The organism is Cohnella lupini, from assembly GCF_003386205.1.
Lineage (GTDB): Bacteria > Bacillota > Bacilli > Paenibacillales > Paenibacillaceae > Cohnella > Cohnella lupini.
Genome location: NZ_QRDY01000005.1, coordinates 114,289 through 171,959 on the forward strand (window position 1 = coordinate 114,289; position 57,671 = coordinate 171,959).

51 protein-coding genes (2 of these 51 only partly in view) are annotated in these 57,671 nt (G+C 51.7%); 14 read left to right on the top strand and 37 right to left on the bottom strand.

Going from position 1 to position 57,671, the window contains the following annotated elements; genetic code table 11:
- On the bottom strand, positions 1 to 95 hold the 5' portion of the coding sequence (locus tag DFP95_RS11280) for a Fur family transcriptional regulator (RefSeq protein WP_115992720.1). It extends 355 nt beyond the left edge of the window; 95 of the gene's 450 nt are visible here — the first part of the coding sequence; its start codon is at positions 93 to 95; the stop codon falls past the left edge of the window.
- A gap of 162 nt (positions 96 to 257) precedes the next feature.
- Between DFP95_RS11280 and DFP95_RS11285 the strand changes: the two genes are divergently transcribed.
- Positions 258 to 497: a hypothetical protein gene (locus DFP95_RS11285; protein ID WP_115992721.1), complete on the top strand. Its 240-nt coding sequence runs from the start codon at positions 258 to 260 to the stop codon at positions 495 to 497.
- Between the two features lie 154 nt (positions 498 to 651).
- On the opposite strand, the gene DFP95_RS11290 is transcribed toward DFP95_RS11285, so the two are convergent.
- Together DFP95_RS11290 and DFP95_RS11295 are read right to left on the bottom strand one after the other, a co-directional pair.
- Positions 652 to 852: a hypothetical protein gene (locus tag DFP95_RS11290; RefSeq protein WP_115992722.1), complete on the bottom strand. Its 201-nt coding sequence runs from the start codon at positions 850 to 852 to the stop codon at positions 652 to 654.
- 85 nt (positions 853 to 937) lie between these two features.
- Positions 938 to 1,396 (bottom strand): hypothetical protein, encoded by a 459-nt coding sequence (locus DFP95_RS11295; RefSeq protein ID WP_115992723.1) that lies wholly within the window; start codon positions 1,394 to 1,396, stop codon positions 938 to 940.
- Positions 1,397 to 1,577: 181 nt separating this feature from the next.
- On the opposite strand from DFP95_RS11295, the gene DFP95_RS11300 reads away from it, so the two are divergent.
- From DFP95_RS11300 to DFP95_RS29320, 6 genes are all read left to right on the top strand, one after another.
- Positions 1,578 to 1,814, top strand: a complete 237-nt coding sequence (locus tag DFP95_RS11300) for a spore germination protein (RefSeq protein WP_115992724.1) — start codon at positions 1,578 to 1,580, stop codon at positions 1,812 to 1,814.
- On the top strand, positions 1,814 to 2,029 hold the full coding sequence (locus DFP95_RS11305; protein WP_115992725.1) for a spore germination protein GerPB: 216 nt from the start codon (positions 1,814 to 1,816) through the stop codon (positions 2,027 to 2,029). The genes DFP95_RS11300 and DFP95_RS11305 overlap by 1 nt, the downstream gene beginning before the upstream one ends.
- A 14-nt stretch (positions 2,030 to 2,043) precedes the next feature.
- Positions 2,044 to 2,706 (top strand): spore germination protein GerPC, encoded by a 663-nt coding sequence (gerPC, locus tag DFP95_RS11310; protein ID WP_115992726.1) that lies wholly within the window; start codon positions 2,044 to 2,046, stop codon positions 2,704 to 2,706.
- A complete protein-coding gene (locus DFP95_RS11315; RefSeq protein WP_115992727.1) occupies positions 2,703 to 2,924 on the top strand; it encodes a spore gernimation protein GerPD in 222 nt (73 codons plus the stop codon). Before gerPC ends, DFP95_RS11315 begins: the two co-directional genes overlap by 4 nt.
- Positions 2,921 to 3,304 (top strand): spore germination protein GerPE, encoded by a 384-nt coding sequence (locus tag DFP95_RS11320; RefSeq protein ID WP_115992728.1) that lies wholly within the window; start codon positions 2,921 to 2,923, stop codon positions 3,302 to 3,304. The genes DFP95_RS11315 and DFP95_RS11320 overlap by 4 nt, the downstream gene beginning before the upstream one ends.
- A 112-nt stretch (positions 3,305 to 3,416) precedes the next feature.
- Entirely contained in the window at positions 3,417 to 3,551 is a 135-nt protein-coding gene (locus DFP95_RS29320) for an MYXO-CTERM sorting domain-containing protein (protein WP_115992729.1), read from the top strand.
- Positions 3,552 to 3,628: 77 nt separating this feature from the next.
- Here DFP95_RS29320 and DFP95_RS11330 read toward each other — a convergent pair whose 3' ends face one another.
- The 3 genes from DFP95_RS11330 to DFP95_RS11340 form a co-directional block, all read right to left on the bottom strand.
- Entirely contained in the window at positions 3,629 to 5,311 is a 1,683-nt protein-coding gene (locus tag DFP95_RS11330; RefSeq protein WP_181907358.1) for a PucR family transcriptional regulator, read from the bottom strand.
- Between the two features lie 350 nt (positions 5,312 to 5,661).
- Positions 5,662 to 6,249: a zinc-ribbon domain-containing protein gene (locus DFP95_RS11335; protein WP_181907359.1), complete on the bottom strand. Its 588-nt coding sequence runs from the start codon at positions 6,247 to 6,249 to the stop codon at positions 5,662 to 5,664.
- Between the two features lie 153 nt (positions 6,250 to 6,402).
- Positions 6,403 to 8,448 (bottom strand): beta-galactosidase, encoded by a 2,046-nt coding sequence (locus DFP95_RS11340; RefSeq protein WP_115992732.1) that lies wholly within the window; start codon positions 8,446 to 8,448, stop codon positions 6,403 to 6,405.
- Positions 8,449 to 8,574: 126 nt separating this feature from the next.
- On the opposite strand from DFP95_RS11340, the gene DFP95_RS11345 reads away from it, so the two are divergent.
- Positions 8,575 to 9,414 (top strand): AraC family transcriptional regulator, encoded by an 840-nt coding sequence (locus DFP95_RS11345; RefSeq protein WP_115992733.1) that lies wholly within the window; start codon positions 8,575 to 8,577, stop codon positions 9,412 to 9,414.
- On the opposite strand, the gene DFP95_RS11350 is transcribed toward DFP95_RS11345, so the two are convergent.
- From DFP95_RS11350 to DFP95_RS11385, 8 genes are all read right to left on the bottom strand, one after another.
- The gene (locus tag DFP95_RS11350) at positions 9,391 to 10,140 is read right to left on the bottom strand and encodes a DUF1361 domain-containing protein (protein WP_115992734.1); all 750 of its coding nucleotides are present in this window, start codon (positions 10,138 to 10,140) and stop codon (positions 9,391 to 9,393) included. The two genes, DFP95_RS11345 and DFP95_RS11350, sit on opposite strands and share 24 nt — an antisense overlap.
- 147 nt (positions 10,141 to 10,287) lie before the next feature.
- Positions 10,288 to 10,905 carry a type 4a pilus biogenesis protein PilO gene (gene pilO / locus DFP95_RS11355; protein WP_115992735.1) on the bottom strand — a complete coding sequence of 206 codons (618 nt, stop codon included), beginning with the start codon at positions 10,903 to 10,905 and terminating at the stop codon, positions 10,288 to 10,290.
- Positions 10,889 to 12,451, bottom strand: a complete 1,563-nt coding sequence (gene pilM, locus DFP95_RS11360) for a pilus assembly protein PilM (protein ID WP_181907360.1) — start codon at positions 12,449 to 12,451, stop codon at positions 10,889 to 10,891. Before pilM ends, pilO begins: the two co-directional genes overlap by 17 nt.
- A 4-nt stretch (positions 12,452 to 12,455) precedes the next feature.
- Positions 12,456 to 13,220 carry a prepilin peptidase gene (locus DFP95_RS11365; protein WP_115992737.1) on the bottom strand — a complete coding sequence of 255 codons (765 nt, stop codon included), beginning with the start codon at positions 13,218 to 13,220 and terminating at the stop codon, positions 12,456 to 12,458.
- A 90-nt stretch (positions 13,221 to 13,310) separates the two neighbouring features.
- Complete coding sequence (locus tag DFP95_RS11370) at positions 13,311 to 13,808, bottom strand: type II secretion system protein (protein WP_115992738.1); 498 nt, start codon at positions 13,806 to 13,808, stop codon at positions 13,311 to 13,313.
- 36 nt (positions 13,809 to 13,844) lie between these two features.
- On the bottom strand, positions 13,845 to 15,053 hold the full coding sequence (locus tag DFP95_RS11375; RefSeq protein ID WP_115992739.1) for a type II secretion system F family protein: 1,209 nt from the start codon (positions 15,051 to 15,053) through the stop codon (positions 13,845 to 13,847).
- The gene (locus DFP95_RS11380) at positions 15,053 to 16,081 is read right to left on the bottom strand and encodes a type IV pilus twitching motility protein PilT (protein WP_425453276.1); all 1,029 of its coding nucleotides are present in this window, start codon (positions 16,079 to 16,081) and stop codon (positions 15,053 to 15,055) included. The genes DFP95_RS11375 and DFP95_RS11380 overlap by 1 nt, the downstream gene beginning before the upstream one ends.
- Positions 16,082 to 16,118: 37 nt before the next feature.
- Positions 16,119 to 17,783 carry a GspE/PulE family protein gene (locus tag DFP95_RS11385; RefSeq protein WP_115992741.1) on the bottom strand — a complete coding sequence of 555 codons (1,665 nt, stop codon included), beginning with the start codon at positions 17,781 to 17,783 and terminating at the stop codon, positions 16,119 to 16,121.
- Between the two features lie 324 nt (positions 17,784 to 18,107).
- Between DFP95_RS11385 and DFP95_RS11390 the strand changes: the two genes are divergently transcribed.
- Complete coding sequence (locus tag DFP95_RS11390; protein ID WP_181907361.1) at positions 18,108 to 22,022, top strand: Ig-like domain-containing protein; 3,915 nt, start codon at positions 18,108 to 18,110, stop codon at positions 22,020 to 22,022.
- Positions 22,023 to 22,103: 81 nt separating this feature from the next.
- On the opposite strand, the gene DFP95_RS11395 is transcribed toward DFP95_RS11390, so the two are convergent.
- From DFP95_RS11395 to glgB, 9 genes are all read right to left on the bottom strand, one after another.
- Complete coding sequence (locus tag DFP95_RS11395; RefSeq protein WP_115992743.1) at positions 22,104 to 23,888, bottom strand: hypothetical protein; 1,785 nt, start codon at positions 23,886 to 23,888, stop codon at positions 22,104 to 22,106.
- 12 nt (positions 23,889 to 23,900) lie between these two features.
- Entirely contained in the window at positions 23,901 to 24,440 is a 540-nt protein-coding gene (locus tag DFP95_RS11400) for a prepilin-type N-terminal cleavage/methylation domain-containing protein (RefSeq protein ID WP_115992744.1), read from the bottom strand.
- Positions 24,409 to 24,990 (bottom strand): type IV pilus modification PilV family protein, encoded by a 582-nt coding sequence (locus DFP95_RS11405; RefSeq protein ID WP_115992745.1) that lies wholly within the window; start codon positions 24,988 to 24,990, stop codon positions 24,409 to 24,411. Before DFP95_RS11405 ends, DFP95_RS11400 begins: the two co-directional genes overlap by 32 nt.
- A gap of 190 nt (positions 24,991 to 25,180) precedes the next feature.
- The gene (locus DFP95_RS11410) at positions 25,181 to 26,164 is read right to left on the bottom strand and encodes an aldo/keto reductase (protein ID WP_115992746.1); all 984 of its coding nucleotides are present in this window, start codon (positions 26,162 to 26,164) and stop codon (positions 25,181 to 25,183) included.
- 156 nt (positions 26,165 to 26,320) lie between these two features.
- Complete coding sequence (locus tag DFP95_RS11415) at positions 26,321 to 28,291, bottom strand: glycoside hydrolase family 15 protein (RefSeq protein WP_115992747.1); 1,971 nt, start codon at positions 28,289 to 28,291, stop codon at positions 26,321 to 26,323.
- 17 nt (positions 28,292 to 28,308) lie between these two features.
- Entirely contained in the window at positions 28,309 to 29,736 is a 1,428-nt protein-coding gene (gene glgA / locus DFP95_RS11420; protein WP_115992748.1) for a glycogen synthase GlgA, read from the bottom strand.
- A 15-nt stretch (positions 29,737 to 29,751) separates the two neighbouring features.
- Positions 29,752 to 30,864 carry a glucose-1-phosphate adenylyltransferase subunit GlgD gene (gene glgD, locus DFP95_RS11425; protein WP_115992749.1) on the bottom strand — a complete coding sequence of 371 codons (1,113 nt, stop codon included), beginning with the start codon at positions 30,862 to 30,864 and terminating at the stop codon, positions 29,752 to 29,754.
- Positions 30,861 to 32,027, bottom strand: a complete 1,167-nt coding sequence (locus DFP95_RS11430) for a glucose-1-phosphate adenylyltransferase (RefSeq protein WP_115992750.1) — start codon at positions 32,025 to 32,027, stop codon at positions 30,861 to 30,863. Before DFP95_RS11430 ends, glgD begins: the two co-directional genes overlap by 4 nt.
- A 57-nt stretch (positions 32,028 to 32,084) precedes the next feature.
- Entirely contained in the window at positions 32,085 to 33,992 is a 1,908-nt protein-coding gene (gene glgB / locus DFP95_RS11435) for a 1,4-alpha-glucan branching protein GlgB (RefSeq protein ID WP_115992751.1), read from the bottom strand.
- Positions 33,993 to 34,319: 327 nt separating this feature from the next.
- On the opposite strand from glgB, the gene DFP95_RS11440 reads away from it, so the two are divergent.
- Positions 34,320 to 35,435, top strand: a complete 1,116-nt coding sequence (locus DFP95_RS11440) for an AI-2E family transporter (protein ID WP_115992752.1) — start codon at positions 34,320 to 34,322, stop codon at positions 35,433 to 35,435.
- Positions 35,436 to 35,509: 74 nt separating this feature from the next.
- Here the strand turns inward: DFP95_RS11440 and araA are convergent, their stop codons facing one another.
- The 4 genes from araA to lacZ form a co-directional block, all read right to left on the bottom strand.
- A complete protein-coding gene (araA, locus tag DFP95_RS11445; protein WP_115992753.1) occupies positions 35,510 to 36,994 on the bottom strand; it encodes an L-arabinose isomerase in 1,485 nt (494 codons plus the stop codon).
- Positions 36,995 to 37,570: 576 nt separating this feature from the next.
- Positions 37,571 to 37,810, bottom strand: a complete 240-nt coding sequence (locus DFP95_RS11450) for a DUF3892 domain-containing protein (RefSeq protein WP_425453272.1) — start codon at positions 37,808 to 37,810, stop codon at positions 37,571 to 37,573.
- Positions 37,811 to 37,886: 76 nt separating this feature from the next.
- Positions 37,887 to 40,076, bottom strand: coding sequence for an alpha-galactosidase (locus DFP95_RS11455; RefSeq protein WP_115992755.1), 2,190 nt, complete (start codon positions 40,074 to 40,076; stop codon positions 37,887 to 37,889).
- Positions 40,073 to 43,192 (bottom strand): beta-galactosidase, LacZ type, encoded by a 3,120-nt coding sequence (gene lacZ / locus DFP95_RS11460; RefSeq protein ID WP_245987562.1) that lies wholly within the window; start codon positions 43,190 to 43,192, stop codon positions 40,073 to 40,075. The genes DFP95_RS11455 and lacZ overlap by 4 nt, the downstream gene beginning before the upstream one ends.
- Before the next feature lie 112 nt (positions 43,193 to 43,304).
- On the opposite strand from lacZ, the gene DFP95_RS11465 reads away from it, so the two are divergent.
- From DFP95_RS11465 to DFP95_RS11475, 3 genes are all read left to right on the top strand, one after another.
- Positions 43,305 to 44,129 (top strand): AraC family transcriptional regulator, encoded by an 825-nt coding sequence (locus tag DFP95_RS11465; RefSeq protein WP_115992756.1) that lies wholly within the window; start codon positions 43,305 to 43,307, stop codon positions 44,127 to 44,129.
- Positions 44,130 to 44,199: 70 nt separating this feature from the next.
- Positions 44,200 to 44,637 (top strand): MarR family winged helix-turn-helix transcriptional regulator, encoded by a 438-nt coding sequence (locus DFP95_RS11470; RefSeq protein WP_181907362.1) that lies wholly within the window; start codon positions 44,200 to 44,202, stop codon positions 44,635 to 44,637.
- Positions 44,638 to 44,749: 112 nt separating this feature from the next.
- Entirely contained in the window at positions 44,750 to 45,778 is a 1,029-nt protein-coding gene (locus tag DFP95_RS11475) for an LLM class flavin-dependent oxidoreductase (protein ID WP_115992758.1), read from the top strand.
- Between the two features lie 84 nt (positions 45,779 to 45,862).
- Here DFP95_RS11475 and DFP95_RS11480 read toward each other — a convergent pair whose 3' ends face one another.
- The 5 genes from DFP95_RS11480 to DFP95_RS11500 all read right to left on the bottom strand — a co-directional run bounded on the left by DFP95_RS11480 (position 45,863) and on the right by DFP95_RS11500 (position 50,951).
- Positions 45,863 to 46,273, bottom strand: coding sequence for a DUF6232 family protein (locus DFP95_RS11480; protein ID WP_115992759.1), 411 nt, complete (start codon positions 46,271 to 46,273; stop codon positions 45,863 to 45,865).
- A 158-nt stretch (positions 46,274 to 46,431) separates the two neighbouring features.
- A complete protein-coding gene (gene fucU / locus DFP95_RS11485) occupies positions 46,432 to 46,863 on the bottom strand; it encodes an L-fucose mutarotase (protein WP_115992760.1) in 432 nt (143 codons plus the stop codon).
- A 32-nt stretch (positions 46,864 to 46,895) separates the two neighbouring features.
- The gene (locus DFP95_RS11490) at positions 46,896 to 48,392 is read right to left on the bottom strand and encodes a rhamnulokinase (protein WP_115992761.1); all 1,497 of its coding nucleotides are present in this window, start codon (positions 48,390 to 48,392) and stop codon (positions 46,896 to 46,898) included.
- 31 nt (positions 48,393 to 48,423) lie between these two features.
- The gene (locus DFP95_RS11495) at positions 48,424 to 49,080 is read right to left on the bottom strand and encodes a class II aldolase/adducin family protein (protein ID WP_115992762.1); all 657 of its coding nucleotides are present in this window, start codon (positions 49,078 to 49,080) and stop codon (positions 48,424 to 48,426) included.
- A gap of 80 nt (positions 49,081 to 49,160) precedes the next feature.
- Positions 49,161 to 50,951, bottom strand: coding sequence for an L-fucose isomerase (locus DFP95_RS11500; RefSeq protein WP_115992763.1), 1,791 nt, complete (start codon positions 50,949 to 50,951; stop codon positions 49,161 to 49,163).
- Between the two features lie 125 nt (positions 50,952 to 51,076).
- Between DFP95_RS11500 and DFP95_RS11505 the strand changes: the two genes are divergently transcribed.
- Positions 51,077 to 52,102, top strand: coding sequence for a LacI family DNA-binding transcriptional regulator (locus tag DFP95_RS11505; protein ID WP_115992764.1), 1,026 nt, complete (start codon positions 51,077 to 51,079; stop codon positions 52,100 to 52,102).
- Positions 52,103 to 52,516: 414 nt separating this feature from the next.
- Here the strand turns inward: DFP95_RS11505 and DFP95_RS11510 are convergent, their stop codons facing one another.
- The 5 genes from DFP95_RS11510 to DFP95_RS11530 form a co-directional block, all read right to left on the bottom strand.
- Entirely contained in the window at positions 52,517 to 52,915 is a 399-nt protein-coding gene (locus tag DFP95_RS11510) for a DUF2500 domain-containing protein (RefSeq protein ID WP_115992765.1), read from the bottom strand.
- A 177-nt stretch (positions 52,916 to 53,092) separates the two neighbouring features.
- On the bottom strand, positions 53,093 to 53,845 hold the full coding sequence (locus DFP95_RS11515; RefSeq protein WP_115992766.1) for an AAA family ATPase: 753 nt from the start codon (positions 53,843 to 53,845) through the stop codon (positions 53,093 to 53,095).
- 140 nt (positions 53,846 to 53,985) lie between these two features.
- Positions 53,986 to 54,561, bottom strand: a complete 576-nt coding sequence (locus DFP95_RS11520) for a nitroreductase family protein (protein WP_115992767.1) — start codon at positions 54,559 to 54,561, stop codon at positions 53,986 to 53,988.
- Between the two features lie 42 nt (positions 54,562 to 54,603).
- Entirely contained in the window at positions 54,604 to 56,520 is a 1,917-nt protein-coding gene (locus DFP95_RS11525) for an ABC transporter ATP-binding protein (RefSeq protein ID WP_115992768.1), read from the bottom strand.
- On the bottom strand, positions 56,517 to 57,671 hold the 3' portion of the coding sequence (locus tag DFP95_RS11530) for an ABC transporter ATP-binding protein (protein ID WP_115992769.1). The gene runs 585 nt beyond the window's last position; only the last 1,155 of its 1,740 coding nucleotides appear in the window; its start codon lies off the right edge, out of view — the gene reads right to left on this strand; the stop codon is at positions 56,517 to 56,519. Before DFP95_RS11530 ends, DFP95_RS11525 begins: the two co-directional genes overlap by 4 nt.

Below are 57,671 nucleotides of genomic sequence, written 5' to 3' on the forward strand. Positions count from 1 at the left end.
GCATCGTCGAACAAATGGACCATCGTCTTTCGCTGTTCCGTGATCCGAAGCCCTTCCCGGGACATACGCTGCATGATTTCTTCAGTCGTTCCCAAAAAGATCCCTCCCGTTTAGGCGATTATCCCTTAACTATGCAGGAAACGAGAGTTTCAGTCAAACAGTCGCAAGATGCGGGCGAGCCCTCTAGGCCTTAGAACAGTTCAAATAGGTATTCTCCTCGTATACTGTAGCATATCCAGGAAAGGAGCTGATAGGCATTGTCAAATTGTCCGAAATGCAATGATAAAGCGGTTTTCGATCCGCCGCAAACGGTATTCGAAGATTATTACCACCCCCAACAGGTGAACGTCATTCATCAGGTCAAAGTCGTTAGAAGACACCACTGCGTCCCGGTCTACTGCCACACGACGACGGTTTCGGTAGAAGACGTCTATTGCGGCGATTTCGAGGGAAACAATCGCGGTGCGCAAACTTCAGCCTTAAGAAAAAAACGGTAATCATTTGCCTCCCAATCAGCTGCCCCGGCCGCGCGAACCCGACGCGCTCGGGGCAGTCTTCGTTATTCGGCATAAAAATGGCTATCCGAACGATCGTTGCCGATCGACTCGGATAGCCATTTTATCTGCATTTCATCTGCCGCGCGGCCTGTGCTTAAGAGAACCAAGTGTTGACCACCAGAATCATCCCGACGAACGAAAGCGCGGACAATCCCATGTACATACCGCCTTGGCGTTTCTTTAATTGGAAAAACCGCAATACTCCCAGGCTCAGGAACGAACCTATCATCATAATGAAAATTACTCCCGTTACGAACAGCCCTGCGGATACATCCTTGATATCGACCAAATCCAAAAAAATGACCCCCTAAAGCGGTTGCTCCTAGCCTTGCGTGCCTTTACGTAAACCGGCTTGTTGCTTTCTCTAGCATTATACCGATTTACGACCGGATAAACAATTCGTATTCCGACTTTTCCGGTGGTCTGCGCTTAAAGCGAACGACAAGCAGCCTGTCTTTCTTCATCACGGCCTGGCCGGTACGGGCGTAGACCAAGCATGGCAGACGGACGGAACGCTTCTTGTCCGCGGGAAGACCGAGCAAACGGAGGCGATCGGAGGTCGCGAACAGCTGCAACTTGCTCATCTCTATCTCGGGTGAAAGCTTGATGGACACATGGACGAACTTGGCATCGTGCTTCGTTTCCGTTTGGATACCTTGCGTATGGGCTCGGGCATCGGGTTTGGAGTGCTCGAGAATGTTTTTAACGTAATGGTTCAACCAGTTCGAGTCGCTGCCTTGATCCCAATTATCCACTAATTTCCATGGTATATCTTTACCGAGCCACTTCTGGATATCTTTCCAATCCGGCAGCGGCCCGCTGTCAAAGAAAGAGCTCACGACTTATCCCCCTACGTTAAAAATGGCGACGAGCTCATCGCCGCCCAGATTCTTTCTTTAGACTATGTCTGCAACTCTTTTCCTGTGCGCCGATTGCATCGGATTGCCGTAGAAATGAACCTCTGGGCATTCGCCTTCATACACTGTTCCATGACCTCGATGCGAAGGAGTCGTTGTGCCCATGCCTTGTATTGTTGGCAATGTCAAAATCCTAAGCGTAGGCAGTGCCGGCATCGTTCAGTTCGGGGATGCGATTCAAGTTTCTCCATCTAGCACCACCAAGACCTACGCCGGTTCCGGTTCTTTCCTGACAGGCGATTTGTCTAGAAGCAACAATGCCATCAGCGCGACGAATACGAACGATCCGGACGTTCAAGATTCCTCGGACAATACCATAGGCAACTCGGGGGTTATCTGATGAATTGGAATATCCACCAAACGATTACGATCGGTCAGCTCCGGGTAGATGCAGTAACCAATTCGTCCGTCTTGCAAATCGGCAGCGCCGGCAATATTCAAGGCTTATCTCAGCTTTACAATTCGGGGGGATTTACCGATTCGGCTCCCCAGCTTAACGAATCGGGGGAAGATACCTCTCAATTGTCTCTCGTTCCGTTGCCGAATCCTACGTGAGAGAAGGAATTCCGATGCAACAACCTTATATATGGAACGCTAATTACCAGAATCCTAGTCCGTCGCCTAACGCTCCTGATTGGCAGGCTTGGATTCAAAGGCTCTATGAGTCCGAATTGAGGCTCCAACAAATGTCGGCGCAGCTTGCCGACGTGCAGAAGCAACTGGACGACATCAAAAGCAAACCTCCGCTTCATATCGAATACCACTTCGACCAATTAAAGGTCAATCGCCTGGAAGGAACGCTAAACGTCGGAATATCTCCTCAGGGCATCTCGGGAATCGAATCCTTGGAAACCCCGGACCCCTCATGCTGGAAAATCAATTCCGATCCGCCGGATGAAGCCGCGGTGCCTATTCGCAACCTGCAAGCTGAAATGTCGGACTATATGAAGACGAATTCCAACGCTGTTTTATTAGAAATGGAAAGACAATTCGGAGTTTCGCTAGACGAAGAACACCGTCGCAGAGTCGTAGACGACGTAGCGAAGCAATTGAACGAGAGAGTTCATTATTACGCCAGATCGTCCGATTATCCCGCTCAAGGTACAGAGGAAGAACGCGATAAGTGGAAGAATGCGATAATCGAGAAAACGCGTCGCGACATTCGAGGCGCTTTCTCTGCCTATCTGAGCAATCAACGACAAGCTATGAAAGGAAGCGATACCGCTCCATGACAACGCCTATCAACCTGAATGTAACCAACGGCCCCGTAAGCGTAGGCTCTATCTGCATTCTTGGCGTATCCAGTTCATCATCTCTATTGATCGGAGATACCGAATCGCTGACGCTGTATTCTTATTTCGACACGCCGCCGGAGTCCGTTATCGTCGGTAATTTGGCCCCTCTTCCCTTACTTGAAGAAGAAGAATCGGAAGAACAGTCCCCTACATGAGCATTCAATGCAGAAATACAACGTTGCTAAGACTTTTCGTCAATACCGTCAGTTCTTCCGGCATTGTTCAATTGGGAGATGTGAGCGAAACGTCCCAACGTTCTAAAGCTCTTGCCATTCAGAGAGCTATAGCCAACTATGAGGAAGATGAATTTCATTTCGCTTCCTACGAGTTGTATTATCTCCCGAAGAAAACGTTGCAGCCCTGCGTTCCGGTTAATTTCCAAAGCTGCGCTCCCTTGCCCAACATAAATATCGGGTTCGTCAGAGCGGTGGGCGTATCCGCTTCATCCATCCTTCGCGTAGGTTGCGGCGGGCCGCTTCGGGCGGAATCCAGAATCAAGCATATCCGGCAGTTCAATAACCGGGTCATTAGCTGAAAAATACGGAATATCCGTCTACCCGGTACAAACGTACAGGAGTACCTATGCCCCCCGCCATATGCTGACATTGTGATTCGCCATCACAAACACAAAACGGGAGGTTTTCTAAATGGGTTATCCGGTTGCGAACGCAGCAGCAGCAGGTTGTGGATGCGGACCTACACACGGTGGAGGCATGGGTGCGGCAGCTTTCGCTTTGGTTCTCTTCATTCTTCTGGTCATCATCCTACGCGCAGGCTACTAATCGTTAGTGCTTGATTTCTGAACGGTAAAAAGCAGCCCCGTCCAATGGACGGGGCTGTGTGTCGCCGCTATAAGGGCTCACCCTGATGTTCCAGGGGTGATCTGGCCCAGCTTCAACGCGAGATGAAGCTGCAGGCGATCTTCCGGATCATCGAGGGAAACGCCAAGTATAGATTGTACCTTCTCCAAACGATAAACGATCGTGTTGTAATGAGCGTATAATCTCTCCGAAGTTAACTTAATGTTGCCGTTGCAACGGAAGAACATCTCCAACGTCTCCACTAAACGCCCCCCTCCTTTACGGTCCGCTAATTGCAGCGGCGCGGAGTACCGGGCAAGAAACTGCTCGCGCTCCTCCCCGGACGGAATCAAATAAAGCAACGAATACACTCCAAGCCGGTCGTAGGAAACGATCTCGCCCGGAAGCCCGCACACATCGGCAACCTGACGCGCGCGCTTGGCTTGCGCCCAGCTACCTTGCAGGCCGTCGGAACGCTCGATCACTCTGCCCGCGAATAATTTCAATTCCCGATCTCCAAGCAACCCCCGAAGTTCGGCGAGCAATCTGTCGATCAATTGCGCGACCGCCTCATCCCTGTCCGTTCCCGCAAGAGGAATCTGACCAAATGGAAGAACAAGCGCCAAATCGTCTCCGATCGGAGCCGCGAGCAAGCCGTCCACGGACCGCAGCCTCTCGGATCGAAGTCTCCTTGCGATTTCCCTAAGCTTCTCAGGCGGTTCTGCCGAACGTCCACCGACCAGAATCGCGCACATCGGCGTTCCTTCGGGAATCGAGCATCCGCATACGTCAGCCCTTAACTTCCAATCCGCCTCCGACACGATTTTGCCGGATAACCAATCTTGAAGGAATTGATCCAGATATTTCCCTTCGACTTCTCGCACCGCTTCCACGTTCGCCAGCTCCAGACCGGCAAGCGAGGACAAGCGTTCTACGCTGAGCACGTCGATCGGTTGGATATCTCGATTACGTTCTACCAACACCAAACATGCGTGCTTCATTCTCTTCGTCGGGATATGGCTCACATAAGTCCGATAAACGTTCTGCAGCAGCATAAAACCGTTGTTCGACCCTTTTCCCACCTGCCGGTACGTGAGGGACTGCAACAGCGGCCATACTTCGGTTGGCTCCGCGCTTCTCAGGCCCTTCGATAGCCACGGCTTGTCGTTCTCGCGTACGACGGATACCGGATTGTCCAGCATATCCTCCATAGCATCCAAAAAAGCATAAAGGCCGCTTCCGTCTAGAAGCAGACGGGACATGCTCTGAATGCGATTTTGCAAATCGGATAGCTGCGAGGTTTCTTGAGCCAGCACCCTTTCCATAACGATACTGACCACATCGGAAAATAAGGTATCGCCCGACAATTCGAGCAGCGGTAATCCTTGCTTCTCCGCTTCGGCTACAACTTCCGGAGGTACCTTTTCGAAATAGCTTATCGTTTTAATCCCAAGTCCGGACACTCCGCGCTTCACCAGCTCGGGTACCAGTTGCCGCAAAAGTTCAGGGTTGTCCTTGAACGGGTATCCCGTAGTCATGAGGAATTCTCCCGGCCTAACCCAGGAGTTAAGATCGGGCGCTTCCATGATGTTGACCCGGGTGATGTCCCGCTGAATTCCTTTCGCGCCAGCCAGCAACCGTGCTTTCTTCAGCAACGGGATGGCAAGTAGGTCCTTGACTGTAAATGCGGCTTCCTCCGATTGGCTTCCGGGGAACGTTTCATTGCGCGGCAACATGGCCATTGAGGGTACCTCCTTCATGTGGGTCCTGATCAAGATATTTAGATAACAATAGATACGTTAACTATAATGACGTTTAAGTGGATATAAAACCTCTTTCGCTCTTTATGTTATATTTTATTACACAATCGGGCGATTGTCTTTAGGTAATAATACTAGTAATAGTGAAATTTCAATATCGCAACCTCATATATTATATAATTCAGCCCAAACACGTGTCATGTTATATAACAAAATAGTTTATGAAATGCAAAGAAACCCAAGCGACGACGATATCGCTCGGGTTTCTTTATGAAAATCGATCCAGTGAATTCATTGTGCGATTGGGTGGTCGAGCAATAACGTTCTTGCCCCTAAGATTTACGGGTCGGCTGCCCGCATGCCGGGCAATAATGACTATCCGCGTACAAAGGAGTACCGCAGCTCTGACATATTTGGCGTTCGTCGGCGTAGCTTCTGGATGTCTCCGGCTCGTTATCTTCCGTGACGATTCCTTCGGTCGTATCTCCCGCAACGGATTCATCCGGAACGATAGGATCGACCTGAATGGCCGATTTCTCGAACGGAATCGGTTCGGGCTCCGGGAATTTGTGGCCGCAGGATGAACAGAAACGGGTATCTTCCGCTAATCTCTTACCGCAAACGCAATCCTTCTCGTTGCGGATCGCTTTAATCCGATCGTCAAGCGACTCGATTTCGTTACGGATTGCCGTAATCTCTTCGCAGATAGGCATAACCTTCGATTGGGCTAAAGACAGATCATGAGCCAGGTAACCTTCATATACGGATTCGCCGATTGTCGCGAACAATTTATCTATTTCTTTGCGTTTACCCGATATTTGCGCGTTTAACCTCGTCACTTCCACGGTCTGTTGCGCTTTCTCGGTCGCCGTCGTAACCCCTTTGCTAACCGTATCCGAAATTTTCTTGAAGAAACTCATCAGACTACACTCCTCTCTACTGCTTATTATCTCATACGAGGCGACTCGAAACATGGTTCCAGAAGCCTTAATCGGGACGAGGAATAAATTGGAAAGCAAAGAAGACTCCCCGATACCGTGCAATTCCGGCTTCGGGGAGTCTCCATCTATTTTTTAGTCGTCTAATTTAACGATCCATACATCCCGACCTGCTAATTCGGAGTTGCCGCTTAATTTCCTATCTGTCAGCAGATCAATTCCGCTCTTTTCCCCTAGCGAGACCTTCGATGGTTCCGCGTTATGGTTCATGACGAACAAATAACGGTTCCCGTCCTTCTCCCGCAGGGAAGTTTCTACGCCCTCAGGAGCAAATGCGACCAAAGGCTTAATATTCAGATCCGCGCATAGCTTCGTTAACCAGTCCTGCAGGAAAGCCGGCTCCGGGCTAGTCGCAACGTACCAAGCTTCTCCCGCGCCGAACTTGTTGACCGTAAGCGCAGGCATGCCGGCGTAGAAATCCTCTCCGTATTCCGCAACGGCTTCGGCGCTTTCGCAGTGGATGAGATCGCACAAAATTCCGCAGTCGTAAGCAGGCTTGAGTCCTTCCGATCCGGACTTCACGACGATCCGGTTGCTCTGTGTCGGCAACAGCGCATCGATCTCTTCCGACCAGATGCCCAATAGCTTGCGAAGCTCTCCAGGATATCCTCCAAGGGTAACGATGTCGTTCTCGTTGACGATTCCGCTGAAGAAAGTCGTAATAAAGGACCCGCCATTACGGACGTATTCTTCCAGCTTATCGGCCAAGCCCGGTTTAACCATATACATCACTGGTGCCAGAACAAGGTCGTACTTGCCGAGGTCGGCATCGATCCCCACGACGTCTACCGCGATATTCGCGCGATAGAAGGCATCGTAATATTTATGCAGCTCGTCTACGTATTTCAAAGCGACGCTTGGACCGCTGGACAATTCAACCGCCCACCAGTTTTCCCAGTCGAATAGAATAGCGACTTTCGACTTCACGCGGGCGTCGATCAAGGTATCCCCTAGCTTGTGCAGCTCCGAGCCCAGCTCCGCGCATTCGCGGAATACCCGGGTATTCTCGTGCCCAACATGCTCGATAACCGCCCCATGGTATTTCTCGCACGCGCCGACCGATCGCCTCAATTGGAAGAACAACACCGTATCCGCCCCGCGAGCCACGGCTTGATAGCTCCAAAGCCTCATGACTCCGGGACGTTTCAACGAATTGTACGGCTGCCAGTTTTGCTGACTTGGCGTTTGCTCCATCAGCATAAACGGCTGATCGCCCTTCAAACCGCGCATGAGGTCGTGCATCATTGCCGTATAACTGAACGGAGTATCCAGCGACGGATAGTTGTCCCATGAAACGACGTCGAGATGTTTGGCCCACTTGTGATAATCCAATTCCTTGAACGCGCCCATTAGATTCGTCGTAACTTGAATATCCGGCGTATGCTTCTTAATGGCTTCATACTCAAGCTTATAGCAATCCAGCAAGCTATCGGACTGAAAGCGGGCATAATCCAAGGACAGACCTTGGAAGTTCGAAGCGGTGTTCCCGTTAAGCCCCTTCCATTCCTCGCTTAGCGAGCTCGGCGGAACGATCTCTTCCCAATCGTAGAACGTGTGGCCCCAGAATCCCGTATTCCATACGCGATTCACGGTTTCGAGCGATCCGTAGCGTTCTTGGAGCCATTCCCGGAAAGCGGATGCGCAATTGTCGCAGTAGCAGTAGCCGCTATATTCATTGGAAATATGCCAAACCAGCAATGCGGGATGGTCCTTATAGCGTTCCGCGAGACGTTCCGCCATCTTGGCGGAGTACTTGCGGTAAGTCGGGCTATTCTGGCAGGAATTATGCCGGCCTCCGAATTTCCGCTTGCGGCCATCGAATCCTACTCTGAGGACGTCCGGATATTTGCGAGCCATCCACGCCGGATGAGCAGCCGTGCTGGTGGCCAAGCATACGCCGACGCCGTCCGCATGGAGCTTGTCCATCATCTCGTCCAACCATCCGAAATCGTACGTTTCCTCGTCAGGCTGGTTTTTCGCCCATGCGAAGACGTTAAGAGTCGCGACGTCGATCCCCGCTAGTTTAAACATCCGCAAATCTTCATCCCACACCGGCTTCTCCCACTGATCCGGATTATAGTCTCCGCCGTACCATATCTTAGGTTTGCTTGAATGAATCATCGAGGCACCTCGTTAGATGTAATAGGATAAAATGTCGATTTCTCTCTCATTATATGTTTAATTAATCCTATATCCTATATAATAAAAGCGTAATTAGATATAACAATCCGGAGGTACACAGTTCATATGAGCTTTCATCGCATCGTTTCTCCCATACCGACCGAATCATTGCCTTTGCAGACGGAAACGATCGGAATGAATCCGGATCAAGAATATATAGGGCGGCCCGAAGGCTACCCTTGCTTTCATTGGCTTCAGACCATCGAAGGGGAAGGAGAAATCGTTATACAAGGCACGGCAATCAAACTCCCCGAGAGAACCGGCATTCTTGTCCTTCCTCGAGTTCCGCATTCCTATCAGGCCAAGAGCCCGGTTTGGCAAACCGCTTACGTCACCTTCACCGGAACGATGGCGTCCAATCTTGCAATCGACCTGTATGGCGCCTATCCGGATAAGATCGCCTGGGACCGGAACGACGACGAAATAACGGAACAATTCGATCGCATTCTTCGACTCGCCGAGTCCGGAACGGATGTATCCGGATGGAAGAGCTCCGCGGAATTGTATCGTTTCCTGACCCTGCTCAAGACGAACGGAACAACCAATCGCCTGCCCTCCTTGTCGCGACGGTTGGAGAGAGTACAGCATTTGCTCGATTGGCTGGAAATAGAATATGCCAACCCCGATCTGGGATTGGCATTGATGGCCGAGCAATTGAATATTGGCGAACGTCAGATGAACGAGCGGTTCAAGGAGCTATTCGGCCAATCGGCCTACGCTTACTTGATTCAGCTAAGGCTCCGCAAAGCCAAGGAATGGCTACCTTCCCGCCCGGATTGGACCGTTCGCCGGATCGGAGAAGCCGTAGGCTTTCGGGACGCCAGCCACTTCGTCGCGACCTTCCGCCAGAACGAAGGGATGACTCCCGAGAAATACAGAAGGTTACATGGTTCTACTCCGACCTAAGTCGCTTGCTCCTATTTTCGCGTCGTCGGTTAGATGCACTTGATTCCTCCCCAAGATAAAGAGAGAGATATACACGATTAGGATTAAAGTGCCGAATAACGCGGTAAAGATAGCCGAGCGGGCGTTAATTCCTTCGATAACCCCTTCGATCAGACTAAAAGGGCTTAACACGTCCCAACTATTAAATCTGCCGACCCTTCCAAGATATACTCCAAAACCGCCAAGGAAAGAGACGACCAAGATGAATCCCCATCCGACCCACGAGGCGATATAATGGGCCACTATGGAATGGAAATGCCTCATAGAGAGATAGCCGAGCAACAGCCCGCACCAGGAAAACAAGAAAAACAGCACCAAATCGAACCACAATAGCAAGCTCTGCTCATAAGAAGAGCCATAGCTCGGACTGAAAATAAGGTGAATGAAATCGGTCGTTAAATACGGGGCATTCGGATATAAGAGAAGCCAAGCGACCCCGCAGCCGAGCAGTCCTACTGCAAGAAACGCCCCTTTCGCGATTCGGGTCAGCACGAGAGAGAACATGGAGACGACAAGCGGCAGCCACGCTAGAAAGAGATTCCACAGGAGAAACCGATATTGATCATACTCCGTTTGAGACGCTCTTACGACGATGAGCACGGCGCATAGGACGGACGTCCCTGTCAGTACGTAAAACAAAGGGTCGATAATTGGTTTGGCGATCATTGGAACGTTTGACTTCCTCATCAAGTTGCCCCTTCCGGTTTAATCCACTCCAATACATTTTGTATCATTTTATCATAAAATGCAACTCTACCCAAATCTCCCGCAAAAGAAAAGAGAGGCTCCCTTCCCGAATCGGGACTTAGGTTCCTCTCCATTATATGATTTATGTTATTCGTCGAATGGTAGAATTTCGCGATCGACCATATCCCGATAAGACGAGTCGTAATACGCCGTGAACATCAGATTAACGCTAATCGGTTTAGGCAAAGCTTCTTCCGTCTTGGGCTTGTTAAGGTCGAAGGAATCGATGACGAGAAGGCGGGGAAGTCGTTGCAACTGCGCGATCCAATTGACGATCGATGGGTATGTGCCCTGTAGCGCGACGGATATCTTCAGCTCGTTAACGGCAGGAAACGGACTTTCCGTATCGCCTGTCATTGCTTGCAACCCGTTCCCTTCCTGCATCGAAACCGTGACGTTTTCCAGGCTAACCCCATTGCTCTTTCCGAGAGAATTCAAATCCAGCAGCATCTGCTCCGTGTTATCGGAGAGCGGCAATGCCGCCTGGACGCTTTCCTGAGAGTATTCGGATTTGGTCTCGTTCTTCTCTTCGGTTTTTTGCAGAACCAATTCCACTTGTTTATCCAACCGTGCCAATTCATCGTTTTTCTCGGCTATTTTTCGGTCCGAAGGACGTATCGCATACACGTAAAAAAGCAATAACAGGAGAAAACACATCGCCATGACGAGCAAGATAAGAGGACGGCTTTTATGGAGCGATTCCATCGTTCCCCACCTCCGCTTTCTTGAATTGAACGGAATACGAAGCCACTTGTTTACTTATACCCGCGGATACGGTAACTCCCGGAGCACCTTCGGGCAATTCTTCTTCGGATTCGGGGCTTCGCAGAACGGCCGGCGTTTCTTCGGATAAATTTTGCAATTGCGCGTTATCGGCAAATGTCGTTCTTCGCAAATCGAACAAGTACCGGGAAGCGGACTCGATATCGGGCAGCACGACCGTAAGCGTAATTTGCTCCGCGCCGTTATATTGAATAGAAACGAGTTGTCCGCCTGCGGGAATAATATCGTTCAATTCCTTCATCGCCGCGATTGCGTCCCTTCTATGTTCCCTAACTTTCTCGATAACCTCTAGCGGATTCGTCCGCGCCGCTTGTCCATCCTGCTGGTTGATCGCCATGAGGCCGTTCTCCAGCAGAAGAAGTCTCTCGTCCAATCTCTTAATTTGATCCTCTTTATTCGATAACACCGACTTGTTATCCATATACGTATAACCTGCGGCCGCTAGACCGATAACCCACGCGATCGCCAATACGGATAGAATTACGGGCAAAGATTTCGCGTCCTTGTCCGTCCCCGGCATTAAATTGATTCGTTGTCGAGACCCTCTTTGCAATGCGAGCCCCATGGCCACTCGACCGATATCCGATCCGAGAGCGGATTTATTCGCGTTAACGTCTTCGAATTCCGCGATGCCTGCGCTGATCTCCGACTGAGTCTGCGCGAGCTCGGCAAGAAGCTGGGAGCTGCCTGCTTCCGAACCGACGATGATGGCTTGTTTGATTTTGGAATTCCCGTCATGAATGCTGAATTGATAGAAGTTCAACATTCTGGAAATCTCGGACATGATCTCGGACAGTTGGCCTGGGCTTATGACGCCCTCCTCCGCGACGGTCTCCTCGAATAAGTGGATCGAACGAACGAAAACGGGATAACCGTCATGGAACATGTTGATTTCCAAGTTAGCGGAATTCAAATGAATGAGCATCGTTTCTTTCAGGGTCTCTTCCCGAGCGGACGCAATCGCCCGCGCCAAAGCGGTAGCAGATATTTCAACTCCTTTTACCTTCAGTCCACAGATCCCCATCAAATCCACGTAGCTTTGAATTAACTTCTTGGAGGCGGCGAATACGAGCGTATGCGTGCTCGATTCGTCCTTCTCTATCGTGACGTAATCGTATACCGGATCTTCGAACGGAAGATGAAGCGTCGTCTCAATCTCTAAAGCAAGCAATTGGGCGACTTCTTTATCGCTAACGCTAGGAATGGTTAAGCGACGAATGATGATGTGCGAGCTCGGGATGGAGATATGTACCGATGATCCCTTCAACTTTTCGGATTTGACCCACTCCGACAGGAGATCGCCCAATTGCTGGGGATTCGTGATCTGATCCTCGTTGAACGTTCCCTGAGGAAGAGGCAAGTAACCCGAGCGTTCGATCTCTCCCGGATTTCTTTTCATCATCATCGCGTAACGCGCACCGGTCTGATCCAAAGTCATTCCTATTACTCTAGCGCTTGAACTGAACATCTTCTCACATCCCGGCCGCGAAAATTGATAAATATTGCTGGATGATATCCGATCCGTAACCATACGCGATAAGCGCTCCCAGAGCGAGAAAGGGACCGAAAGGTATCGGTTGATTTCTCTTTGTTACGCCCGTGACAATCAATGCCCCGCCGATTAATGTACCGATAAAACAACCGACGATCAGTACTAGAATCACGTTAGGAAAACCGACAATGAACCCGAGCAGCGCCAGAAGTTTGACGTCCCCCATTCCCATTCCGCCTTTAGAAATCAAAGCGATCAATAAGAGGATGCCACCTCCGGAGATCGCGCCAAGAGCATGGTAACCCAAGGTTGTCGGAGAAATTATCGATTGAAGTACGACTACGATCGGCACGAAAAAGAGGAGAATCCTATTCGGAATAATCCGGTATCTTAGGTCCGTTATCGTTACGATTACGCAGAGACTGATTAGCGTAAGCGCGATGTGCAACTCCCAAGTCAGTCCGAAGTTTAAATATGCCCATGCGAATAAGATTCCCGTTACGGACTCGCCCAACGGATATACCGGAGAAACCCGCGAATGGCAGCCTCTGCACTTGCCTAGAGTGAATAGATAGCTGAATACCGGGATCAAATCTCTCGACTTCAATCGCATGCCGCATTCCGGACACTGCGAGGGCGGCCGGACTACGGATAACCCCGAGGGAATCCGGATCGCCACGACGTTAAAGAACGATCCGAAAGCCATTCCCATCAGGAAAAAATATGTTGCTATTATTGCTGTCATGGATTTTAGCCGCTTTCGGGATGAGTTGGAATGAAATAGGAACCGGTGGGGCCGGTTCCTTGTTGTTTGGCATAAGTCTGAATTAGGACCTTATGACCCCGATGGTCTGTTCGGTGAAGTCGGCTCACCCGCGACCGCTTTACCTTTTCCAGCCAATACTTCCGATCCGTAAAAGTATGATGGAGCAGCAGTTCCAGTTACATAAGAAACATATAAAAGTGCTCCGTCCGATTTCCTGAAAACCACATTACCTGAGACGATAGGATCCTTAGAGCTAGGTAAAATTACATTTGTATCTAAGTAACCTTTCGTTTGCAAAGTAGTAATGATAGGTATTGATAAATTTGAAGTAGAATCGCCATTTTTAAAATCCCCGTTCAACTCTGACGTAACATAAATTCGAGATGCATCGTAAATCTGCCGAGCCATTGAAATATCGGAATCTTCTTTAGACTTATTGATAATATTACCAATCAAAGGAACGGCAATCGCCGCGATAATGCCGAGAATAACGATAACCGCCAGCAACTCTATCAACGTAAAACCTTTCTCTTCCTTGCCTAATCTTCTTAAAATTGCCGTTTTCATTTTTAATTCCTCCACTTTTTATATAGTTGTCTTGCATTAACCCATATTTCCATACAAGGTGAACATCGGCAGCATGATAGCGGCTACGATGACTCCGACGACGCCGGCCAGGAATACGATAAGCAGCGGCTCCAGCATCGACTTTAACCGGTCGACCGTGTTGTCGACGTCCATCTCGTAGAAATCGGCAACCTTCTCCAACATTTGATCGAGCGATCCCGTCTCTTCCCCGATCGCGATCATTTGCGTGACGAGCGGCGGGAACACCCAGGCTTTCTTGAGCGGCTCCGACAAAGGATTTCCTTGTCGAAGGGAATCCGCGGAGCTTCTAATAAATCCGCCTATCACTTTATTGCCCACAAGCTCCTCGACGATCGTTAACGATTGAAGCACGGGGACGGAGCTTGCGTACAAGGACGATAACGTTCTCGTCATTTGGGCAATGGCACCCTTCTGCTTCAGCTTGCCGAAGATCGGGACCTTAAGCTTGCCGTAATCGATCCACCAAGAGCCGCGTTCCGTGCGTTTCGTAACCTGGTAGGCGGCGATAATCGCAGCGACGATCAACAGCCACAAGTACCATTGGTTCTGAACGCTGTTGCTCATCGCGAGTACCATTTTCGTAATGAACGGAAGCTCGGCGTTCATGGATTCGAACATCTGCACGAACTGGGGTACGACGGACTTTAACAGATAGATCACTGCCGTAATGGCCAGAATGCCTACGACGGCGGGATATGTTAACGCGGACTTGATCTTCTCCCTAGTCGCATGCTGCTTCTCGAAGAACAAAGCCAGTCTGTCCAACGTGCCTTCGAGATCGCCCGTCTCCTCCCCCGCGCGAATCATGTTCGTGAACATGGGAGGAAAGATTTTCTTATGCTCTTGAACCGTTTGGGAGAATGCCACCCCGCGAAGCAATCCCGAATATACGTCTTGAAGCGCCTTCTTAAGCGCCTTGCTCTCCGTCTGCTCCGACAAAATATCCGTCGCGTCCACTATCGTCACGCCGGCTCGGATCAGCGTGGCAAATTGCCTGCAATAAATGATGAAATGCTCGTTCTTGACGGGATTGCCGATATAGATTTCCAGCGCCAGAATCGTCGTGCGATGCTCGTCCAACGATAGGACGACAAGTCCTCTCTTGCGGAGTTCATCCATTGCCGACGATTTGCTCATCGCCGTCAGCTTACCCTTCAGTTGCTTGCCGTTGACGCTCTTGACGTGATAGTTGAACTCCGGCATCAGCTACCTACTTCCGCCAAATACGCTTTGGCAGCAGCTGGATCAATTGCCCCGAGCTGGAGCAATTCCTTGATGGCCATCTCGAGCGTATGCATCCCTTGCTGTCGGCCTGTCTGCATCATGCTCTTGATTTGATGAACCTTCTCCGTCCGAATTAAATTCGCTACCGCCGGAGTGTTAATCAAAATTTCGGTCGCGCAGGCCCGCCCTTTGCCTTGCGAGCGGGGGAACAGCCTCTGGGAAATGACCGCTACCAGCACGGCGGCCAATTGCGTTCTGATCTGCCCCTGCTGATGTCCGGGAAAAGCGTCGATAATCCGGTCGACGGTCTGCGGCGCATCTGTCGTATGTAAGGTCGCGAAGACGAGGTGCCCTGTTTCCGCGGCGGTCACCGCGGCCGAAATCGTCTCCAAATCTCTCATCTCGCCGACCAAGATGACATCGGGATCTTGCCTAAGCGCCGCTCGCAGTCCGTTCGAGAAGCTTCTCGTGTCGCTTCCGACCTCGCGTTGGTCGATAATCGACGATCCGTGCGAGTGAATATATTCGATCGGATCCTCCAGCGTAACGATATGCTTCTTCTCTACCTGGTTAATGTGTTGGATCATTGCCGCTAGAGTCGAAGATTTACCGCTTCCCGTCGGCCCCGTCACGAGCACGAGTCCTTGCGGCTTCAGCGCAAGCGAATTCAATATTGCCGGCAGCTGAAGCTGATCCAATGTCGGGATCGACGTCGGTATTGTCCTAGCCGCGATGCTCGCCTTGCCCCGTTGTCTATAAGCATTGATCCTATAACGCGATATCCCCTCTAGCTCGTACGAGAAATCCAACTCTCCCGCTATGCGAAACCGCTCGGCTTGTTCGTCGTTGATGAGCTCAAGAGCCATTCGTTCCGCCATTTCGGCGGTTACCCGTTCCTCTCCGAACGGCTGCAAGGTCCCATTCACGCGAAGCATCGGAGGCGAACCGACCGTAATATGAAGGTCGGAAGCCTTCCGTTCGTGAGCCTCTAGCAATAACTCCGTCATTTTATTCAATCCGTTCGTCAATACCATCCCTCCAAACCTAGTACGCAATCGTTTCGCGCAGCACTTCCTGCATGGTCGTTATTCCTTGCGACACTTTCGTCAGTCCGTCGTCCATGAGTTGGATCATTCCTTGCTCCAATGCGGATTGTCGCATTTCTTCGACGGTTGCGTTCAAGCTGATCAGCTTGCGCAGGTTGTCGTTAACGACCAATACCTCGTGTATCGCGACTCGCCCCCGATAACCCGTCCGGTTGCAACTGCCGCACCCGATTCCTCGATGCAGCGCATCCGTCTTAATCCCTCTGCCTTCCAGCATGAACCGCTCCTGATCCGAAGGTTTATAGGTCGTCTTGCAATCGGGACATATTCGTCTGACAAGCCGTTGCGCAACGATTCCCAATATAGAGGAAGCAAGCAAGTACGATTCGATTCCCATATCGCGAAGCCTCGTAATCGAACTAACCGAATCGTTCGTATGCAGCGTCGTGAGAACCAAGTGCCCCGTTAGCGATGCCCGAATGGCGATTTCGGCCGTTTCGGAATCCCGGATTTCTCCAACCATGACGATGTTCGGATCCTGACGCAGGATTGACCGCAAGCCGGAAGCGAACGAAAGCCCGATAGCGGGATTGACGTGAACTTGATTAATACCGTCTAGTTGGTACTCTACGGGGTCTTCCACCGTGATAATGTTCACGTCGTCTTGGTTCAGATGCGAGAGCGCCGAATACAAAGTTGTCGTTTTTCCGCTTCCCGTCGGCCCCGTAATTAACAAAATGCCGTACGGTCGCTCGATCATCTCCCGGAAAGACTTATCATTGCGGGCGTTGAATCCGAGAGTCTCTATCGACTTGACTCCCGAGCTCAGATCCAGTAGCCTGAGGACCATTTTCTCCCCATGGATCGTCGGCAACGATGACACGCGAATATCTACCGTCTTCGTATCGAATTGCATGGTCATCCGACCGTCTTGGGGCAATCGCCTTTCCGCGATGTTTAACCTGGCCATGATCTTAAGCCTGGCGGTCATAAATCCTTGCATCGCTTTCGGAATCGTCCGTTCCGTGCGAAGCACTCCATCTACCCTATATCGGATGGCCACGCCTCCCTCGCCCGGATCCACGTGAATATCGGACACCTTCAATTGCGCCGCTTGCTGAATCATCTGGTTGACTAACCGAACGATCGGCGCGTCTTCGTTCATGATTTCCGTTTCGCGGATTTCCTCCGAAGTCGGAAGATCGACGAGCATCTGGCTCATGGAGTCCTGCAAGCCATAGTGGCGGGCGATCGCCCGTTGAAGCTCCTCTTTGCTGGAGATGGCCGGCTCGATTCGGAATCCCGTCGTCATTCGCAGCTCTTCGATCGCGAAGTAGTCCAACGGATCGGCCATTGCCACTAGCAGCTTCCCGCCGTCCTTCTTGATCGGGATAGCCAAATACCGCTTGGCTAGACTTTCCGGAATGATATGGGCAATGGTCGGGTCTATCTGATATTTGAAAAGACTGACGTGGGGTATGCCCAATTGAAATTCCAGCACTTCGATAAGCTGTTGCTCTGTTATGTATCCTTGGGAGATTAATAGATCGCCGAGCTTCTGCTTCGATTGGCGTTGCTCGTTTAAGGCTTGTTTTAGCTCGTCGTCGGAAATGATTCCGCTATCTACGAGCAAATCTCCAAGCCGTTTTTTTACGATTGCCACCCACTCACCTCCGTGAGACTTTATGCCTATTTTCCGTTCAATCGAACATTGGTTCGTTGTGCCTATTTTTTGTACTCTATTTATAGCACGATATGGATAGAAAGTGCTAGAAGAGATTTGGACAATTTTACTATTGTTATTGTTTATTACGATATTATCACTTAGAATAAGACAAATAAAGCCTGATATCACAAGGTTTTTTACGGTTTTTAAGATTTTTTTCGCATTTATTCGATGTTCAGTTTTTGTTCATTATTCGTCTTTATAATATCCTTTCGCATTCGGGACTATTTGACTAATTTTATTTTCAATAGGAGGGTTACTATGCTAAGGAATCTACGAAATTATTTAAGTTTCTCTTTAATCGCTTCCATGATCGCTTCCATCTGGATGTTTGCCGGAATCGAGCTCGGTCACGTTGCGGCGAACGGTACGGTTTCCGAAATCCGGATATTGGAAATCACGGATAGCGGAGCTTCCGATCTCTCTCGTATTCTAAGCTCGTCGACGAACCCTACTTATGCCCTCACCACGATCAAAATGAAACAATTCGTAGCCTATAGAGACGAGCTGGACGGCAAATACGATGCGATCTACATTGGCAAAGGGAGCTATAACTCCACGCAAGCGACGACCAACGAGCACAATACGACTGGCATCGAGAACGATATCACCCTATTGAAGATGAACCAGCTAATCGATTTCTACATAGACAGAGGCTTGCCGGTTATCGCGTACAGTCAGAAGGATACCAACAGCAGCCGTAACGACGGCGCGCTTTACCAGAAAACCGCGGGTATTCTTAAATCCTCGTTGTTGAAGTATTCCAGGAATAACAACGGAACGCCGACTGTCGACGCTTCCTTGGTTCCGATATCAGATAAAGAAAATGTATTCTTCGTCGGAAGCGACGATATTTCCACCAAAGCGAAATTTCTCGCTAAGACGAACCTCCTCGCTAACGGCGCGCTCAAGCCTCGCTTGGCCATCACTTCCAAGCCCGTTGATTACACTTCCAATCAAACTACGATATACAGATCAGGAGATATATTGACTTACCGCTTCGACTTGAACAATGCGCCTAATATCGCCCAAGGGCGCTTGGTTGCCAATCTGTACTTAGGCATCGACTACGTGCTTAAGTTCGGAGCGGATCAATTGGTCGCCACTCAACCGGTAACTTCCGCAACGGCGAACGAATTGACTTTCCGATTGCCCAAGGGCTACTCCGGCGTTCATTACTGGAAGCTCGAGATCGTCGACCACTCGACGGGCTTGAAAGATATCCAGACCGGGGTGCTTCGTTTCCGCGACGAAATTACGCCGATCAAGGTACTGCAAGTTCTGCCGGACAACGGAGATTCCAGCAGCCTTCTCCGCACGAATAACATGAGATCCAGCTATCTCGTATCCGATGATTACGCCATCGCAATTTCGGTCACGGACATCGGCGCTTTCAATAACGGCGGCTATCATAATCTAAACGGGAAGTACGACATGCTGATCTTCGGCTTCACCGATACGTACAATCAGTCGGCTCCCATCTCCCAAGAAGCCTCGGTTGCCGTTACCAACTTCATCAAGACGGGCCAAAGCGTCATGTTTACCCACGATACGATCTTCCAAGGAAACCAAAACTGGATCACCTATTTCCAGCAATCGACAGGCCAAAGCGAGAACAAAACGAACATGGGCCTCAATGCCCCGCAAACCTCGACGACGACCAAGAAGGTCAACGAAGGACTGCTGACGCGGTTCCCGTTCAATATCAGCGATATAGAAACTAAGGTCAACACCACCCATGACCAATACTTCCGCCTTAAGCTCGAAGATGAAGACTTGATTCCGTGGTACAACATAACGGGAGGCACGAGAGACAACGACGACAGCTGGAATCATTACTATACGTACTCCTACGGAAACGTGACTTACTCCGGTACGGGACATACGAACTCCAACTTCCCGGATTGGGAGCAAAAGCTGTTCGTCAACACGATGTACCGGGCGTTCATCGGATCCAATCACGCTCCGACGGTCACCGTCGATTCGCCCGCCGACTATTCGGCAAGCGGCAATGTAATTCCTTCTTATAACGATATACTGGTCAGCTACAAAGCATCGGATTTCGACCTCGTCGACCGCACGTTGTTCAGTTCCGTTACGTTCAAATACAAAGCTGCTGGAGCGACGGAGTGGGTGACGAGCCAGGTCGTTGAGACGGCGGAAAGGACTACCGGCGAGGTCGTTACCCGATCGCTACCCAATCCGCTTCCTAACGGCGGCGACTTGATCATTACGGTGAATGCGCGGGATAAAAGCGGCGCGATCGATAGCAAGGCGGTCACCGTCAAGGTCGCCAAAGTAACCGCCAACTTAGAAGTAAGCCGCACCCTCTCCGACAATGTGAAAAATAATAAGATCGAAAAGGATAAGCCGGTCTCTTTGACTTATACGATTACACCGAAGCCCATCCCGTATCAGCCCGGTATTGATGCGAGTGATCTTGAGGTTAAAAACTTAAGTTTCAAAGAAATCTTCCCGCCGAAGCTCGAAGTGAATCCGTCCGGAGTCACGGCACCAATCGTGAACAAGGCATTAACCGGCAGCCTGGCAACCGGCTATACTTTAACCGGCAAAATTTCCAACATTCAATACCGGAGATCGGGCAATCTCTTCATCGCCGCTCCCGTGACCTTCCAAGTAGTCGTTACTCCGAGAGACAACAGCAACTACGTATTGGCTAATTCGAGTCTAAGCTTTACGGACTTTACGGTCGGCAGCAGCGTCCCCGTAGCGAAAAACCTCGCCTTTGCTTCGTTAGCTTTCGAGGCGGTGACGTTGCACAAGGATTTAAGAATCGATGATGTGGAAATCGCCAAGAACGATCAATCCAAGCTTATCCCTGTCACCTCGCCGCTCGATGTATCCAATAAAACCTATACGTGGACTTCGGATAACCCTTCCGTCGTTAGCGTAGACGCGAACGGCTTCATTCGCGGCATAAGCTCCGGTACAGCGAGAGTGACCGCCGTCGTCAAGGACGGAAGCTTACGAGATGACGGCAGCTTGATTTCCGCGACCGCTACGATTAAGGTCAGCGAAACAGGCCTTGACATCGAAGGGCCCAAGACCGTGGACGTCGGCAAGCAAATCGTGCTCCAAGTCGATCCAACCCTTCCGCCATCCGAGAAGGTTCGGTCTTATACTTGGGAATTGAGTTCGGTTGATTCGGAACGAGCACAGCTTTCCGAAGGCGCTAACGCTACCCATAGAATGTTAACCGGACTCGAAGCCGGCAAGGTCACCGTAGTCGTAACGGCGATTACGACTAAGGATCGTGTATTAACGCAAAGCCATGTCGTCGAGGTTCTTCAACCCATCGCATTGGATCTCCCTGCCGAGATCCATATCGGCAAAGGGCAAAGCCGCAACCTATGGGTTTCCGACTTGAGCGTCGATCCGGCGAACTTGAAAGATTCTATAAGGAGCAACACTTCTTGGTCGAGTAGCAGCCCTTCCGTTGCGACGGTCGAATCCAATACGGGAGTAGTTAGGGGCGACTCGACGGGTGCCGCGACGGTCACCGTGCAATATAAACGCACCGAAAGCTCGGCGCCCGTAACCGCCACCGTAAAAATCTTGGTCGTCGAATTGACCGCTCCCGCCGAATATACGGTGAAACGGGGAACGACTTTCGACCTTAGCGAATTGATATCCGTTTCTCCCGCTAGCGTTTCGTCCGACGGCGAGAATCTAAGCTGGAGCAGTGATGACTCGAACGACGCAATTAACGCGACCGCCCAAGGAGTCGTTACCGCGAACAATTCAGGCGTCGAGAACGTTAACGTCGTCTACCGGCAAACTCCCGATGGCCAAGCGATCGTCTCGCGCTCCATTACGGTCAATGTCGTCAACCTGCTCTTAACGAAAAGAACGGTTTATCTGAACCCGCAAGATCGTTTCGACTTGAAATCGATCCTCCTGGCTTATCCGGAGTCGTTAAGCGCGCAAATCATCGGCGACGTGACTTGGAGAAGAGAGAGCGGCAAAACATTCTTGACTGTCGATTCATCCGGGTTCGTCACCGCCAATGCCGTCGGCATTCAAAAGGTTTACGCGACATACGCTCTAAGCGACGGAAGCTCGATCGCGCTTGAGGTGACGATCGAGATAAACGAGAAGAATAATGATCCTGATGACGGAAACCCTAATCACAATACCGGCGATGATCGGTATTAACCAGACCGTTCGACCATCCTGCACGCTAACGCAAATAAGCTCCGAGTCCCAACGGGATTCGGAGCTTTTTATTCGACTTCCTTAGTCGATTGTCTGCAGCCTCTTCTTGCCGATCGAAAGGTTGATTTGTTTAACCCTTGGCAGTCCGACTTTCTGATTGTAATAGATAGATGGATTGTACTCGATTATAAAACGGGACATCTTGGGGTTGCTGTGCCCGACGAAGTCTATCATTGGATGATTCGGATCGGAGCGATCGGGCTCCGCGTTACCGGTAACCGCATTGATCGTTAAGTTTCCTTTGGCGAAAAACCCTCCCCTAATCCAAAACGCGGAACCGACGCCGTACAATGTCGCATCTTGATCCGTGTAGAAGAAGGCATCCATAATAATCGGGTTGATCGACGTTTGATCGGGATAGGGCGAGCTGATTCTATTGAAGGAGTCCACGCGGTGAATGTTGATCGGACCCGACGATAGGAGGACGAGCTCTTTCGCGGCGGCGGCGCCATCCTTCATTCCTTTGATCGTCGCATCTTCGATCGTCGTGCTGCCCAACGCGAATATCGTCGCGTCTATCGACGTATTTCCTTTGATCTTCAGATTGCCGGTCACCAATATATTGCCCCGCAGCTCTAACGGCGCGTCGATTTCATTATCGATCTCAAAATCTCCGTTCACGATAAACCAGTTGCTTTTATATGCCTTGTCAGCGCCGTTGCCGCTTCCCGTTCTATCGTTTTTGGCGCTTACCGTATATTTGACCCTTTTGAATTCCTTTCCGTCAAGCTTCAGGTTGCCCATATGGAGTACGGAAGCCGCATGTTCGCTATTCAACGAATCGATGTATGCCGACACTTGATCCAGATAATCCGACGTGCCATCCTCGTCATCTTCGAAATCTTCCCTCCGAGGGGCGCCGAGCTTATTTATGTTCGTATTATCCGAAAGATAATCTATTAACTTGCCGGAGCCAGCTTGAAACTCATTCTTGTAGATATTCCGATCCGCCAGCTTGGCCCCTACCGCTTCCATGACCTTGTCCAAGAAAGACTCCCTGATATTCACTTCCACGAACGCTTTATTGTCTTTCAGTTGGAGATTGTCCAGCGCTATTCCAAGAATGTCGTGCACTTTCGTTTGAATGTCCGCATCGTTCTTGTTTAGTGCCTGGTAGGCAGAGCATGAGCTTATCGTTTTATCGCAATAGGAGATCCTGCTAATATCCTCCACGACGATATTGCCGGCGATCGTAGGAAACAAGGTCGGAGTCGTCGATGAGCTCCCGTAGTATTTATACTCGGCTTCGTTCTTCACCCTCAGATTGACGCCCGCATACACATCCCCATTGAGAAAATAGGGAGCTCCGTTCAATTTAAGATCGGCTTCCGACCCCATCGTATATTTTAGAAAATCCGGATAAGCGTTAATGTTTATATCTTGCACCAGTTTCCTGATTACGCCGTCCACGTCGGCTTCTGCCGATAATCGTATGACGTATTCCTGCCCGTCTTGGGAAGGCATCATTTCAACGCCAGTAATGATGCCTTTGGCTTCTCTTCCGCTTACGAGATTTAGTTTGGAAACTACCGTTTTCCCCTCTATATCCGCCTGGATTTCTTCGATATCCTCCTGCAACTGCTCGAGCGTAATATCGTCCCGCTTATTGTAATTCGCCGCGATGTAGGCGACGGCTTCCGTCAACGTCTTCTCGGCAAGGTGGAGACTCTGGACATCCTTTTCTCTCGCTACCGATCTATGAGCTCCTCCGATACTCGCGCTCATGACGGCCAAGCCCAACATCGTAAAGATAAACAACATGAACAGAACCAATAGCAGCGCCGAACCTCGCTCCTCACGCAGCATTCCCTTGCACCCCTAGAATCCGAATTTGCTTTCCAACTTCATCGTCTGCGCATGGTCCTTGAACTTCTGACTCAGCACAAGCTCGATCTCGATTAAACCGCTCCCGCAGGAACGAAGTCCGTCGCAATTCAATCGAATACTGGACTCGGGAAGAACTTCGGATTGTATATCGAGCTTTTGACCTTCGCCTGCGCCGATGTATAACCCCTTATCCAGGCTCTTAATCTGAATGACATGGGGCTCTACGGCATCCGGCTCCGCGGTATCCAGCTTACGATTCAGCTTTATTCCCGTCACGTTGTTGCCGTCATCCGACTTCAAGCTGACCGTATCCGGGCCATAAGCGTAAAGCTCGGTAATGACCGAGGACATCAGAAGATCCGCTTCGTCCCGCAAGGAATTCTCGATCGTCACGCGATGGTATGAATCCAAGCCGAATGAAATAACGCCGTAGATCGTCGCCGTGACCAAAGAGAGTAACGTTAGGGATGCGATCATTTCGATCAAACTAAGCCCTCGCTCATCCTTCAATCGGTTTGCGAATTTTCTCATCGGACACGTATCCCTCCACTTCCGTTCGGTCTCGGTTGTTTCCTTCGGTGCCTTTGGTTTGAGCGATTATCTTGACGGGAAGCAAGTAACCCTCTAATGGTTTATCCTTTGCGGTGAAATAATTTTCTTCGAATTCGACGGTTAGGACGTAGTCCCTTCCGTTGACGTTCGGAGTCAATACTTCCAATAAGAAGTCCGATCGATTGAATAAGTCCGCCAACGCGGTCGAACCGTCCCCCGTACAAATGACGGAATCCGAGTCTTCGTGGGTCCGACTGCAGCCTTCCGGGGAAATGACTTTCGACGTGCTCATGAAGTAAGCTTTCAGCGTATCAAAATCTTGTTTTTCTATGTAATACAAAGCATTCCGCGCCAGGTTCACGACGACGGTCTTATTCTGGTTCCCTTTCGCGGACGACAACGCATTCACGAAGAACGCCATCATCGCAAGCGAGACGACCGAAACGATCGTAATGGCAGCCAATATTTCGAGTAGGGTGAAGCCTTCATCCCTCTTTGCGAATCCCATCCATTTTCGATGTTTTCTCATTTCTCTGCATTCACCCACCCTAATTCTTTGTGCCTATTAAAAAAGGGACTTTTATACTATATTTTATCATAATTATGGAAGATTGTCGCGAACTATGAAGGGAAGAATCAGTCGCAAAGTTAACAAAAAAACCTCCAACCCCCACGATGCGTTCTTGGGATTGAAGGTTTAGTTTCTGGAGATCTTGCGATTAGTAAGAGCCTCTTATATGACCGTGAACCTTCTCCTCATAAAATGTCCGAAGCCGCGATTGCTCCTCGTCATTGAAGGGCGGAACGTCTTGCGCGGCCAGATTGTCCTCGACTTGACCAACGTTCTTGAAACCGGGAATCGCGCAGGTGATGCCGGGCTGATCCAGAATCCAACGCAATGCCGCTCGGGTCATGCTCTCTCTCCCTTCGGCAATCCACGCAAGCTCGCGGGCCAGCTCGACTCCTTTGCCGAAAGGCAACCCCGCGAACGTCTCGCCTACGTTGAATTGCTGCCCGTCTCGGTTAAAGCTTCGGTGATCCTCCGCCTCGAACTTGGTTTCCCCGGAAAATTTACCCGTAAGCAAACCGCTAGCGAGGGGGAGCCTTACAAGGATGCCGGCTTCGCGCTCTTGCGCTTTAGGCAACAGCTCCGCGAGCGGCTTCTGCCTGAATAGATTAAAGATGATTTGGAGCGCTTGAACGCCCGGTTGCTCTAAGCAGAATAGTCCTTCTTCGGCGCTTTCCACGCTTACGCCGTACGCGCGAATTTTCCCTTCGGCTTGAAGTCGGTCAAGCACGCCGAATATCGAGCCTTCCTTCAGAATAGCTAGCGGAGGGCAATGAATCTGATAGAGATCGATCGCGTCCCGATTCAGTCTCTTCAAGCTGTCCTCGCACCACCGGCGGACGCTGGCATCCGAGTAAGTTGCCGGATCGTGAATGTCGCCGGCACGGCAGAACTTCGTCGCGATATGTATCCGATCTTCCTTGCCCTTAGTCGCCTTGGCGAGCAGTCTCTCGCTTTTGCCGTCGCCGTAAACGTCTGCCGTATCGAAAAAATTGACGCCTTCGTCCATCGCCCGATCCAGAGCGCGCAATGATTCGTTGTCGTTCGTCTGCCCCCATGAGCCGCCGATCGCCCATGTGCCGAAGCTGATTTCGCTGACTTTTATTCCGGATTGTCCAAGCGGTCGATATTTCATGATTTAGAAGTTCCCTCCCGTGATAACGTACTCAAATCCACTTTCTATACTAACAAAATTTAACGTCTTGGAAAAATTTTATTGTCCGCTAATCAAGGAAAAGAGGACTGAAATATCAGCCCTCCCCATCGACTCATCCCTATTCCGCTCACCAACCTAATTGGAAGCCGCCGCCAATTGCTCTTGCTTCTTCACGTATTTGCACACCGTCGAAACGTAAGTGGCGTGCGACCACGTCAATGGAGCGACGGACAGCGGCTCACCCGTCTCGGGATGGACCTGTTCCGGCAGATTGCCTCCGGCAAGCGCGAAAGTCGTAACCTTCTCGAGGGTGCGACGCGGCTCATCTAGATCTCCCAAGGTTTTCGCCGTCTCGATTTGGAAATTCGCAACCCAAAGCGTGCAGATAATCCATGGATTTCCCGGGACCTTATCGATGTCGTCGGATTGACGGAAGTAATAGTCATTCGTGTATCTCGCGATGCCGCCGACTTCCGTTTGAATGCGAAGCTTCTCGGATATCGCCTGCATCGTGCGGGCTACCCGTTCGTCTTCCGCGGGAAATACGCCGAATTCGAACAAGCCGAACAAGCTGCTCTCGATCGTCATATCCTTTACCCAACGCCCTTCCTGTAACACAAGCCCGCGGGCATATCGTCCCGCTTCCTCGTCCCACAGATGCGTCAGAATTCCTTGCTTGATCTGCTCGGCAACGACCCGGTATTGATCGCTGCGGTCGTAATCTCCGAACAGATCCGAGAAATAGGCCGCGGCCATCAAGCCGCCATAGACGGATGCAACCGTATAAGTCCAGATCCCGTAGCGTTCCTCCCACAGATCGTAGCTCGGCTTGGGCAAACCCAAGTCCAGTTCCATGTATTCGCACAGGAATGCGGAAGCCTTGCGGATTAAAGTGCTGTACAAGGCTTGGGGAAGCTCGATCTCCCCATGTCGCGCGTAATCTTTCCACAGAGCGTACAGAACCAGCGCCGTTTCGTCTTCTTGAATGGGCAGACGGGGAACGCCTTGCACGACGTACGGATGCCAGCTGGAGCCTACGGTGCCGTCCGGATTGTATTTGTGATGCAAATATCCGTCGGGCGATAGATTTCGTCCGCAGAAATGGAAGAACGGCGCGATCGTCCCATGATATCCGGCCAATGACATGGCGTCCGCAATAAGCGCCCCGTCTCGCGGCCACATATAGCTATAATGATCCCTGTTGTATTGCAGAATATCGGTATCGTTCGCGGCCATGATAGCGCCTCGTTCGTCTATCTGGGTTCTGACGATCAGCAAGCTATGCTTGAGCTGGCGGACGACTGGCGCGGGCAGGTTTCCGAAGCTGCTGCCGACTCTCGTCAGCCAGTGATTCCAATAGATGACGATGCGGCTAAGTAGCTTCTCCGGATGGCTCTCTTGTACGTATTGATCCAGCCGCTTCACTTCTTCCATGTCGGAGCCGACGGACATCCAATAATAGATCGTTCTCTCGTTCCCGGGCGGAACGATCGTCCGGAAGCTGATCGTACTGTCCACGGAGCCTTGCGAGATCGAGTTGCCCATGAGCTCTCCGTCCTCCGCGTCGCGCCACGTGCCTTCGGCCGACTGGAATCTCTTGATTCCCGTCGAGAACTGATAAATGCCGCCCTTCTCCGATCTTCCGTTGAACATAAAATAGGAAGAGCGCTTGTAATGGAACAACGTGCGGTTACCCGGATAGAAAGCGGCCGTATCTCCGACTTCGTTGCCGTCGATCATCAGGTCATGGTGGAAGAATACCCGAACGTCCTTCTCCTCGTCACCCAGATTACGGACGACGACCCGCTTCATGTAGATGCATTCCCGTTGATGGATGCCGTCGTTAAGTTGCAACTCCAGCCCTAGCCGATCATGCCGGGCGGTGACGTTCGTGACGAGCGAATCCTCGATGTAGCCCAGAGTAATAACCCATTCCGGATCGTCCAGCCAAGCGAATGCGCCGTTGCACCATACGCCGAAGCGGCAGAGATGTCCGCCTACATGGTTCAATTGCCCGACGAAAGGAAAATACACGTCGCGTATAAAGCAATTGCTATCCAGATTAACAAGCATTTTTCCATTTCCGATGACCAGATGTCGAGCCATGCCAATCCCTCTCCTTCTTAGCTGACGAGTTCGCGATATAGTTTGCAATATAAACGTGCAGAGGACTCCCAGCCGTAATCCTTCTTCGCCCCGTTGGTCACGATCCGCGTCCAATGATCCTCTGTATCGTAAAAGGACAACGCGCGGCGGACCGTGTAGAGCAAATCGTGTACGGTCGCGGGACCGAAGGTAAAACCCGTCCCCGTTCCGGTATATTCGTTGTAAGGTTCCACCGTGTCGACCAAGCCGCCCGTTTCCCGGACGATCGGTACCGTACGGTAACGAAGCGCGATTAACTGGCTCAATCCGCAAGGCTCGAACCGGGAAGGCATCAAGTACATATCCGACGACGCATAGATACGGCGCGCCAAGCCTTCGTTAAAGCCGAACCATACCGCCATTTTGCTTCGATTGCCGGGTAATGCAGCACGCAGCATCGCTTCGATTCCCGTTTCCCCGGAGCCGAGAATGACCAATTGCACTTTTTCCTTCATAAGAGCCGGAAGCGCCGCCCCGATCAGGTCGAAGCCCTTCTGCCCGGTCAGTCTCGATACGATGCCGATCATAGGCACGTTCTCGTCGACGGGCAGGCCGAGCTCCTGTTGGAGCGCCGTTTTGTTCTGTCGTTTCTTGGATGCCGAATTCCGATAGGGAAAAGCAAGATGCGGGTCTGTCATCGGGTCGTACACCTCGGTGTCGATGCCGTTGACGATTCCCCACAGATCATGGGAACGTTGCCGGATGACGCCGTCGAGCTTCTCGCCGTATTCCTCGGTCTGAATTTCCTGCGCGTACGTGAAGCTAACGGTCGACAGCTTGTCCGCGAAACGCAGACCCGCTTTCATGCAGCTTCCCGCCCCGTAAAACTCCAAGCTGTCCTCCGTAAAGGAATTATCCCCGGTCGCCAGCAAATCCTGAAGCAATTCTCGCGAATAGACGCCTTGATATTGCAGGTTATGGATCGTAAATACGGTTCGGATGTCACGATATCCCGGACGGTTGGCATATCTCGTTTTTAAGAGGAAGGGAATTAGACCCGTTTGCCAATCATGGCAATGGAGGATATCAGGCAATACTTCGAGCTTGTCCAACATCTCGAGCACCGCGAAGCTGAAGAACGCGAATCTCTCCGCTTCGTCGCCATAGCCGTATAGGTAACCCCTTTTGAAATAAAATTCGTTGTCGATGAGCAAGAACCGTATTCCATCCACCGTTACTTCTTGAACTCCGCAATACTGCCTGCGCCATCCGAGTTGAACCTCCATAACCGTCAAGGTGACTACGGCATCGGCGATCTCCTTCGTAATTTCTCCGTATTTAGGAAGAACGACGGTAACGTCGACTCCCCGTTTGGCAAGGGCCTTCGGGAGCGCTCCGACGACGTCGGCCAGTCCTCCGGTCTTCACGAGCGGCATCGCTTCCGATGCCGCGAACATTACGCGCATGTGGTCAACTCCCGTTTATATGACTTTCCTCTTCAAGGCGATGAATGGCATTTCCGCGGATCCTCTCAGTTGCTGCATAGCGCGTATCTCCACTTCCTTGTCCAGAATGCAGTTTTCCAGGGAACCGTCTTCGCCGATGATTCCGTTCTGCATGACGATGCTGTTTCGTACGACCGCTCCTTTGGCTACCTTGACGCCGCGAAACAGAATGCTGTTGAACACCGTGCCCGCGATATCGCAGCCGTTGGCAACGAGCGAATGCGTAACGTCCGCGCCGTTGCGATAATGCGTCGGAGGTTCGTCCTTAACTTTCGTATAGATGGAACCGGGCTTGAAGAACAGCTCCTTCCATACTTCCGGTTGCAGCAGTTCCATGCTGTGCTGGTAGTAGGCGGCGATATTGTTCACCACTCCCAGGACGCCTTCGTGCATGAAGGCATGGACTTGCAATTGGTTCAAGCGGGAAAGGATCGAATGGCGAACGAAATGATCCTTGCCTTGAGCCAGCGATGTCTCTACGAGATCCAATAAGAGATCCTTGCTAAGCACGTACATTTCCATCGAGACGACATCGCTGTCCAGCCTGCCGAAATGATCCTGCATTTCGACGATACGTCCGGATACGTTCAACTTCGCCTTACGCGCTAATCCAGGTAAAGGATCCGAGGTTTGCTTGCAGACTACGGTAATGTCGGCGCCCGTCTCGCGATGTTGATCAAGCACTTTAGCGAAATCAACGTTGCATACCATATGGCTGCGGGATATAACAACGTATTCTAGCGGACTGCGGGCGAAGTAATCGCGATTTCGATAGAAATGATAGAGATCGCCTTTGCCGAAGTCCGTCTGATCCTCCATGGATGGCGGCAGTACGAACAATCCGCTTTGCTTGCGATGCAAGTCCCAGTTGCTGCCGGAGCCCAAGTGGTCCATGAGCGAACGAAACTTGCGGTGAGCGAAGACGGCGACTTTGGGAATGCCCGAATTGACCATGGATGACAGGGTAAAATCGATCAGCCGATAACGGCCGCCGAACGGTACCGTCGCCAAGCAACGATTTGCCGTTAAAGCTTCCATCTCGTCCGCTTCGTGAATTAAGTTAATGACTCCCATCATCGGCAGCTTCATACCGGCTCCGCCTCCTTAAGTTCCGCCTCCGGGCGGATCGTTTCCCCGCTTCCCACGACCGCGATATCCACGGCGTCGACGCTCCCCACTTTGCATCCGTTACCGACGACCGCGCCTTCTCCTACGATCGAGCGTATGATTCGCGCGTCCTTACCGATTATAGCCCCGGGCATAAGGATGGAATCCTCGACGACGCTGCCCTCCCCGACGCGCGCGCCATGGAAGAGAACCGATCGGTTTACTTGCCCCTCTATAACGCATCCCTCGTTGATGAGCGAGCCTTGAACCCTTGCCGTAGGAGCGATATATTGCGCCGGTTGATTCGGACTCGCGGAGAAAATTCGCCAGGAACGGTCATTCAGTTGGAGAGACGGCTTATCCTCGAGCAAATCCATATTGGCTTCCCATAAACTATCGATCGTACCCACGTCTTTCCAATAATCGTTGAATTGATAGGAGAACAAGCGCGCGCCGTCTTCCAGCATCGCAGGAATGATATCCTTCCCGAAATCGTTGGAGGATTGGCGCTCCGCCTCGTCTCTGATCAATGCCTCCTTCAACACCGACCACGTAAACATATATACGCCCATGGATGCGAGATTGCTGGCCGGCTTTTTCGGCTTCTCGGCGAATTCGACGACTCTTCCTTCGTCGTCAACGCTAAGGATGCCGAAACGGCTGGCTTCCGCCCAAGGCACGCTGATGACGGCAATCGTCGCGTCCGCGCGATTGTTCTTGTGCTCTTCCAAGAGAAGATCGTAATTCATTTTATAGATGTGGTCGCCGGATATAATCAAGACGAACTCGGGGTCGTACCGTTCGATAAACCCCAAGTTCTGATAGATCGCGTTTGCCGTTCCCTTATACCAAGTACCGCCCTTCTGGCGAACATACGGCGGAAGCACGTGCATGCCGCCCTCCCGGCGATCCAACCCCCAAGGCGTCCCGATGCCAAGATGCTGGGTTAACTCGAGCGGTTGATATTGCGTCAGCACGCCGACGGTTTCGATTCCGGAATGAACGCAATTGCTTAAAGTGAAGTCAATAATGCGGTATTTTCCTCCGAAATGAACGGCGGGCTTAGCCAAATCTTTAGTCAGAACGCCCAGACGGCGACCTTCTCCACCGGCTAGCAGCATGGCAATGCACTCATTCTTGCGCATGAACTTCACTCCTCCGAATGCTCAAGTTAGAAGCCGATTGCTGACCCTTTTACCCGATCATGATATTTCGGACTGCCAAAGTTGAATGGATAAAGCGGGAACAGGAACCTCGATACTGAAAGGCTTGCCGTGCAGGGGGATCTCTTGCGCCGAAACGAAGGAGGGCATTTCCGTCCCGGAGCCTCCGTAATCGGATTTATCGCTATTCATGATCTGCCTGTAATTGCCCGGTTGAGGGACTCCAATTCGATATATCGAATGCGTGTCCCTGGAAAAATTACATACCGTGACGATCGGGTTCTCGGATGTTTTGCCGTTGCGTTGAAAAGAAAGCATGCACTGCGAGGAATTATTGACGTCAATCCACTCGAAGCCGCCCTGCTCGTGATCTCGCTCCCAGAGTGCCCCGTTGTCCAAGTACATTCTGTTGAGATCGCCGACGTATCGCCTCATGCTGTCGTGGAGCGGGTATTGAAGCAAGCTCCAATCCAGTCCGGCATAATCCTTCCATTCGTCGAATTGCCCGAATTCTCCGCCCATGAAGAGCAGCTTCTTGCCGGGATGGGTCATCCAATAGCCGTAGAATAAACGCAGGTTGGAAAATTTCTCGTTATAATTGCCGGGCATTTTGTTTAGCATTGAACGTTTGCCGTGAACGACTTCGTCATGTGATAGAGGTAATACGTAATTTTCGGAGAATGCATAGTGAAGAGAGAACGTGATGAGAGAATGGTGGGATGAGCGTTGGGAAGGATCGGTCTCCATATATCGGAGCATGTCGTTCATCCAACCCATATTCCATTTGTAATTGAATCCGAGTCCTCCAAGGTAGGTTGGCGATGTTACCGCAGGGTAAGAGGATGAATCTTCTGCCATCATGAGACTATCGGGATAATAGTGGAATACGGTTTCGTTAAGCTTGCGCAGAAAATGGAGCGCTTCGATGTCTTCGGTTCCGCCGAAACGGTTGACCACCCGCATCGAATCGGGTTTGTCGAAATTCATGTCTATCATACTCGCGACGGCGTCCACTCTAAGCCCGTCGATATGATAGACGTCTAACCAGAACAAAGCATTGGAAAGGAGGAAGCTTAACACTTGCGGCTTGCCGAAATCGAATGCAAGCGTGCCCCACAAGGGCTTCTCGGCTCGTCTGTAATCGGAGTTCTCGTATAGCGGCGCTCCGTCGAACAGTCTTAATCCATGATCGTCCTTGCAAAAATGGCCGCATACCCAATCCAGCAACACGCCGATCCCCCTCTGATGGCAGCGATCGACAAGAATCTGCAATCCTTTGGCCGGACCGTAGCGGCTAGTAGCCGCGAAATATCCCGTTGCCTGGTAACCCCATGACCGATCCAGCGGATGCTCGGTTAGCGGCAACACTTCAATATGGGTGTAACCCATTGAACATACATAGTCGACGAGCTCATGCGCCAATTGCTCGTAATCCCGAAAATGTTCCGGCGCGTCCATCCGCCAGGAAGCCAGATGAACCTCGTAAATAAGCATGGGCTTCTCGTAAGGAGGATGCTGCTTTCTCTGCTCGATCCATTCGCGGTCATGCCAGTCGTATTCGTCGAGTGAAGTCACGATGGACGCCGTATTCGGTCGCAGCTCGCTTTGAAACCCGAAGGGGTCGGATTTGAGTTGCCTTGTCCCGTCTGCGCCCAAGATCTCGTACTTGTAACGAATGCCAACGCTAAGTCCTGGAGCGAAGCCTGCCCATATTCCCGTCGTGCCGATTTGCGTCATGACGACTTGACGATGCTCGCCGTTCCATCCGTTGAAATCGCCGATGACGGTAACCTCTCTGGCATGAGGTGCCCAGAGGACGAACCGAATTCCCGATTGACCTTCGTTCTCGAAAGGATGTGCCCCGAAAGTGCGATAGGCTCGAAAGAGCTGCCCGGTATTGAACAAGTACAGGTCGTCGGAAGAAACCAACGCCGGCGAAGCCTGCATGCGAAGTCACCTCCCGACGGATAGGGCTTGCTTGAAAACCGAGAAACGTAACCTTTCGACATGAATTGCGTTAACTCTTTGTTAACTATGCTAACAATTTACATGAAACTTACATTTATTATAGCGAATATTATGAAAAGATTCACCCCATTTTCAAAAAAGTCGTAAGAAAGTTCGTGGTTCCGTCTCCACGTCCTAATATATGTATGCTTAACATAACATTCGTATTCCGGACGTTATTTTCCTGCAAGAGTTTAAGTTCGCCAAAGAAGAGTTACATTTAAGTTAACGGATCAATCAAATCCAAACTTAGAAAGAGGTTCGTCTATGCCGCAAGGGAAATGGTTTCGAATCGGTTATGCCATCATCGTCGTTCTTCTAATCGCATACCTCGCCATGAAAGTAGACTACTTATTCGATCCGATAGGCGAAATACTCGCGGCTTTATTCGTCCCGATCGTCCTCTCGGGCATGTTCTACTACATGTTCCGTCCGGCGGTTAGATTATTGGCTACGAGATTGCCGCTCTCCTTATCGATCGTTATCGTGTATTTAGCCGTTCTCGGCTTGATCGTCCTATTCTCTTGGTTGATATGGCCGCCGATTCGCGAACAGTCTATGACTCTCGTCCAGAACTTCCCCGACATCGTGAAATCGGTAAGCGAGTGGCTTACGTCCATCCAGAAGCACCAATGGGTGCAAAATATTAGCAACGACGAAACCTTCTCTACCGAAAACTTATCCTCCCAGATTTCTGCGGCGCTTGGGGATATACTGAACTCGGTAGTCGGAAGCGTCCGTAGCCTGTTCAACATGGTCATGAACTTCTTCCTGCTGCTCGGGCTCGTACCGTTCATTATTTACTACATGCTGAGGGAAGGGGATAAATTTCCCGCTTTGGTGCTGAGAATGATCCCGGATCGCCTGCACAACGAAGCTCTTCCCGCCATGAAGGAAATCGACGCGTCGATCGGTTCCTTCATCCTTAGCAAAGTCATCACTTCGTTGATTATCGGGACACTGACTTTCTGCGGTTATTTCTTTATCGACCTTCCTTATCCGTTGCTTCTAGGACTTGTCGCTGCGGTAACGAACGTCATTCCGTACTTAGGACCATTGCTCGCAGCCATTCCTACCGTCATCGTTGCTCTGACGATATCACCGATCACGGCGCTTCAAGCCTGCGCGATCATCATCATTTCCAACCAAATCGAATCGAACATCATCGGGCCTAAGATCATGGGCAAGCAGCTTAACGTCCATCCGCTTACGATCATGATGCTCGTCATCGGGGCTGGCGCCATTATCGGTCCGCTCGGAATGGTCATCGTCGTTCCCGTCTACGCGATAGTCAAGATCATCGCGATTAGAATCTATAATTTCAACAAAAACAATCGGATCCACAAGGAGCCCGATTTACTTCCGCCTCCTCCGCGGATTTGAACAGGATTATATCAAGTCAAAAAAACCTCCCGATCCTTCATTGGATCGGGAGGTTTCGCATAGGCATCTTCGGTTTATTTCCAAGCCAATTGGCTCCAACGGAGCTCGTTGCGGAACTGGACGGGATTCGTGCTCTTGTCGATTACGACGCACTCGATTCCTACGATTTCCGCGAAGTCGAGCATTTGCTCCGTCGTGACGGCGAAAGAATATACCGTATGGTGGGCTCCTCCGGCCAAAATCCAAGCTTCCGCACCTTGCTGCAGAGACGGCTGTGGCTTCCACAATACGCGAGCGACGGGCAGATTAGGCATCGCCTTGTCTACTTTCACTCCATCCACTTCGTTCACGATCATCCGGAAACGATTGCCCATATCGACGACGGACACGTTAATCGCCGCTCCGCCTTTGCCGTCGAACACGATGCGCGCCGGATCCGCTTTGCCGCCGATTCCAAGCGGGTGCACCTCGATGCGAGGCTTGGAGGCGGCTAGCGTCGGGCAAATCTCGAGCATGTGCGCGCCAAGAACCAGCTCGTTGCCTGGCTCGAAGTGATACGTATAATCTTCCATGAAGGAAGTATCCACTCCGCCGGCGATGATTTTCACCAGACGCGTCAGTGCCGCCGTTTTCCAATCGCCTTCTCCCGCGAAGCCGTATCCTTGCTCCATGAGGCGTTGGACGGCTAAACCGGGCAATTGCTCCAATCCGTGAAGATCCTCGAACGTCGTCGTGAACGCGGTAAACCCGCCTTCCTCCAAGAACGACTTCAACGCGATCTCGATGCGTGCCTGATACGCGATCGCATGTCTCACCGGGCCGTCGATTCGTCCTTCCTCGGCGATATCGTATTTATCCGAGTATTCCTCTAGCAGCTTATTAACCTCGGCATCGGAAACCGCATTAACGCGTTCTACGAGATCGCCGACGCCGTAACCGTTAACGGCCCATCCGAATTTGATTTGCGCTTCTACTTTATCGCCTTCGGTGACCGCTACTTGCCTCATGTTGTCTCCGAATCTTGCAACCTTCAGTTGTCGGCTCTCCGCGTAAGCCGCCGCCGTGCGCGCCCATCCGCCGATTCGACCGCGAACCTGCGGATCTTGCCAATGGCCGACGACGACTTTACGGGCGATTCCCATGCGGGCGCCAATGAAGCCGAATTCGCGGTCTCCATGCGCGGCTTGGTTCGTATTCATGAAGTCCATATCGATCGAGTCCCATGGAATATCCCTGTTATATTGCGTGTGCAAGTGGAGAAGCGGTTTACGAAGCTCGGACAAGCCCGCGATCCACATCTTAGCCGGGGAGAACGTATGCATCCACGTAATAATTCCTGCGCATGACTCGTCGGAATTCGCTTCGATGCAGATTTGACGGATTTCTTCCGGCGTCTTAACGACCGGCTTGAAGAGGATCGGAAAAGGAATAGCGGAATCGTCCGACAGTCCGCCGGCCATTTCCTTGGAGTGGGAAGCAACCTCCTCGAGCGTCTCCGGACCATATAAGTGCTGGCTGCCCGTTATAAACCAAAATACGTAAGGCTTCAATTGCAACATAAGGGAATCCTCCTGATATCGAATGATTGATTAACTTGTACGTACATCATGACAATCTCATTTTACAGCTACATTACTATCATTACAATATTTCGTTTTAATTTGTAATTTTTCTTAGAAGAAAGGGAATTCATTTTTCTTATGTTGTACATACGAGTTATTCAAGTGGGTTAGGCTCATTGTAAGGAAGGCTCCACTTTAACTAGCTTGATGTGGGCTGGATGGATTGTCGATTGCGCGCTCTAAAGTCTCCCGGTTTCTCTCCGCATTCGCTTTTTGGCGATATCCCTTTCGCTCAGAAGTTCCTTCGTTCCGGCAAAATTGATGGTTGTAAGTTAGTCAATGAGCAGCTTTAACTTCGAACCTGAAGTCGAATCGAATTAACTAACTCTGCACCCTGAGGACATTTTGCGTCGAATTAACTAAGAAAGTTCGTTAGCTAATTTAGCCCGCCATCGCCTCCCTTTCAGCGATGTCCTGAATAAAGGGGATACCGGCAAATGCGCTTAATCGCGATCATGCCGCAAAAAAAGAACCGCCAAATCGGCGGCTCTCTCCTTACCTTTGCATGGACAGTTAAAACGTCGGCAACTGATCCAAGTTATTATCGGTACGTCCATCCGGATTCGAGCGAAGATGCTCATCCCCGTCCCTGCCTTTGAACACGTTCACGTTGTCGATCTGATCGTTCTTCGCCATCTGCTGAGCTTCTTTGTAACCGACGACTTGGCCGGAAGACAGCTGCAGCTCCACGATGTCGCCGTCTCCGTTTTTACGGACGGCAACGATCTGTTGCTTATCGTTTTGTTGCTCCACTCTAATCACCTCCAATGGTATAGTCTTAGCAATCAAGAGCGATACCATTCAAGGAGGATATCCGAATTATATTGAATTATATTTTATTAAACCGCCATACGAAGCTTTGGTAGTCTCCCTGCAATCCGGGAATCGGCAATCCGGCATACATGAGCTGGTCGCCTCCATAAACGGCGCCGCTATCCGCAACCCGATATTGCGCTCCCGCTTCCAATCCTTTGAACTTGAGCCAATCTAGGGGCGCGTTCGGCTCCGCCATAACGCGAACATAGACGGCAAATGCTTCCGACCCGTCGGCCGACACCATCATCCATGCGGTATCGTTTCCTTCGAACGGACTGCGCAGCCTATAGAATTCCCCGAATTGAACCATGTGGCGGATTTCCTTATATTGCTGAACCTGTACCTTAACTTGCTCTTTCTCGTCGTCGGACATCTGGGTTAAATCAAGCTCATACCCGAAATTCCCCGACATCGCGACATCGCCGCGCGTCTTCAACGAAGTGTTGCGGTGAACTTGATGGTTCGGAACGGCGGTAACGTGAGCGCCCATCGTGCTGATCGGGTACACCAAGCTAGTGCCATATTGAATCCGCAGTCTGCTAACCGCATCCGAATTGTCGCTTGTCCAGGTTTGCGGCATATAGTGAAGCATCCCCGGATCGAAACGTCCGCCGCCTCCGGAGCAGCTCTCGAACAAGATTTCCGGGAAAGCCGACGTGATGCTTTCCAAGACGCGATAAAGGCCCAGCATATAACGATGTGCGGTTTCGCGTTGGCGTTCCGGTTGCAGTAATGCGGAACCGATCTCCGTCATGTTGCGGTTCATATCCCATTTCACGTAAGTAATCGGCGCGGAACGCAGAACGGAGCTTACCGATTCGATCAAATAGTCGCATACGTCCGCGCGGGACAGATCGAGAATCAACTGCTTCCGCGCCTCGGTCCGTCGTCTTTCCGGCACATGAAGGCACCAATCCGGATGCGCACGGTATAGGTCGCTATCCGGCGAAACCATCTCCGGTTCGAACCATAAGCCGAATTGCATGTCTAAGCCGTTAACGCGGGAAGCTAGATCCGCCAATCCTCCGGGGAGCTTGCGGTAATCGACCTTCCAGTCTCCCAATGACGAATCGTCGTTATCCCGATATCCGAACCAGCCGTCGTCCAGCACGAATAATTCGATGCCCAAATCCTGACCGACTTTGGCGATGTTCTCGATTTTGTCCGCGTCGAATTGGAAGTACGTTGCCTCCCAGTTGTTAACGAGTACGGGCCTCGTCCGATCCCGGTGCATACCCCGGCACAGTCTGCTGCGATATAGACGGTGGTAAATCCGTGACATGCCGCCTAGACCATCCGCCGAATAGACCATAACCATCTCCGGCGTTTGGAATTCCTCCCCCGGTTCCAGCCTCCATTCGAAATCGAACGGATTAATCCCCATCGATACCCGCGTCGTACGGAACTGATCGACCTCGGCTTGGGCAACGAAGCTGCCGCTATAGACCAGGCTGAATCCGTACGCATCGCCTTGATCTTCGTCCGCATTCGGGGCAACCAGCGCGATGAACGGATTTTGCTGATGGCTGCTCGATCCTCTGCGACTTTCGACGGACTGGATTCCGGGTACGATCTGGCGTCTGAAGATGTCCCGTTCTCTCGCCCAGGTTCCCGACAATTGCAGCATATGGAATCGATCGTGCCGGAAATCCACGCTTCCGCTTAACGCCCTTAGTAATCTCAATGTCGTTCCGCCCGCGTTCGCGAGCTTAACGGATCTTGCTATAGCGTCATGACCAGCGAACACCGTGTATGATAGCGACACGCGGAGGTCGATCTTCGGATCATGAAGCTCCAATTCCAGCGTCAGCGCCTCGTCCGCTTGTTCCGCGTAAGTGGAAGGAAGCCCTTCAAGCTTCGGCTTTCCTTTCGAGATCTTATGCGAGCTATAAACCAGCTCGGTAATCGTCGAACCATCCTCTAGCTGGACTTGATACGCGGGATGACGGAAATCGCTTGCTCCGTAAGCGGGATACTCTTGCGGCAACGTATCGAAAGAGACAGAACGGTCCTCCGGGTATGGATTCGGCGAGAACGAAGATCTTTCTTGGGTAACGACCATGCCTTCCAAAGCGGAATCGGACAATTTCCGTCCCCAATAGACGTGCATTGGGATGCCTTTCCCGTCCAGTTGAAGAATGTAGCTCGTATTCCGACTTTGCAGATGAAACAACCGATGTTCCTCGTTATACTTGATGTTCATTTCGTTCCTCCAATGATAAATGAATAGGCGTACGTGCGATTAGCGAACAACGTGAATTCCGGATGCGCGCGAGCTCCCCAGCTATCGTCTCCGCCTACGCCCATTTGTTTGTAATTAATGCGAACGACGGTTTTGTCGGGTTCGGGCAGCAAATGCTGGTGATCGTATTTCTCGAGCTCATGCGGCGTATAAGGCGTAACGTTCAATTCGAAAACGGGAGCGCCGGCTATCCTTAAACCAACACCCGCTTCGTTCGTCACGCTTGCATGGCGAACTTCCGTCTTGTTGCCCGTCTCTTGAGGACGCAAGTACGGAGCGACTTGTTCTCCGACCTTGCCGGCGTGCAAGCCTAATCTGGCTCCCGTGCTGCGGTCCCAATAGTTCTCGTGAGGGCCTTTGCCGTACCAAGCGATCGCATCGAAGTTAGAGGGCATCTCGAGAATCATGCCGATCTCCGGAATTTCCGGGAGGCCTTCTCCGGGTTGAAGCTCCAGCCGGACGCCGATCTCGCCGTTTCCTCGAATCGAGTAAACGATTTTGCACGAAGAAACAGGTACCGTAGGCAACGTGTATTCCGCTACCACTTCCGCGCTCGAATTCCCTGCAGCCGCTTCTAACTTAACCAGCTTGCGATTCAATCCCGCTTCCCTCCAGATCGCGCAACGAACCTGATGCTGATTGCCTCGATCGTTATCCGTGTACGCTCTCCAGAAGTTTGGAGCGAGCGGCTGCGCGAGAAGCTCCGTTCCGTCTATCCGATAGGAAACCAAATTCCCTGTCGCGGTATCGAACCCGGCCGAGAAGCCCTCGCCTTGCGCGGTCCATGAACCGGCTTCCGACAGAGCTTGCAGTGCCGGATATTCGGGTTTCGCGACGACGCTCGCCGAAACGGGAATCGGAAGCACGAATTGATCGTAAGCGACTTCGTGACCGGTTTCCGCCCATAGGGTATCCTGCTTCAAAAGCGCGCTGATCGTCAAAACGAACTCGTCGCCCGCAACCGCTTCGGAAGGATAAGCGCCGGAAAGGTCCATAATGGACGATTGTCCCGGCGCGACCTGGACGTTCAGCCTTCCTTCGTTAACCGGAATTCCGTTGTTCGCGATGTGCCATTTAAAATCGTATACGTTCAAATCCGTGAAAAGATTGCGGTTAGTTACGGCAAATTGGCCATCCGCAAGGCTTTCGGCTTTGATTTTGACGTTCTGATAGCATTTCTTCACTTCGTATAGTTTCGGCGAAACCGTTCTGTCCGCGAATATGATTCCGTTGCCGCAGAAATTACCGTCATGCGGAGATTCTCCGAAATCCCCTCCGTAAGCCATATGGGAAGTCCCATCTTCATTGTTGACCCGAATAGCCTGATCTACCCAGTCCCAGATGAACCCGCCTTGCAGGATCGGGTATTTCTCGAACAAATCGGTGTACTTGGACAGGTTGCCGCTGGAGTTCCCCATGGCATGGCTATACTCGCACAATATAAACGGCTTTGCCGGAGTCGGCTTTCTTAAAGCGTAAGCCTCGATTTCGTGCGGCTTGGTATACATCTGGCTCTCCATGTCCGAAGCCGCCTCCGACTTGCGCCACTGGAATACGCCTTCGTAATGCACGACGCGCGACGGATCCTTTTCCCGCAAATAATCGTGCATATGGACGAAGTTGTCTCCTCCGAACGACTCGTTGCCAAGAGACCAGATGATGACGGAAGGATGATTCTTGTCGCGCTGCAGCATGGAATTGCAACGGTCGATGACGTTATCGCGCCATTCCGGCTTACTTCCGGGAACGGCGTCCCCTTCTTCCTGCTGATGGTATTCCCAGGCGCCGTGCGTTTCCAAATTCGTCTCGTCGATCACGTACAATCCGTACTCGTCGCAAAGCTCGTACCATCTTGGATTGTTGGGATAATGCGATGTGCGAACGGAGTTGATATTATAAGATTTCATGAGTATAACGTCTCGGATCATGTCCTCTTCGCCAAGCGCGCGTCCGGTATCGCAGGAGAATTCATGGCGATTAACGCCTTTAAATTCTATGCGCTCGCCGTTAATCCGCATAAGTCCGTCTTTGATCTCGAACTTGCGGAAACCGACTTTGCAGCTTACGAATTGCACGGCTTCTCCTGCGGCATTCTCCAATCGCAAGACTAGCGTATACAGGTCGGGCCGTTCAGCGCTCCACTTCAGCGGATTAGCGACGGATGTGGACCCTTGCGCCGCTATTTTCTCTTCCGATCCGCCATCGACTTCGATCTGAAGCGGCTTGTCGAGAACTTGACGCCCCTCGGCATCGTAAAGCTCCGCTACGATATGCATGAAGCCGGCATTGATGCCGTAATAATTGACGACGGTTGCGTCCAGTTTCAATTCCGCGTTCTCGAGCCGATCATCCAGATCCGTACGGACGAAAAAATCGTAAATATGAGTGTCGGGCGCGGTAAACAAGTACACGTCGCGGAATATCCCGCTCATTCTCCAGAAATCCTGATCCTCTAGCCAACTGGCATCGCACCAACGGTACACCTCTACGGCAAGCTTGTTTTCCCCCTCGGCCAAATACGGCGTTAGGTCGAATTCGGCCGGCGTGAACGTGTCCTCGCTGTACCCGACCAATTCCCCGTTCAGCCAAACGTAGAAGGCCGATTCTACTCCTTGAAAGCTAATGAAAACGGGTTGGCCGTTCCAATTCCGCGGGATTTCGAACGTGCGAACATAAGAGCCCACAGGGTTATACTTCGTAGGAGCGAACGGCGGCTTCAACGATTCCGAATCGATCCAGGGATACCTGATATTCGTATATTGTGGGTAGTCGTAGCCTTGTAGCTGCCAATGCGCGGGTACCTGGATATTCCCCCAGCCGCTAACGTCGAACCCTTGCGCGTAGAAGTTCCGAATCCGCTTGTCCGGATTTTCCGCGAACGAGAACTTCCATGTACCATTAAGGGAGTAATAATGGTCGGATGCTTTGCGGTCGCCCTTCAATGCTTCTTCCAATGTACCGTGCGTCATTAAAGTCGCATGTGCATCCATTCGGTTAAGCTGATAAATATCGGGATTGTTGTTCCATTCCGGATACCCGTTCGTAGGCGCGGAGTAAATCCATTTTGTTTTGGACAAGTTGCACTCTCCCAATCATAATGTAACTATATTCATATTATAAAATCCATAATCCCTTATTGGTATTCAAACATATTCGCCTAACTATCAAAATATGAAAGAGTGATTCGATATGAACACTTCATCGTTCCCCCTAGTGACGGAGAAGGATCTGCAGCTCCCGCTATACCTTACCAGCATCGGACATTGGGAGTCGCAGGAACGTACGAGGCGGCCCGCGGGTTTTCCCGACTTCCAATGGCTGCAGGTTCTTTCCGGCACGGGCGAATTACGGATCGGAGATCGCCTGTTCACGGTAAAGCCCGGCCAAGGATTTTTCCTGTTTCCTCGAGAACAGCATCTTTACAATCCCGTTACCGAGCCTTGGGACGTTCATTGGATTGCTTTTAACGGCAGCCTCATCACGCCCCTTCTTCGTCAAGTCGGCATCTCTCAATCCGGAGTCCATCAGGTATTCGCTCCCGACAATCTCATCATGCAGATGAAGAACTTATACGCGACTTCTATATCCGGTCACCCGTTCCTTGGCATGGAATGCTCGAAGCAGCTGTACGCGTTCCTTCTGGATCTGACGAGAAGCATCTGGATGAGCGCAACTTCTTCCTCGCCCGATCCGATGAAGCTGCATCCGGTCACGCAATACATCGAGGAAAACTGCCATCGTCCGGTTACGATTGCCGAGCTCGCCGATCGTATCGGGGTTAGCTCTCAGTACCTATGCCATCTGTTCAAAATCACTTTGAACATGCGCCCTATGGAATACGTCAACCGCGAGAGGATTCACAAGAGCAAGGAATGGATGTTCCGCGAGCCGACGTTGAAAATTCAAGAAATCGCCGCGCGCGTAGGCTTCGACAATCCAAGCTATTTCAGCTCCGTATTCCGGAAACTGGAGGGCGTAAGCCCGGAACGGTTCAAGAAGTCTCATGGGATGTAGCACCTCGATTGACTTCAATCAAGGAATACGATAGGATATAGTCAATAAATTGACTTTTGGAGCAGACGCATTGGATAATCAAGATCATCTGCACGGCAGCATCGTAGTCAACATATTCCGTTGCTCGAATCTGCTTGAACGATTAGGACGCAAATTGGCATCCGAGGTCGGCCTCACCAGCGTCCATCAATGGTTCATTCTCTCCGCCTTATCGAACGGCGATCTTTCTTTGAAACAGCTGGGGAAAAACACGCTCGTCACCAAGCAAAATATGACTGGCATGATCGAACGCCTTAAGCAAGGACAATTCGTGTCGACGTACGAAGCCCATGACGACCGCCGCATTACGCTCGTAAGCCTTACCGACAAAGGCAGATCGGCGCTTCAGCATCTGGATCGCTTCGGCATCACGAACAACGAAGCTTCATTCGAACATATCAAGCTCGACGAGCTTTCCTCGTTCAATCGCTGCTTGCAGCAGCTTATCGAGAATATGAACGACGAGTAGGCTCGATTAACCTCGCCTTTCTTGCGAATTTGTAGGAAAGGCTTGGATACTTAGTCAATATATTGACCAAGATAACACCTATGATTCCCAATCCGAGGAGGCACTACCACCTATGTCAACTTCCCGTCCCGTTTCTTTCTCCGTCCTTGATCTTGCCAGTATCACCATGGGCAGCACGCCTGCCGTCTCCCTTAGCCATTCGCTCGATCTCGCCCGACACGCCGAGAAGTGGGGCTACGACCGGTTCTGGCTTGCGGAGCATCATAACATGCCGGGAATCGCCAGCTCCGCAACGGCCGTCGTCATCGGACACGTCGCCGCCGGAACGTCTACGATCAGAGTCGGGTCCGGCGGAATCATGCTGCCGAATCATGCCCCGCTAGTCATAGCCGAGCAATTCGGAACGCTTGAGTCGTTGTTCCCGAACCGGATCGATCTTGGACTCGGAAGAGCGCCAGGCTCCGATCAAGCCGCGTCCCGCGTATTGCGCCGAGGCTTGGGCGCCGGCGGGGAGGATTTCCCCGAGCTCCTGAGCGAGCTCCGCTCTTATTTCAATCCGTCGGGAGCGAAATATAGCTCCGTCGTCCGCGCCATCCCGGGAGAAGGCTTGGACGTACCGATCTGGTTGCTCGGATCGAGCGGATTCAGCGCGCAGTTAGCCGGCCAGCTCGGCTTGCCCTTCGCGTTCGCCAGTCATTTCGCTCCGGACTACTTGATGCCGGCGTTGGAAATATACCGTAGCAACTTCCGCCCGTCGGAATCGCTCGATAAGCCTCGCGTCATGGTCGGCGTAAGCGTCACGACAGCCGAAACCGAGCAGGAAGCGAAACGGCTAGCCACCTCTCAACAGCAAGCGTTCCTCAATATGATTCGCGGACGGTTCAGTCAATTGCCGCCTCCTGTAGACAGCATGGACGATCTATGGTCGCCTCATGAGGAAGCAGCACTCCGCAAGCAGTTCGGATATGCTGTAGTCGGCGATCCGGAACAAGTGAAAACGCGATTGCAAGCCGTGTTAGACGAGACCGACGCGGACGAACTGATTATCGCTTCGCAAATCTACGACCACCAAGCCCGTCTGAAATCGTTCGAGATTGTTGCGGACGTTCGCGGAAAATTGACTCGTAAGGAAAACGGATAATAAGCATCCCGATTCAAGTACAAGAAGACCTTTTGCTTGCCATGATGGCGAGCTTGAAGGTCTTCTTTGCCGTGACGCGTTTATTTAACCGATCATTAAGTTCCTATGTTTCGTCGTTTCCACGATCGAACGGCTAAAGGCATTCGCTAACCCTTCCAAGTAAGCATAATCGGTTACTCCGATCATTTCCCTTTCTCCCGAAGAGAACACCAGCCATAGCTTATGGACCGGTTTAATAAAAATATATAACGCCGCCGAGGCGAGCAAGCCCAAAATCCCGATTAAAGCTACGATCGAATGGAAGCGGAAGTCCCAATTGAATCCGGTTACAATTAACAAAATTTCAATGACTGCGAGCGTATATGGAATCTGTTTCTTGGTTTTGACGAGTTTGATCGAGCAAAGATGCTGAATCGCGAACCGGGTATTGCCGCTTATGAACAGATCTCTCGTTATCGTGAAGTTGTTGTCCTTGTACAACGGTTGGGCGTCCATCGATAATTCCTCCTTCGGAATGATTTCACACCTTCTTAAGTTCGACGTCCGATTGGAAATACCTACCTATCTATTCTAAAAAAAAGAAACCGGCAAGCGCGATTTCGCTTACCGGTTTACTTCCTATCATGGATCGGAACTTTATTTATTCATTCGATTCACTCTTTGATAACGCCTTTTTTCAATATCAGGTTAGCGTATAACGCGCCTTCGCCGGTTGCCACGATGGCGTACGCTTTCTTCGCCCGTTCGTAGAACGCGAAACGTTCGACCTCTTCGAACGGTGCCGAGAACCCGGAACGCGCCTCGATGATCTCGCCGTAAGTGCTCCAGATCGGCGTTTCCACCGTATCTCCCGGCACGACCTGCATCAATGCGGCCGGTTTATCCACGTAAGGGTCTAACGGAAACAACTGCAGAACGGCGTCCAGCAGCTCGGGAATGCCGTGTCCGTCGGCGCGGATCAACCGTTGCGCATGGCTCGCCGCCGGAAAATTACCGTCCGCGAGCACGATTTCGTCACTGTGCCCCATCTCCATCAGCACTTTGAGCAACTCTGGAGAAATCAGACTAGAAATGCCTTTTAGCATAAATTAAGTACCTCCTCGGATTGTCTGGACTATTAAACTCTGCCGAAACCAAGAAAGGTCCCGTAAGCGGAAGACCAACCGGCAGCATCGTAGCTCGGTTCGTAAACGTCGATCGGGAACGAAGCCGCGACGAGCTTCCGGGCTTCACGTAAATCTCGGCATTGTCCAAGCGCGACAAGCTGCATCAACATGTTGCCGATGGCGCTAGCCTCGATCGGTCCGGCCCATACCGGTTTTCCGATCGCGTTAGCCGTGAATTCGCACAGCAATCTATTTTGAATGCCGCCGCCAACCATGTGCAAGCCGCCGTAAGTTCTTTCGGTTAGCCGTTCCGCTTGCTCCAGAGCCTGGCGATATCGCAGAGCCAAGCTCTCCAAGATGCACCGAACGATTTCCCCCTCGGACGTCGGGACGGGTTGATTCGTTTCCTCGCAAATAGCGCGAATCTTGTTCGCCATGCCTCCCGGAGAGAAGAACCGCGGATCGTCCGGGTGAACGAGACTGCGGAAAGGCTCGGCTTGCTCCGCCAAGCGGACCAATTCGGGAAATCCGATCTCGTTCCCTTGTTCGTCCCACTCTCGTTTGCATTCTTGGAGCAACCACAGTCCCATAATGTTTTTAAGCAGCTGATACGTTCCGCCTACGCCGCCTTCATTCGAGAAATCCAGCTTTAACGTATCGTCGCTTAACAGCGGACCGTCCATCTCCGTGCCTAGCAGCGACCATGTTCCGCACACGAGGAAAGCGAAAGGTTCGTCCCCGGCAGGCACGGCCGCGATAGCGGATTCCGTATCGTGGGTCCCAACGGCGACCGCCAGCATGGACGACACGCCTAGTTCGTCTACTACAGTATCGCTAAGAGGACCGATGATCGTGCCCGGTTGAACCGGAGTCAGAAATAATCGCGATGGAATTCCCAACTTATCCATTAACTCCGAGTTCCATGACTGCGTGCCCGGATGAAAGAGCTGCGTGGTCGTCGCCATCGTAAACTCGCACGATTTTATCCCCGTCAGCAAGTACGTTAACAAGTCCGGCGTTAAAAGAAGGGTTTGCGCCACGTCCAACTTTGGCGAAGCCGCCTTCTTCATCGCGTATAGCTGATACAACGTATTGAAGGGCATGAACTGCAATCCGCTTTGCTTGAACAAAGCTTCTTGTCCGATCAGGCCGCTCACCTCTTCGATCAACCCGTCCGTCTGGGAATCGCGATAATGGTAGGGATTGCCGAGCAACTCGCCGTTCGCGTCAAGCAGCCCGAAATCCACTCCCCACGTGTCGATGCCGAAGGCCGAAGGCTCGTAGCCATTCTGGAACGCAAGGCGAATTCCCTTCTTCATCTCGTGCAGCAGTCGCAAAATATCCCAGTGAAGATGATTGCCCACTTGAATCGCATGATTGGGAAAGCGGTGGATTTCCGATACCTCCAGCTTACGATCTCCGTTGGCATCGGCCTGCAGTTGCCCAATTAAAGCCCGGCCGCTACTCGCCCCCATATCGAATGCCAATACCGTAGTCCCCGTTGTCATTGTATCCCTCCCCTCTTCGAAGCGAGAGCTTCTATTTCATTTTTTGCAGCAATTCGATCCGGTAAGCTTCGCTCTCCAAAGAAGCGATTTCCTCGAATTCTTCTTTCGTTAACACTTTCGGTTCTTTGATGGCTTTGGCTATGAGGAATATTTTCGCGCTTTCTTCGACGACTTCCGTACGGTAGTAAGCTTCGCGGAGGTTACGTCCCGTCGTTACCAGACCATGGTTGCCAAGCAGAATCGAGGCATGCTCGATCTTCGCGACTACCGCGTCGGCCAGTCTATCCGTCGTCGGGAGAACGTAATCTACGTAGACGGTTTTTCCGACTAACGCGGCTTGGTCCGGGAACATGATCGGCAAGTCTTTCTCCACTAGCGTAAAAGCGATGCAATAAGGCGGATGGGTATGTACCATGGCGCCGATATTCGGGTTCTGGCGATAAGCGTACAGATGCATCAGCACCTCTGACGACGGACGCAAGCCGATGTCGGTAATGTGTCCGGTCTCGATATCCACTTCCACCCATTGCTCGGGTTTGATTTCATCCAATGCGAAGCCGCTCGGAGAAAGGTACATTTTGCCCTCGAACCGGGCGCTAAGATTGCCTCCGGGACCTACGACGAGCTTGTTGGATACGGTTTTCTGCGCGTATTTGCATAATTCTTCGCGGATGGCTTGGCTGCTCATGAGAATTCCCCATTCTATGGACAGACAACCACCGCCTGCTCCGGTATGGAATCAGGCGACAGCGTCGTCGGTTGATTATTTTATTTGTATAACGGTCCGAAGTTGCTGCAAGCGCGATAGTCCGCGCTCTCCGCGTTGTCCGTGCCGAACAGTCCCCATACGCGCGGACGGAAAATTTTCTCGTCCGGCACGTTATGCATGCTGACCGGAATACGCAGCATGGAAGCGAGCGTGATCAGATCCGCGCCGATATGCCCGAAGCTGATCGAACCGTGGTTAGCGCCCCAGTTATCCATGACGTCGTATACGTTCTTGAAGGAGCCTTTTCCGGTAACGATCGGAGCAAACCAAGTCGTAGGCCACGTCGGATCCGTCCGTTTGTCGAGGATGTCATGAACGTTCGCGGGCAGATCCACGGAATAACCTTCCGCGATTTGCAATACCGGTCCGATTCCTTTGACCATGTTCAGACGGGACATCGTCATCGGCATGCCGCCGCGAGTCAGGAAATCGGAGGAATAGCCGCCCCCGCGGAAATATTCGACGGACGCCGGACGCCAAGAGGTCGCATCCAGACACTTCTGCGCTTCCTCCTCGGAGATTTCCCAGAACGGCTTCATAGCCGGTTTGCCGTCTTTCGTTTGCTCTCCCGTGCCGTCCATCGTCGCCGAGCCGGAGTTGATCAAGTGAAGGATTCCGTGCTCCGCGGCGCCGGTCAGCTTGTGGCCCGTTACGCGTTCGACCGAATCCGGACTCCAGTAAGTGCGCACGTCAGCGAAGATTTGCGCCGTGTTGGTCAGCAAGTTACCGAAAAGCATTACCGCTCCGTTCAAGCTATCGTTCTCGGTTGCCACCATGTAAGGCGCGCGAATGCCGTTCCAGTCGAACGAGGAATTCAAGATCGTCTCCATGAAGTCGCCGTTAGGGAAATGGTCCGTCCATTGGCGCTGTCCTTGGAAGCCGGAAACGATCGCGTTATGCCCTTGCGCTTCTTCGCCGAAGCCGATCTCGGCCAAACGCGGATTGCCGATCATCAAATCGCGGGCGATAATCGTCATCTTCACGACGGTTTCCCAATCCTGATCTTTTTTGTCGCGAGTCATTTGGATATTGGCCGAATTGTTGTCCGGACCTTCGATGCAGTTCTTCTTCACCCATGCAAACGCTTTCTCGTATTCGATGGGATCATAGATATTTTCTTCGATACGGCGAACGAATTCGCTCATGTCGATATATTCCGTACGCAAGCCAAGGAATTCTTGGAAGAAGCTATCGTTCACGATCGATCCGGCGATTCCCATGGATACGGATCCCATCGACAAATACGATTTGCCTTTCATAAGGGCAACGGCAAGTCCCGCTTTCGCGAATCCGAGCAATTTTCCTTTTACGTCTTCGGGAACATCCGTAGTACCCGCATCCTGCACGTCGTTTCCGTAAATACCGAATGCAGGCAAGCCCTTCTGCGCATAAGCGGACAAAACCGCCGCCAAATACACCGCGCCCGGACGTTCCGTGCCGTTAAAGCCCCAAACCGCCTTCGGGATCGAAGGATCCATGTCCATCGTTTCAGTGCCGTAACACCAGCAAGGAGTTACCGTGATCGATACGCCGACGTTTTCCCTTGCGAACTTGGAAGCCGCCGCCGCGGATTCGGCGACGCCGCCGATCGTCGAGTCGGCAATGACGCATTCTACGGGAGATCCGTCAGGATAACGAAGGTTTTCGGAAAATAGCTTCGCCACGCCGATCGCCATATTCATCGTTTGGTCTTCGAGAGATTCGCGTACGCCGTTGCGTCTGCCGTCGATCGTGGGACGAATGCCGATTTTCGGAAATCCGCCGTTCCATCTGAAATTTTGCTCTGCCATCGTATAATAGCCTCCAAAAGATAAAATAATGTTACCGATAACCTTAAATTATCAGGGTAAGCGCTTGCTGTCAATTCTTTAATTTTGTAAGATAAGTACAGATATTGACGAGAAGGAGCGCACTTATGGTTACGATATACGATATTGCGGCCAAAGCAGGTGTCTCCGCGATGACAGTTTCAAGGGTTATCAATAACACGGGCAAAATAAGCGATAAGACGCGCACGAAAGTACGCCGAGTGATGGAGGAGCTGAACTACGTTCCCAACCACATGGCCCGAAGCTTAGTGCTTCAGCAGAGCAACTTGTTGTTCTTGTTGATTACGGATATTACCAACCCCTTCTACACCACGTTAGCGCGCGGCGCGGAGGACGCGGCCAAGAAGCACGGCTATCGCCTCCTGTTCGGCAACTCGGACGAGAACGTGGAGAAGGAAAAGGATTACGTAGATACGATATTGGCGACCAGGGCGGATGGCGTATTGGTCGCGCCTGCGGGCGATCCGTCATTGCCGCATCTGGAGACGCTTCGCAAGCATCGGGTTCCATTCGTGCTGCTCGACCGGGAAGTGCCGGGGATGGACAGCGACGTCGTGCTCGGAGACAGCAAGGAAGGCGCGCGCAAGCTTGTAGACCATTTATCGGCGCAGGGACATAGAAGGATCGCCTTGATTAATGGTTCCCCCTACATTTCCAGCGCAAGGCTTCGGCTCGAAGGCTACAAGGAAGCTCTCAAGCTCAACGATCTCGTATACGACGAGAATTACGTACTCGAAACAGCCTTCGAACCCCGAAGCGATTTATCGGAGATCGAAAGCTGGCTGGATCGGATGAAGCCCTTGCCGTCGGCGATCGTCGCGGGCAACAACGTGCTCGCCGTCGAGGTCATACGCACCCTGCACGGTCGTGGCATTCAAGTACCGCAACAGATGTCGCTCGTCTGCTTCGACGACCTCGGTCCTTACTCCGAGATCGATCCGTTCCTGACTGTCATCGCCCAACAGGCTTACCAATTCGGCTATCTTGGCATGCAAATGCTCGTCGAGCGCATCCAACAACGCGGAGAATCCGGACTTCCCTGGAAAAAAATCGTTCTCCCCGCCGACATGATCATCCGTCGCTCGGTCGCTGCGATTTCCGCTCCAAAGTAGATTCGATTCGGTTGGTTGCGAGGAGTTTGGAGCCTCGTACTATCTCCGCTCTCTACAGTCGAATCGAAAGGAGATAGTGCTCGTTACTGTAGCCATACTTTTTGTGGTTGTGAGGAGTTCGGTGTTTGGTGTGTCCGCTGTAGCCATACTTTTTGTGGTTGCGAGGCGTTTGGAGCTCGGTTCGTTCGGTGTAGTAATACTATTTGTGGTTGTGAGGAGTATGGAGGCTATTTGTTACTCTCAGCCCACTTTCCGATTAATAACTCGGCCAGACCGGGTTATTAATCGGAGTAGTCGTAATTTTTGTGGTTGCACTGAGTTTGGAGCTTGGTTTGTGCGCTGTAGCCATACTTTATATGGTTGCGAGGTGTTTGCGCCCTGTTTGGGAAGTGAATTGTACATCCCATCATCCTCTCAGGATTGCTTGGGTATGTACGCTCCCTCCCTTTCAAAATCCACGATCCAGTCGCCCTTAGTGGCGGCGTAACCCGCGTCTCCCTCGACGACGAGACCGAATAGGTTTTTTACGTCCAGATACTCTTTGCGCGTCCCGTTGTCGAACTCCAACGTTATATAATAATAAGTTCTGGACGAGTGACCCTCATGATGACGGGCGTTGTTCCGGACATCCATCCGCTTGGCTACGACTCGCGCATGCACGGATTCACGCGGAGCGCTAGCGTTCTGGGCATATCTTACCCCCCTGAAGATTAAGCTTCCGATAACGACGATGAATACGATACCGATAAAAATCGGGACAATCGTAAACAAGATTCCGACGCCTCCGCCAATAGGCGGTCCGTTTCCGAACATGGTTGTTCCTCCTTATCGCTTAACTGCTTTTTAATCCGGCCCGCGAATGTCGCAGTTGTCGAACTAACTTCCATTTATTTAACGCATCCTACCCGCAAATGTCGCAATTATCGATCGAACTTATTTTGCGAATTCACGCAACCCGCCAACGAATATCCAATTAGAGCGACCGATTCTTCAATCCTCGAACAATTCCTTAAGCATTCTTTCCTTATCGTTCAGGAACCGCTTCATGATCGCGTAATGGTCGGTTTCCTCCAACGTCGTCGTTTGGATACCCTCCGGCGTCATTTCGTACATGATCGAGTCGGGATAAGCCATCAATATCGGTGAATGAGTAGCGATGATGAATTGTGAATCCCTCCCGACAAGCTGGTGGATCCTGGCGAGCATGGACATTTGTCGGAGCGGCGATAAGGCTGCCTCAGGCTCGTCCAGAATGTAGAGACCTTGCCCTCCGAATCGATGTATGAACGTGGCGAAGAACGATTCTCCGTGAGATTGCTCGTGCAGCGATTTTCCTCCATACGAGGAAATGATCGACGATCCGCCTAAGGGATCGCGATCCATCTCTTCGATGCTGGTAGCCAGATTATAGTAGCTTTCCGCACGAAAAAAGAACCCGTCGCGCGCTTTGCGCACGCCTCTTATCAAACGTATGAACTCGTGCAGATTAGAGTGGGTAGCTTCGGTAGAGAACGTAAAGTTTTTGGTGCCGCCTTCCGGATTGAATCCCCAGGCAACGGCAATCGATTCCATCAAAGTCGATTTTCCCATGCCGTTCTCGCCGATTATGTAAGTCACTTTCGGATGAAGCTCCAGCTTGCCGAGCTCCCGAACCGCCGCTAGATTAAACGGATAACGATCAAAATCCGGAACCCTCGACCGATCCAGCTCGATTGCCCGCAAAAAAGTTTCGTGTAGGTACATCGCTCGCTCTCCCCCCGAATCCACTCAACAGAGCTTCTCTTAGCAAGTATAATAGTACTCCCTTCGGAAAATCCAGCAAGTGTATCGCTCGAAAAAAAGAGCCAACCCGCAAAATCATGCAGGCTGACCCATTTTTAATTCTAGCTTTCCAGCCAGACGGTTTTTTCGGTTCCCGGCGTCCGTTTGCCTACCGGCGAAGGCATGTCGGGATAGCCGATGAAAATAAGGCCGACGACTTGCTCGCTGCCCGCGAACCCGAGCGCTTCCTTCATCTTCGTGTGATACGCGGGATCGCCCGTGCGCCATACCGCCCCAAGCCCGCTTGCATGCGCCATCAGAAGCAAGTTCTGCACGGCGGCATGCGCGGCCGCGAGTTCCTCGGCCGGATTCGCGCGCGGCTCCGACGACGGAACGCACACCGCCGCGATGACGACAGGGGAGCGGAACGCTTTGGCTACTTCTTTCTCCAGCCGCAACGCCAGCTCTTCCTCGCTTAATCCTTGAATCGTTTCCGCAGCGATATCCGCGTAAGCTTGACCGAGAACGCGTCTGCCTTCCCCGGTCATCACGACGAATTTCCAAGGCTCCGTACCGAAATGATTCGGTGCCCAAACCGCCGCTTCGATTAAGCTTTCTACGACTTCCTTCGGAACCGGATCGCTTTTCACCTTGCCGATGCTGCGCCGTCCCCGAATGATCTCCTCCAAAGTACCCATGAACATCCTCTTTCCCGCTGCTGATTTCCCGTCTTGTCTTGCTTAAACTACGCTCTGTTGCATACCGCCGCCGACGAATTGGCTGTTGTATAGATCCGCGTAGAATCCGCCCTGCGACAGCAACTCCTCGTGCGTGCCTTTCTCTACGACGCTTCCGTGATTCATGACGAGGATCAAATCCGCGTCCCGGATCGTGGATAATCGATGCGCAATGACGAAGCTCGTTCTGTCCTGCATCAGCTCGTGCATCGCCTTCTGGATATAGATCTCCGTCCGCGTGTCGACGCTGCTCGTCGCTTCGTCCAGAATCAGGATGGCGGGATCGGCCAATATCGCCCGAGCGATCGTCAACAATTGCTTCTGGCCTTGCGACAGATTGGATGCCTCTTCATTTAACACCGTATCGTAGCCCTCGGGCAAGGTCCGAATGAAATGATCCGCGTGAGCGGCTCTTGCGGCTTCGATGATTTCCGCCTCGGTCGTTCCTACACGTCCATATGCAATGTTGTCGCGAATCGTGCCGTTGAACAGCCAAGTATCTTGAAGAACCATTCCGAACAGGCTGCGAAGGTTGCCCCTTTTCATACGGGTAATGTCGGTGCCGTCGATCGTAATGCTGCCCTCGTTGACTTCGTAAAATCTCATGAGCAGGTTGACCAAGGTCGTTTTCCCCGCACCCGTCGGTCCGACGATCGCCACCATTTGCCCGCTTTTCACTTCGATGTCCATATTCTCGATCAGCATCGCGTCTTCCTTGTAGCCGAAGCTCACTCCGCGCAACGCGACGTCGCCTTTAGGCGCCGCAAGCTTGACGTCGGAGCCGCCAGCCGCTTCCGGAATTTCTTCTTCCTCGTCCAACAATTCGAATACGCGCTCGGCCGACGCGATCGTCGATTGAATGATGTTGGCGATATTCGCCGTTTGCACGAGCGGCATGGAAAATTGGCGAGCGTATTGAATGAATGCCTGAATGTTACCGATCGATATGTTGCCGTTCGTAACCATGATTCCGCCGACTACGCTTATGAACACGTATCCGATGTTGCTGACCATGCTCATCAGGGGCATGATGTTCCCCGAGACGAACTGGGCTTTCCAACCGGATTCGTATAACCGTTCGTTGATCGTGTCGAATTTCTCTACGGATATATTTTCTTGCCCGTAAGCCTTGACGATCTTATGGCCTGAAAACATTTCCTCGACATGCCCGTTCAATTTCCCCAATTCCATCTGTTGGGCTTTGAAGTGCTTCTGGGAGCGCCCCGCGGCTCCCTTGATGACGATCATGGAGAGCGGGAGCGTCAACAGCAGAATCAACGTCAACCAAGGGCTGATCGTCAGCATCATGATAATGACGCCTAATATCGTGATGACCGACGTAATCAATTGGGTTAAACTCTGCTGCAGCGTATTGCTGATATTATCGACGTCGTTAACCGCCCGGCTCAGAATTTCGCCATGGGTCTTGCTGTCGAAGTATTTGAGCGGTAGCTTGCCCAGCTTCGCGTTAACTTCGTTGCGCAATCCGTACACCGTTTTCTGCGCGACGCCGGCCATTAGGAAACCTTGGATATAGCTGAAAATAGAACTCACTACGTATAATCCCGCCAGGAAAACGACGATCTGCCAAATACCCGGAAGATCGAAGCTCGCGTTCGGGTCGCCGTTTAATCTGCCCATCATGCCGGCGAACAGCTTCGTCGTCGCTTCGCCTAATATTTTAGGACTGAATATCGCGAAAGCCGTGCTGAGTATCGCCGTCACGAGCACGGCCAGAAGCTTGATCCGCTGCGGCCGCAAATACCCCATCAGCCTACGTAATGTACCTTTGAAATTTTTGGCCTTCTGCACGGGCATGCCCATGCCGCCCATACCGCCCATTCCTCCGCCCATCGGACCTCTTCCGGGACCGCCCGGAGCCGGGCCTTTCGCCATGTTCCCGCCACGTTGCTCGCTCATGCGATTTCCTCCTCGGACAGCTGCGAAGATACGATCTCGCGATACACGTCGCAGCTAGCCATTAACTCGCGATGATTCCCGTTGCCTACGATACGGCCTTCATCCAATACCAGAATACGGTCCGCGTCCATGACCGTGCTTACCCGTTGCGCTACGATGATGACGGTCGCTTCCGTCGTTTCGCCCTTCAACGCCGCCCTTAGCTTGGCGTCGGTCTTGAAATCGAGCGCGGAGAAGCTATCGTCGAACAGATAAATCTGCGGCTTCCTTACGAGAGCTCTGGCGATCGACAAGCGCTGCTTCTGACCCCCGGATAGATTAGAGCCGCCTTGCGAAATCGGAGCTTCGTATCTTTCAGGCAAATCCTCGATAAACTCGCTGGCTTGAGCGGTCTCCGATGCTCTCTTGACCTCGGCGTCGGTCGCGTCCGTCTTGCCGTACCGGATATTATCGGACACCGTGCCGGTGAACAATAATGCCTTCTGCGGCACTAAACCGATTTGCGAGCGAAGCTGTTCGATCGATAGCTCGCGAATATCGGTACCGTCGATCCGTACCGCTCCTTCCTCGATATCGTAGAATCTAGGAACGAGGCTTATCAACGTCGATTTACCCGATCCGGTACCTCCGATGATCGCGGTAACTTCGCCGGGCGAAGCTTGGAAGGAAATGCCGGAGATCGCCGGATTTTCCGCGCCGGGATAACGGAACGAAACGTTATCGAATTCGACTAATCCGCGAACGCTCCGGCTATCGCTCTTAGCCGCTCCGTCTTTGCGCTTTTCCTCGATGACGGGTACCGTGTTCAGCACTTCGTTAACCCGAACGGCGGATGCGGAGGCGCGCGGTACCATTACGAACATCATCGACACCATCAGAAGCGAGAACATGATTTGCATCGCGTACTGCAAGAAGGCCATTAAGTCTCCGACCTGCATATGTCCGCTGCTTACCCTTAAACCGCCGAACCAAATGATCGCGATCGATGAAAAATTGAGAATAAGCATCATCATAGGCATCATGAACGCCATGATCTGATTGACTTTGATCGCTGTTTGAGTTAAATCCCCGTTAGCGTCCGCGAAACGTACCGTCTCATGCTCGAAGCGGTTGAACGAACGGATAACCCTAATGCCGGTCAGTCCTTCGCG

What these genes read in the sequence shown, in the direction of transcription:
- DFP95_RS11300 (WP_115992724.1), top strand. Translation starts at nt 1,578, where the DNA reads ATGCCTTGTATTGTTGGCAATGTCAAAATCCTAAGCGTAGGCAGTGCC.
- DFP95_RS11305 (WP_115992725.1), top strand. Translation starts at nt 1,814, where the DNA reads ATGAATTGGAATATCCACCAAACGATTACGATCGGTCAGCTCCGGGTA.
- gerPC (WP_115992726.1), top strand. Translation starts at nt 2,044, where the DNA reads ATGCAACAACCTTATATATGGAACGCTAATTACCAGAATCCTAGTCCG.
- DFP95_RS11315 (WP_115992727.1), top strand. Translation starts at nt 2,703, where the DNA reads ATGACAACGCCTATCAACCTGAATGTAACCAACGGCCCCGTAAGCGTA.
- DFP95_RS11320 (WP_115992728.1), top strand. Translation starts at nt 2,921, where the DNA reads ATGAGCATTCAATGCAGAAATACAACGTTGCTAAGACTTTTCGTCAAT.
- DFP95_RS29320 (WP_115992729.1), top strand. Translation starts at nt 3,417, where the DNA reads ATGGGTTATCCGGTTGCGAACGCAGCAGCAGCAGGTTGTGGATGCGGA.
- DFP95_RS11330 (WP_181907358.1), bottom strand. Translation starts at nt 5,311, where the DNA reads ATGGCCATGTTGCCGCGCAATGAAACGTTCCCCGGAAGCCAATCGGAG.
- DFP95_RS11335 (WP_181907359.1), bottom strand. Translation starts at nt 6,249, where the DNA reads ATGAGTTTCTTCAAGAAAATTTCGGATACGGTTAGCAAAGGGGTTACG.
- DFP95_RS11340 (WP_115992732.1), bottom strand. Translation starts at nt 8,448, where the DNA reads ATGATTCATTCAAGCAAACCTAAGATATGGTACGGCGGAGACTATAAT.
- DFP95_RS11345 (WP_115992733.1), top strand. Translation starts at nt 8,575, where the DNA reads ATGAGCTTTCATCGCATCGTTTCTCCCATACCGACCGAATCATTGCCT.
- DFP95_RS11350 (WP_115992734.1), bottom strand. Translation starts at nt 10,140, where the DNA reads ATGAGGAAGTCAAACGTTCCAATGATCGCCAAACCAATTATCGACCCT.
- pilO (WP_115992735.1), bottom strand. Translation starts at nt 10,905, where the DNA reads ATGGAATCGCTCCATAAAAGCCGTCCTCTTATCTTGCTCGTCATGGCG.
- pilM (WP_181907360.1), bottom strand. Translation starts at nt 12,451, where the DNA reads ATGTTCAGTTCAAGCGCTAGAGTAATAGGAATGACTTTGGATCAGACC.
- DFP95_RS11365 (WP_115992737.1), bottom strand. Translation starts at nt 13,220, where the DNA reads ATGACAGCAATAATAGCAACATATTTTTTCCTGATGGGAATGGCTTTC.
- DFP95_RS11370 (WP_115992738.1), bottom strand. Translation starts at nt 13,808, where the DNA reads ATGAAAACGGCAATTTTAAGAAGATTAGGCAAGGAAGAGAAAGGTTTT.
- DFP95_RS11375 (WP_115992739.1), bottom strand. Translation starts at nt 15,053, where the DNA reads ATGCCGGAGTTCAACTATCACGTCAAGAGCGTCAACGGCAAGCAACTG.
- DFP95_RS11380 (WP_425453276.1), bottom strand. Translation starts at nt 16,081, where the DNA reads ATGACGGAGTTATTGCTAGAGGCTCACGAACGGAAGGCTTCCGACCTT.
- DFP95_RS11390 (WP_181907361.1), top strand. Translation starts at nt 18,108, where the DNA reads ATGCTAAGGAATCTACGAAATTATTTAAGTTTCTCTTTAATCGCTTCC.
- DFP95_RS11395 (WP_115992743.1), bottom strand. Translation starts at nt 23,888, where the DNA reads ATGCTGCGTGAGGAGCGAGGTTCGGCGCTGCTATTGGTTCTGTTCATG.
- DFP95_RS11400 (WP_115992744.1), bottom strand. Translation starts at nt 24,440, where the DNA reads ATGAGAAAATTCGCAAACCGATTGAAGGATGAGCGAGGGCTTAGTTTG.
- DFP95_RS11405 (WP_115992745.1), bottom strand. Translation starts at nt 24,990, where the DNA reads ATGAGAAAACATCGAAAATGGATGGGATTCGCAAAGAGGGATGAAGGC.
- DFP95_RS11410 (WP_115992746.1), bottom strand. Translation starts at nt 26,164, where the DNA reads ATGAAATATCGACCGCTTGGACAATCCGGAATAAAAGTCAGCGAAATC.
- DFP95_RS11415 (WP_115992747.1), bottom strand. Translation starts at nt 28,291, where the DNA reads ATGGCTCGACATCTGGTCATCGGAAATGGAAAAATGCTTGTTAATCTG.
- glgA (WP_115992748.1), bottom strand. Translation starts at nt 29,736, where the DNA reads ATGCGCGTAATGTTCGCGGCATCGGAAGCGATGCCGCTCGTGAAGACC.
- glgD (WP_115992749.1), bottom strand. Translation starts at nt 30,864, where the DNA reads ATGAAGCTGCCGATGATGGGAGTCATTAACTTAATTCACGAAGCGGAC.
- DFP95_RS11430 (WP_115992750.1), bottom strand. Translation starts at nt 32,027, where the DNA reads ATGCGCAAGAATGAGTGCATTGCCATGCTGCTAGCCGGTGGAGAAGGT.
- glgB (WP_115992751.1), bottom strand. Translation starts at nt 33,992, where the DNA reads ATGCAGGCTTCGCCGGCGTTGGTTTCTTCCGACGACCTGTACTTGTTC.
- DFP95_RS11440 (WP_115992752.1), top strand. Translation starts at nt 34,320, where the DNA reads ATGCCGCAAGGGAAATGGTTTCGAATCGGTTATGCCATCATCGTCGTT.
- araA (WP_115992753.1), bottom strand. Translation starts at nt 36,994, where the DNA reads ATGTTGCAATTGAAGCCTTACGTATTTTGGTTTATAACGGGCAGCCAG.
- DFP95_RS11455 (WP_115992755.1), bottom strand. Translation starts at nt 40,076, where the DNA reads ATGAACATCAAGTATAACGAGGAACATCGGTTGTTTCATCTGCAAAGT.
- DFP95_RS11465 (WP_115992756.1), top strand. Translation starts at nt 43,305, where the DNA reads ATGAACACTTCATCGTTCCCCCTAGTGACGGAGAAGGATCTGCAGCTC.
- DFP95_RS11475 (WP_115992758.1), top strand. Translation starts at nt 44,750, where the DNA reads ATGTCAACTTCCCGTCCCGTTTCTTTCTCCGTCCTTGATCTTGCCAGT.
- DFP95_RS11480 (WP_115992759.1), bottom strand. Translation starts at nt 46,273, where the DNA reads ATGGACGCCCAACCGTTGTACAAGGACAACAACTTCACGATAACGAGA.
- fucU (WP_115992760.1), bottom strand. Translation starts at nt 46,863, where the DNA reads ATGCTAAAAGGCATTTCTAGTCTGATTTCTCCAGAGTTGCTCAAAGTG.
- DFP95_RS11490 (WP_115992761.1), bottom strand. Translation starts at nt 48,392, where the DNA reads ATGACAACGGGGACTACGGTATTGGCATTCGATATGGGGGCGAGTAGC.
- DFP95_RS11495 (WP_115992762.1), bottom strand. Translation starts at nt 49,080, where the DNA reads ATGAGCAGCCAAGCCATCCGCGAAGAATTATGCAAATACGCGCAGAAA.
- DFP95_RS11500 (WP_115992763.1), bottom strand. Translation starts at nt 50,951, where the DNA reads ATGGCAGAGCAAAATTTCAGATGGAACGGCGGATTTCCGAAAATCGGC.
- DFP95_RS11505 (WP_115992764.1), top strand. Translation starts at nt 51,077, where the DNA reads ATGGTTACGATATACGATATTGCGGCCAAAGCAGGTGTCTCCGCGATG.
- DFP95_RS11510 (WP_115992765.1), bottom strand. Translation starts at nt 52,915, where the DNA reads ATGTTCGGAAACGGACCGCCTATTGGCGGAGGCGTCGGAATCTTGTTT.
- DFP95_RS11515 (WP_115992766.1), bottom strand. Translation starts at nt 53,845, where the DNA reads ATGTACCTACACGAAACTTTTTTGCGGGCAATCGAGCTGGATCGGTCG.
- DFP95_RS11520 (WP_115992767.1), bottom strand. Translation starts at nt 54,561, where the DNA reads ATGGGTACTTTGGAGGAGATCATTCGGGGACGGCGCAGCATCGGCAAG.
- DFP95_RS11525 (WP_115992768.1), bottom strand. Translation starts at nt 56,520, where the DNA reads ATGAGCGAGCAACGTGGCGGGAACATGGCGAAAGGCCCGGCTCCGGGC.